A 55,234-nucleotide genomic window follows, 5' to 3' on the forward strand; every position below is an offset into this window, starting at 1 on the left:
TCGACCTGCTGCGCGGCCACGCCAGGCTCAGCGGCACGCGCGAGGTCACCGTGCAGACGAAGGATGGCCCGGTCGTCGTCAACGCGACCCACGCCGTGGTGCTCAGCACCGGCTCCAGCGCGCTGATGCCCGACATCGACGGCCTGGCCGACGTGTCACCGTGGACCAGCCGGGACGCCACCTCGGTGACGACCCTGCCCGGCCATCTCGCCATCATCGGCGGCGGTGTCGTGGCCGTGGAGATGGCCGCCGCATACCGGTCGCTGGGCACCGAGGTGACCCTGCTCGTGCGGAGCTCCCTGCTTCGCGACCAGGAGCCGTTCGCTGGCGAGCTGGTGGCCGCCGCCCTCACCGACGCGGGAGTCGACGTGCTCACCGGCGCCAGCCCCACCGCCGCCCGCCGCACCGAGACCGGCCAGGTGGCGCTGGTGCTCGCCGACGGCCGCACAATCACGGTAGACGAGGTGCTCGTGGCCACCGGTCGGGTGCCGCGCAGCGAGGATCTGGGCCTGGAAACGGTGGGCCTCACCCCCGGCCAATGGGTGGGCGTGGACGACACCCTGCTCGTCACCGGCGACTCCGCCGCGCTGGCCGGAGACTGGCTGTACGCCACCGGCGACATCAACCACCGGGCCCTGCTCACCCACCAGGGCAAGTACCAGGCTCGGGCGGCGGGTGACGTCATCGCCGCCCGCGCGACGGGCCGGATCGTCGACGACGCACCGTGGGGCACCCATGTGGCCACGGCCGATCACGCCGCGGTGCCGCAGGTCACCTTCACCGACCCCGAGGTAGCCTCGGTCGGGCGCACCGCCGCGGCGGCAGAGAAGGCCGGCTACCGCATCCGGGTGCTCGACTACGACCTCGCCGGGGTGGCCGGTGCGAGCGTGCTGGCCGACGGCTACACCGGCCGCGCCCGCGCCATCGTCGACCTCGACACCGAGGTGTTGCTCGGCGTCACGTTCGTGGGCGCCGGTGTCGGCGAGCTGTTGCACGCGGCCACCATCGCCGTGGTCGGCGAGGTTCCGATCAGCCGGCTCTGGCACGCGGTACCCAGCTACCCGACCCTCAGTGAGGTTTGGCTGCGGCTGCTCGAGACCTATGGCCGGCCGCCGGCCACCAGCGACCGGAGCCTCTGATGCGGCGGCTCCTCATCGACTCCCCGGTCAGCCGGGCCGGCTATCTGTACGCCACCGCCGTTGGCCTGGTCTGGGGCGCGATCTGGAGCACCGGCCGCATCGAACGCCGCAGCGGCCTCTTGGTGTTCCGCGGCCTGCCCGCCTGGTCATTCGGCCGCGGCGGCTCCTGCGTTGGCGCCGTCTACCTCACCAACCAGAACGTGACGGCGGATGTGCTCGAGCACGAGGCCGTGCACAAGGTGCAGTGGCAGCGGTACGGCATGCTGTTCCCGCTGCTGTATCTCATCGCCGGGCGGGACCCGTTGAAGAACCGGTTCGAGATCGAGGCCGGCCTGGAGAAGGGCGGCTACCTGCGCCAGAAGCGGGAGGCTACGCGTGCTCCGCGCGGCCGTCGCGCCAGTACCCCATGAAGGCCACCTGGCGGCGGTCGATGCCGACCTCGGAGACGAGGAAGCGGCGCAGGCGCTTGATCACGCTGGCCTCACCGGCCAGCCAGGCGTAGAGCTCACCGTCGAGAGCTGAACCGTCGGGCACCTCCCAGAGGATGGTCTCGTCGATGTCGATGTCGGGGAGTTCGGTTCCGGTGTGGTGGGCGGTGATGAAGCGTGCGGTCCAGCCCTTCACCGCGGATTCCAGCGCGGACCCGTGGGCGGCGCCGTTACGGGGCAGCCAGGTCACGGTCACCCCATCGGGCGCGTCGGTCTCGTGCGTGTCACCGGCGTCCGGGACCTCGATGTAGGCACAGCCGCGTGCGGTGCGGGGCAGCGCGGAGAGGATGGCGCAGATGGCCGGGGCTGCGGTCTCGTCGCCCGCGATCAACACGGTGTTGGCGTTGCCGGGGGCCCACTCGATACCGACAGCGGGGTTGTCGCCGTCGGCGACGGGTCCGACGATGGCGACCTCGTCACCGACGAGGGCGGAGCGCACCCAGCGCGAGGCGGGGCCAGCGTCACCGTGGGTGACGAAGTCGATGTCGACCTCCCGGTGCTCGGGGCGGGCGTGCCGAACCGTGTAGGTGCGGATGGGATTGCGGCGCTCGTGGGGCAGGTCGCGCCAGGTCTCGTACCAGGAGTCGTTGCGCGGGAACGCCGAAACGCCGACCCCGGGCAGCGGCAGGACGATCTTGATGCGCTGGTCGAGGCCGGCAGTGCCGAATTCGTGCAGGTCGGGTCCGGTGAAGGTGACCCGGGTGAAATTGGTCGACAGACGTTGAACCCGAGCCACCGACACGGCGAACGGGCGGTAGCTGGGGCGCGGCGCCCGCACACGTGCGGGGGCCTGCGCGGGAGCGACTGTCGAAGTAAGCATGACCTAAGTATGGCATGCCTTACCTTGGTCGCACCCAGAGAGTCGGCTGTGACGTTAAGCGGCGATGACGTTAAGCGGCGGTGACCCAGTCGCTGCTGACGTAACTGCCGGCGCCGGAGCGCGTGGCGGGGCTGACGTAGCCGGTGGGAACCGCGGACGGACGACCGGTGCTCACGTAGCCGGCCGGTTCGGCGGCGCGGTCCGTGTGGGGGCTGGCGGTGCTGATGTAGGAATTCATGGTGCTCCTTGTCGGGGTGGTGCTGGTCGACGCAGAGCTTCATTGGACGCGTACTGGTGGTGGTGTGCGGGGTGGTGGTGGTGCGAGGCGGTCGCGCGGCCGGCCGGGGCCGGCCGCGCGATCGAAGGTGGTGCGGGCGTTGCGGCGTTACTCGCCGACGCCGACGAACTCGGCGGCCTCGTTGGCAGAGGTGACCGCAGCGTCGGTGGCCAGGTTCAGCCGCAGGCTTGCACCGAGGGTGGGGTCCACGTTCGTCCAGTACTGGATGGCGCGTTCCTTGACCTCGGGTCGGGTGACGCCGCCGACGGCACCGGTGATCGTCTCCAGGAAGCGGGCCTTGGCCGCGTCGTCGTAGACGTCGCGGTAGAGCGTGCCGGCCTGGCCGAAGTCGTCGTCCTCGGCGCGGAGGGTGGCGGCGCTTCTCACCAGCGCACCGTCGAACTCCCAGGTTCCATCGCCCGCGAGGGCCTCGTCGGCGACGGGGCCGCCGAGCGAGTTGGGCGCGTAGACCGGGGCGCTGGCGTCGTTGAAGGAATACCGGGCGGCGCCATCCTGCGAGTAGTTGTTCACCGGCGCCTGTGGGGCGTTGACCGGTAGCTGGTTGTAGTTGGTACCCACGCGGTAGCGCTGCGCATCCGGGTAGGAGAAGATGCGGGCCATCAGCATCTTGTCGGGGCTGGCCGCGATGCCGGGCACGAAGTTGGCCGGCGAGAACGCGGCCTGCTCGATCTCGGCAAAGAAGTTGCCCGGGTTGCGGTTGAGGGTGTGCGTGCCCACCTTGATCAGCGGGAAGTCGGCGTGCGGCCAGACCTTGGTGAGGTCGAACGGGTTGAAGCGGTAGGTCTTGCCCTCTTCGTACGGCATGACCTGCACGTGTACGTCCCAGGACGGGAAGTCGCCGGCGTCGATGGCCTCGTAGAGGTCACGGCGGTAGTAGTCGGCGTCGGCACCGGCGATGAGCTCTGCCTCCGCGCCTTCCATCTCGATGTTGCCCTGGTTGGAGGTGAAGTGGTACTTCACCCAGAAGCGCTCACCGGCAGCGTTGATCCACTGGTAGGTGTGCGAGCCGAAGCCGGGCATGGTGCGCCAGGAGCGCGGCAGGCCGCGGTCGCCCATCAGGTAGGTCACCTGGTGCGCGGACTCGGGCGAGAGGGTCCAGAAGTCCCACTGCATGTTCGCGTCGCGGAGGCCGGAGCCGGGCAGGCGCTTCTGAGAGTGGATGAAGTCGGGGAACTTGATGCCGTCGCGGATGAAGAACACCGGCGTGTTATTTCCGACGATGTCGTAGTTGCCTTCCTGGGTGTAGAACTTCACCGAGAAACCGCGCACGTCGCGCCAGGTGTCCGGGCTACCCTGCTCGCCGGCGACGCTGGAGAAGCGCTGCAGGGTGTCGGTGCGGGCACCGGGCTGGAACAGTGCGGCGCGGGTGTACGCGGACACGTCGCCGGTGACCTCGAAGACGCCGTGCGCTCCGCCGCCCTTGGCGTGCACGATGCGCTCCGGGATGCGCTCGCGGTTGAACTGTGCGAGCTTCTCGACCAGGTAGCGGTCGTGCAGGGCGGTGACGCCGTCGGCGCCGGCGGTGAGGGAGTGCTCGTCGCTGGGAACCGGGGTTCCGGTCTGGTTGGTGGTGGGGGGCAGTGTTGTCATGGTGCTCCTTCGTGTCATGTGCTGATCGTTCGCGTCGTTCAGAAGTTTTGGCAGTCGGGGCAGAGGCCCCAGAAAGTGACCTCGGCGGCCTGCACGACGAAGCCGGCGGTGTCCGACGGGGTCAGGCACGGGGCCTCGCCGGTCACGCACTCCACATCGCGCACGCTGTGGCAGTTGGTGCAGACGATGTGGTGGTGGTTGTCGCCCACCCGGCGTTCGAACAGCGCGGCGGAGCCGGCCGGTTCGATGCGGCGCACCAGGCCGGCGGTGGTGAAGGCGCCGAGCACGCCGTAGACCGCCTGCAACGACGTGCCGGGCAGCTGCCTGCTGACGGCCTCGAAGAGATGGTCGGCGGTGGCGTGCGGCGAATCAGCGAGCCCTCGCAGCACGGCGAGCCGGGGTGCGGTGACCTTCAGCCCCGCGGCGCGGATCTCGGCGGCGTGGTCCGCGGGATGGTCCAGGGCGCTGTGCTCCTGATCGTCCATTCCGTGTGTCTGCATGCCTTCACGCTAGCAGTTGTTTTGAACTACTCAAAACACGGGCGGCACCCGGTCCTGCCAGCGCAGCGTGCGTTCCAGCTGCGCCCCGAGGGCCAGCAGGGTCGCCTCGCCGCCCGGCCGGCCGATCAGCTGTACGCCCATCGGCAGCCCGTCGGTGGTCTGCGAGACGGGCAGCGTGATCGCCGGCAGCCCGCAGACGTTCACCATCGAGGTGAACGGCGTGTACTGCACCTGCTGGGCGAAGTTGCGTTCGCCGTCGACGGCGTCATACCAGCCCACGGGCCGCGGGGTGAGCGCCAGCGCGGGCGTGAGCACGGCGTCGAAGCCGGCCAGCTGGCGGATGAATGACCGTTCGTAGGCGGCCAGGGTCGAGAGTGCCTCGGCAACCGCCCTACCGGTCAGCTCGCGGCCGCGGTGCAGCAGCCACCGGGTGAGGGGTTCGAGCATGGCCTCCTGCTCCGGGGTCTCGGCCGGGATCCGGGCCGCGCTCAGCTGCCACAGGGCCCGGAACGCCGGCGCGTAGCTCGGGTCTGCCGAGAGCGCGGTCTGCTCGATGCCATGCCCCATCGCGGCGAACCCGTCCACGGCCACGGTGAGTGCGGCCAAGGCCTCGGGCGCCAGACTGATCTCGTAGGCATCGTCCCAGGCCGAGGTGGTCATCACGCCAAGCTGGAAGCGCCCCTCACCGCGGATGGCGGCGCCGAGCAGCTGCTCGTCTCCCCCTGGCGCGCGCACCGCGAACGGATGCTCCGGCCGGCCACCGTCCGGCGCGATCATGGCGTCCAGCAGGAGGGCGGCATCCGCCACGGTGCGGGCCAGCGGGCCTGCCACCGGGAGGCCGCCGGGCACGTCGAGGCCGCTCGCCGCGGGGATCCGGCCGCGGGACGGCTTGACCCCGACGAGCCCGCACGCGGCGGCGGGGATGCGCACCGATCCGCCGCCGTCACTGCCGGGCGCGAACGGCAGCAGCCGGGCGGCCACCGCAACGGCGGCGCCGCCGCTGGAGCCACCGGCTCCGAAAGCGGGGTTCCAGGGATTGCGGGCCGGCGGGGCGGCCAGGCTCTCGGTGTAAGCGGGCAGGCCGAACTCGGGCGTGTTGGTCTTGCCCAGGCTGATGCCGCCGGCGGTGTCGAGAGCCTGCACGAGCAGGTCGCTGGTCTCCGGCACGTTGTCCCGCATCAGCCGCGAGCCCAGGCGCGCGGGCACACCGGCACGCAACTGCAGGTCCTTGTCGCCGAAGGGCAGGCCCCACAGCGGCGCGGTGCGGGACACCTCGGTCTCCACGAACCGGGCCCTGGCCAGGGCGGCCGTCGCGGTCACGGTGACGAAGGCACCGAGCCCGGGGTTCAGGCGCTCGATGCGGGCCAGGTAGTGCTCGGTGAGGTCGGTGGGGCTGATGTCGCCCTGCTGCAGCGACCGCCACTGTTCGAGGGCGGTCAGTTCGAAGAGGTCGGCCATCCCCCGAGCCTAGTTCTGGCTACAGTGTCGCCATGACCCCATGGCTGGTGCGGCATCCTCTCACCGCCGGCTGACTCTGGGTGGGCTTCTGGTTCGCGGTGATACTGGTGCAGGAGCTGGCCGGGGCGCCCACCTGGGCCCGGTACCCGGCCATCGTGCTCGCCGCATTTCCCACCCTCTCCGCCACCCTGTTCGTGCTCGCCGCCACGCCGCGCAGCCACCTGCTGCCGGTGCGGGAAAGCGTGCTGGCGCATTTCTTCGTGCTGCGCGGCTGGCGCCAGTTTCCGGCTCGGGTGCCGGACCAGCGGGACGTCCCTGCGGAGTTCCTGCACGAGCGGCCGGAGCTGCGTACCGTGGCGATCGGCCTCGCCCACCCCGGGCTGCTGCTGGTCGGCGGTGCCGGGTCGTCGCTTCTGGTGCTCACTCTCGGCAGAGTCGACCTGACCCTGGTGATGTGATCGCTGGCGCTGAAAACCCCGGCGCGGGTAGCCTCGGAGAATGACCCGCACCAACACTGCCGCCCTGTACAACCCGATGGGCACTACCGCCCTGGTCACCGGCGCCTCGAGCGGGCTCGGCGTTGGCTTCGCGCACGAGCTCGCCCGCCGCGGAGCCGACCTCGTGCTCACGGCCCGGCGGCTCGATCGGCTCGAGGCCCTCGCGGTGGAGCTGGCCGAGAAGTACGGCACCGTGTCGACGGTGATTCCGCTCGACCTAGCCGAACCCGGCGCCGTTGCAGAGCTGGTGCGGAACCTGACCGAACGCGACATCCGGGTGGCCACCCTGATCAACAACGCCGGCTTCGGCCACTTCGGCAGCCTGGTGGATGCGCCGGCCGACCGGGTTCACGACCAGGTCGCCGTGAATGTGGCGGCGCTGACCGACCTCACCCATGCCCTGCTGCCCGGCCTGCAATCCGCGGCCCTGGCCCATCCGCACGGCGCCGCACTGGTGAACCTGGCCAGCACCGCGGCGTTCCAGCCGGTGCCCCGGCTGGCCGTCTACGCCGCCGCCAAGGCCTACGTGCTCAGCCTCACCGAGGCGCTCTGGTACGAGACCAGGGCCACCGGCCTCAAGGTCACCGCGGTGTGCCCCGGCCCCACCGAGACCGAGTTCTACGCCGTCGCCCGGCGATCACCGTCCGGGCCGCGGCGCCTGATGAGCGTCGACGAGGTGATGCGTACGGCCTTCGCCGCGCTCGACGCGGCCGCGACTCCCCCACACACCGTCGTCGGCACCCAGAACCGGGTCGCCGCGTGGCTGGCCGGCACGGCACCGCGGCGTGCCGTGGTGACGGTGACGGGGCGGTTGTCGCGCCGCTGATTTATTGAACAGCTGAGTTATTGAACAGCTGAGTTATTGAACAGCTGAGTTATTGAACTGCTGAGTTCTTACTTCAGGCTCTTCTGCAGCAGCACCGTGCCGAGCCAGCGCTCGAACTTGAAGCCGACCTTGCCCATCCGGCCGATCTCCTCGAAGCCGAAGTCCTGGTGCAGCTTGATCGAGGCCTCCGCACCCTGGTCGGCGATCACGGCGATGATCTCCTTGAGGCCGGCGGCCCTGGACCGTTCGATGAGCTCGGCCAGCAGCACCCGGCCCAGGCCCTTGCCGGTGGAGGCTGCGCCCAGGTAGATGGAGTTCTCGACGGTGAACCTGTAGGCCTTCTTCTGCTTCCACGGGCTCACCAGCGCATAGCCGAGCAGCTGGCCGGCCGGTGACTCGGCGACGATGAACGGCATGCCGAGCTTGGCCAGGTAGTGGAACTTGTCGCGCCACTCGACGAGCGTCATCGCATCCTCGTCGAAGGTGACGGTGCTGTTGGCGACGTAATAGTTGTAGATCTCCTGGATGTCGGGCAGGTCGGTGTCGACGGCGTCGCGCAGCGCGTACTCGAACGGGGCCTCCGGCATCGGCGCCGGCGACAGGTGACGCGGCAGCCGACGACGCGGCTGGTATTCCTCTTCTAGCACCGGACGGGTCCTCTCCACATGGTGTTCAGATTACCGTCAGCGACCAGTCGACGGGCACCGCACCCTGCGCGGCCAGCAGCGTGTTCGCCCGGCTGAACGGGCGTGATCCGGTGAATCCGCGCCGGGCCGACAGGGGGCTCGGATGTGCTGACACGATCGTGGGGGTGGCGCCAAGCAGCGGGGCGAGGTTCTCGGCATCCTTGCCCCACAGGATCGCGACGAGCGGAGTGCCGCGGGCGGCCAGCGCCCGGATGGCCTGCTCGGTCACGGCCTCCCAGCCGTGCCGCCGGTGCGAGCCCGCTGCGCCGGCCCGCACGGTGAGCACCCGGTTGAGCAGCAGCACGCCGTGCCGGGCCCAGGGGGTCAGGTCACCGGTGGCCGGGATCGGCAGGCCGAGATCGTCGTGCAACTCGGCGAAGATATTGCCGAGGCTGCGCGGCACCGGGCGTACCTCCGCGGCCACCGAGAAGGCCAGGCCTACCGGATGCCCGGGGGTCGGATACGGGTCCTGGCCCACGATGAGCACCCGCACGTCGTCGAACGGCTGCCGGAAGGCGCGCAGGATCTGCTCCGGCGCGGGCAACACCTGTTCGCCGGCCGCGGCCTCCGCCCGCGCGAAGGCGAGCGGAGCCGCGAACGGGGCTACGGTGCTGACGTCGACCGCAGCCGCCGGCGTGCCGGGCAGGCCGAAGGCTCGCGCCCAACCCGGTTCGATCAGTGCCGGTCCAATCAGCGCCGGTTCAGCCATCCGCTCAGGCGCCGAAGGTGCTCACCAGCACCCCGCCCTCGGATTCGCTGACGGTCCAGACGCTGCCGGCGCCGGCCACGCCGAGGGTGCCCTGGCCCACGATCAGCACGGTGCCCTCGTCGACGGCAAGGCCGCCGCGGATGAGTCCGGCTTCCGTGGCGGCGACCATGCGCGACAGGGTGCCCCACTGGGCCACGTGCACGTCCACGGTCACGTCGAGAAGGCCGATGCCGTTCTCGATGGTGATCTCGTCGAGCTCCTCAGAGGCCTCCTGCGGGCTCACCGGCACGCCGCCGATGCGCCAGCCGCCGAGCAGGGCCCGTTCGGCCGCGATCATCGCCCCGGCGGAGTAACCCAGGTACGGGATGCCGGCGGCCACCTGGCGACGGATCTCACCGGCAATGGGCGCGAGGGCCGTCAGGTAGGCGGGGGTGAGGCCGCCGCCGATGACGATGCCGTCGGCATCCGCCACCGCAAGCAAGGTGGCGAGGCCGTCGAGGGCCAGCGCGGTGATGACGGGTTCGACGGGGCCGGCGGCCTCGAGCGCGGCGACGAGCTTGGCGGCGTGGTCGTCACCGTCCCCGTCCCGAACCACGATGATCGCGATGCGCGGGTCGGTGCGGCCGGCAGCACCGGCGCGCAGGGCGGCCTCGGCCAGGAACGGCCCGTAGACCGCCGCGTCAGTCTCGGAGTCGTTTTCGGGCGTCCAGCCGCCGCCGACGAGGTGGATGCTCATGCGTCCACCACCGCGGTCAGCGGGGTGGCGGTGACGGGCGGCAACGCCGACCACGGGAAGACGATCCAGCCGTCGGTCTCGCGCCAGGTGAAGTCCGGCACATGCACGGTGCGCGGCTTGGTGTACAGCGTCGCGGAGCGCACCTCGCCGGCCGATTCCTTGAGGATGCCGACGACGAGGGCGAGGGTATGGCCGGAGTCGGAGACGTCGTCGACCAGCAGCACCCGCAGGCCGGCGAGCGCGGGGGCGTCGAGCATCGGGCCGGACAGCACGGGCTCGGGCAGGCGCTCGTCGATGCCGGTGTAGAACTCCACGTTGATGGAGCCGCAGTTCTTGGTGCCGAGGGCGTAGGAGATGGCTCCGGCGAGCAGCAGCCCGCCGCGGGCGATGGCGATCACAACGTCGGGCTGGAAGCCGCTGGCCAGCACCGTCGAAGCCAGCGACCTGGAGGCGTCGGCGAAGTCGGTCCACTCCAGCACCTCGCGCGGCGGGTCGACGGTGGCGGGGGGCGCGGTTTGCTGGTCGGATTGCATTTGTCAATGGTAGAACCTCGGGCACCCGCCGTGCGCGGACCAAGGGCCCGGTGTTGTCGCCGGAGCGGATACGGAAGACTGGCTACATGATCACACTGCACCAGGATGCCCACGGTTTTGTCCGCATGAACCGGCACTTCCCCAGCAAGACCGCCATCGCGATTCTCTTCACCGACGGCACGACCGGCGAGTACACCGGCGCCCGGCTCAACGAACTGTACGACGTGGCCCTGGCCACCTTCCGCGCCGAGAACCGTCTGGACGCCAAGGGGTTCTCCCGCGCGCCGGCGAAGACCGTGCACCCCACCAACAACGTGGAGTTCGTGCCCGTCGAGGCCGGGATGGCGCCCTGACCCTTCCCTCCCACGCCTCCGCCGCCTGCTCGCGGGCGGGCTTACCTAACTCCTGCAGAATCCCCGCCGCTGCGACCCGATCGCGCATGTTTTCGGCATCCACTGCCTGCCGACGAGGAAATTGCAGGAGTTATGCAATCTGCCGCGTCCCAATCCACGCGTCGCTCGGATCGTGCGGTTCCGCCGCGCCGGCGTCAGCCCTGGCCGCAAGTGGCGGGCGGGGTTGCACAACTCCTGCAGTATTCCCGCCCTGCGAACCGCTCCCCCGTGTTTCCGGCATCCGCTGCCCGCCGACGAGAGATTTGCAGGAGTTGTGCGCACTGCCGGGGCCGATAGCCTGTCTGGGGTGAGCCGCCTGCCCTACAGCGCCGAGGTGGAGATCGTGCTGCTCCTGGCCTCCCCCGTGCACCGTTATGAGGGGCGCCCGGCCGACGGGCCGCTGCCGGCGGCCGGCGCGGAGAGCCACCCGAGCATTCGGCTGCGGGCGGGCCTGGGCATCGTGGGTGACCGGTACTTCGGGCAGCGGGCGCACGCTCACGCGTCTGTCACCGTGATGAACGCCGACGTTCTCGACCGGGTCGCTGATGACCTCCGGCTGCCGCGCGCCCTGGACCCGGCCGCCACCCGGCGCAACATCCTGCTGCGCGGAGTGCACGCCGGGGTGAACGTTGATGCGCTGCAGGGCGCGACCTTCTCGCTCGACAGCGGCGACGGGCCCGTCGAATTCCTGGCGAACCGGCCTGCCAACCCGTGTGCCTGGATGGACGTGGTGCTCGCTCCCGGCGCCCACCGTGCCCTGCGCGGGCGCGGCGGCATGCGCTGCGAACCGGTGACCGACGGGATGCTGCGGCTCGGGCCCGCCCGGCTGCTCAGCAGCATCCCCCTGGCGGGTCCGGGGATTACGGGTGCCGGACCCCGTGACCGGCCAGCACCGCCCGGTAGCCCTCCCGGTAGCTCGGGTAGGCAAAGGTGAATCCGGTCTCCAGGATGCGGCGGTTGCTCAGGCGCTTGTCGCCGCCGCGGCGGCCGCCCGTCTCGACGATCTCGGGGTCGGGCAGGCCGAGCTCGCCGGCGAGGAAGCCCAGCACCTCGGTGACGGGCACCGGCGTCGAGTCGACGCCGAGGTAGAGCCGGTCCGGCGCCGTGTTCCGAAGCACCAGGTGCACGATCATCGCCGCGGCGTCGTCACGGTGGATCCGGTTGCTGAGGCGGCCGCGCGCGGCCACGGTCGCACGGCCCTCGCGCACCTGCCGGATCAGGCGGTCTCGGCCGGGGCCGTAGATACCGCCCAGGCGCAGCACGACGGCGGACGGGATCCGGCTGCGCAGCAGCTGCTCCGCCTCGAGCAGGATCGCGTCGGTGCCCGGCCCCGGGGTGGCGGGGGTGTCTTCGTCCACGGTGCTGCCGTCGTTCACGTCGTAGACCGCGGTGGAGGAGACCATCAGGAACCGGCGCGGGGTGACCCTGGCCGCCTCGAGCGCGCCGAGCAGGTTGGCCAGGCCGGTCACATAGGCAGCCCGGTAGACCGTGGGGTCGGGGTTTCCCGCGGCGATGGCCACGATGACGATCTCGGTGTCCGGCGGCACCTCGGGCTGCTGCCGGCTCAGGTCGACGGACTGCCCGTTCAGAGCGGCCGGGATCACGCCGGCCTGCCGGCGCAGGCCCACCACGTGCTGGCCGAGCGCCACCAGGCGCAGTCCCACCTCGGTGCCAAGGTCGCCGCATCCGGCAATCAGTACAGTCATCCCTCCAGTATGGAGCGGCCCGGGCAGGCCTCAGAGCACGTCGCCCTCGGCCAACGGCGGAACGTGTCGTTCCGGCGTGCCGTTGTAGAACGACAGCGGCCGGATCAGCGCGTTCGCGGCCAGTTGCTCCATGATGTGCGCGGTCCAGCCGGTCACCCGGGCCGCGACGAAGATCGGCGTGAAGGTGGCAGTGTCGAAACCCATCAGGTGGTATGCCGGGCCGGCCGGGTAGTCCAGGTTGGGCAGGATGCCGGTGCGTGCGTTCATGCCGGCGGCCAGCGCCTCGTACAGCTCGAGCAGGTCGGGCCGGTCGAAGTGTTCGATCAGGGTGAGCATCGCCGCGTGCATGGTGGGCACCCGGGAGTCGCCGTGCTTGTACACCCGGTGGCCGAAACCCATCACCTTGCGCTTGTGCGCAAGGGTGTCGTCGAGCCAGAGCTCGGCGCGCTGGGCCGACCCGTCGCCCATGCCGATCTCGCTGAAGATGTGCATCACGGCCTCGTTCGCGCCGCCGTGCAACGGGCCCTTGAGTGCCCCGACCGCCCCGGTCACGGCCGAGTAGAGGTCGGAGAGGGTGGAGGTGATCACCCGGGCCGTGAACGTGGACGCGTTGAAAGAGTGCTCGGCGTACATGATCATCGACACGTCGAAAGCCTCGACGACCTCGACCTCCCGCACCTCGCCGAAGGTCATGTAGAGGAAGTTCGCCGAGTAGCCGAGGTCGTCGCGCGGTTCGACGAGCTCGAGGCCGTGCCGGCGACGCTGGTCGTACGAGACGATCGCGGGCAACTGCGCGAACAGGCGCAGCGACTTGGCCAGGTTCGCCTCAACTGACGCGTCCGGGGTACTCAGGTCGTTGGCGCCGATCACGCTCACCGCGGTGCGCACCACGTCCATCGGATCGGCGGAGGTGGGGATCTCGTCGATCACCCGGCGCACCGAGTGGTCCAGGCGCCGGAGCGACCGCTCGGTGACCTCGAATGCGGCCAGTTGAACGTCGTCGGGCAGTTCGCCGTGCCAGAGCAGGTATGCGACCTCTTCGAAGCTCTTCTGCGCGGCCAGTTCCTGCACCGGGTAGCCGCGGTAGAGCAGCGAGTTGGAGTCGGGGTTGACCCTGGACACCGCCGTCGTGTCGGCCACCACCCCGGCCAGGCCGCGATGGATCTCCGGCATGGCCGGCGGCTTCACCGCGGGCGTGTGGGTGGGCTGGTTGATGGTCATTTCGCTCCTTTGCGTCCTGCTGTCCTGGCCGTGCGGGTCCTGCTGCTGCGATGGTGCTGGGCTAGCCGTCGTGACCGCTCAGAGTGAAATTGAAAATCCCCGAATCGAAGCGATTGTAAGCCTCGTAGTCCAGCAGCTGATAGAGCTCGGCGCGGGTTTGCATCGCCGGCAGCCGGCTGGTCAGCGAGCCCTCGGCGAGGATGGTGTCCAGGCCCGCTTCGGCTGCGCCCATCGCCAGGCGCAGCAGCGACACCGGGAAGATCACCAGGTTGATGCCCACGTCGGCGAGCTGGTCGACGCGAAAGAGTTCGCTCTTGCCGAACTCGGTCATGTTGGCCAAGATCGGCACGTCCACCGCCGCCCGGATCGCCTCGAATTCGGCCAGGGTGCCCATGGCCTCGGGGAAGATCGCGTCGGCGCCGGCATCCACCAGCGCCTTGGCCCGGTCGATCGCGGCGGCCAGCCCGTCGACGGCGTTGATGTCGGTGCGCGCCATCACCAGCAGGTTCGGATCCCGCCGGGCGTCGACCGCCGCGCGGATGCGTTTGATCGCGGTGTCGGTGTCCACGACCTGCTTGCCGTCGAGGTGGCCGCAGCGCTTGGGGTTGACCTGGTCCTCGATGTGCAGGCCGGCGACGCCGGCATCCTCGAGGGTCTGCACGGTGCGGGCCACGTTCATCGGCTCACCGAAGCCGGTGTCGGCGTCGACGAGGGTGGGCAGGTCGGTCATCCGGGAGATCTGCTGGCTGCGTCCGGCCACCTCGGTGAGGGTGGTCAGGCCGATGTCGGGCAGGCCGAGGTCGGCGGCGAGCACGGCGCCGGAGATGTAGACGCCCTCGAAACCCTTGGCCTGGATCATTTTGGCGCTCAGCGGGTTGAACGCGCCGGGGAAGCGCAGCAGGCTGCCGCCGGCGAGGTCGGCGCGCAGTTGCGTGCGCTTGGCGGCGGGCGTGAGTCCGGAGTAGAGCATCAGAAGATTCCGTTCAGGGTGGGCAACGTCTCGAAGAGGCCGGGGCGGGCGACGAGGGTGAGGCTGCCGAGATCCGCAGCGGTCAGCTCCGGCAGCCGCTGGGCGAGTTCCAGGAACCGCTCGATCTCGGCGGGGTGCAGGGCGTTCGTTGCGAGTAGCCGGAACTTGGCCACGTAGTCGGCCCGCACGAACGGGCGGGCGCCGAGCGGATGGGCATCCGCGACGGCGAGCTCGTCGACCAGACGGCCGCCGTTGGCCAGGAGGATCTCCACCCGGCCGCCGAACGCTTTCTCGCCGGGGTCGCTGGAGTGGTACCGGCGGGTCCACTCGGCGTCCTCGCTCGTGGTGACGGTGTTCCACAGGGCCACCGTGTCGGCCCGGGCGGCCCGCTCCGGCAGGTAGGAGTCTTCGTGGTGCCAGGCGCCGTCCTGCAGCGCCACGGTGAAGATGTACGGCACCGAGTGGTCCAGGGTCTCCCGGCTGGCCCGCGGGTCGTACTTCTGCGGGTCGTTCGCGCCGGAGCCGATCACATTGTGGGTGTGGTGCGAGGCGTGGATGACGATGCTCGCCACCGCGCCGGGCACCAGGATCTCGGGGTGCTCGCGGTTGAGCTTCCGCGCCAGGTCGATGAGCGCCTGGGCCTGGTACTCCGCGGAGTGCTCCTTGGTGAAGCTGTCCAGGATCGCGCGTTTGGGTTCGCCGACGGCGGGCAACGACACGTCGTAGGCGGCATCCGGCCCGTCGAGCAGCCAGGCGATCACGCCGTCCTCACCCTCGTAGATCGGGGTGGGGCTGGTCTGGCCGCGCATGGCCCGGTCGACGGCCTCGATGGCCATTTTGCCGGCGAACGCGGGCGCGTACGCCTTCCAGGAGGAGATCTCACCCTTGCGGGACTGCCGGGTGGCCGTGGTGGTGTGCAACGCCTGGCCGACGGCCTGGAAGATCGTGTCGGGGTCCAGGCCCAGCAGGGTGCCGATGCCGGCCGCGGCCGACGGGCCCAGGTGGGCGACGTGGTCGATCTTGTGCTTGTGCAGGCTGATCGAGCGGGCCAGGTCGATCTGCACCTCGTAGCCGGTCGCGATGCCGCGCACCAGGTCGAGGCCGGTGAGTCCACGAGCGACGGCGAGGTGCTGGGCGACGGCGACCAGCGGCGGGATGTTGTCGCCGGGGTGCGAGTACTCGGCGGCGAGGAAGGTGTCGTGGTAGTCCAACTCCCGAACGGCCACGCCGTTGGCCCAGGCCGCCCACTCCGGCGAGACCCGGGTGTCCGCGGCGTGGCCGAAGACCGTGGCGCCGGCGCCGTTCGCCGACCGCGGGTGGGCCAGCGCCTGCTGCCGGGCGGCAACGACGGAGTCGCGGGTCAGCGAGGCGGCGGCAACGGCGGCGTTGTCGATCACCCGGTTGATGATCATCTCGGTGACGTCGTCGTCGACCGGGACCGGGTCCGCCGCGCAGGCGGCGATCTTCCAGGCCAGCTGCTCGGTACGGGCGGGGCTGTTCTCGCTTCGGTGCACGCGCACGCGGGTTCTCTGCACGGGGTGGTCCTTTCGAATCGGGGGGGGTCAGGAGGTCATGTCCGTCGACCCGAGCACCGCGAGCACACTCGCGAGGCTGAGGTGCAGGTGCACGTGGGTGGCGTGCGCGGCGAGCGCCGCGTCGCCGTCGATGATCGCGTCCAGGATCAGGAGGTGCTCGGCCGCGGCGGCGCGCAGCCGCACCGGGTTTCCCCTGGCCACCCGGCGGATGCGGGCCAGGTGCGTGCGCACGGTGTCGAGGGCGCCGACGAGGAAGGAGTTGTCGACGGCGGCGTCGATGGCGGCGTCGAACTCGTCGATGAGCGCGTAGTACTCGTGTATGCCGTCCTCGCCCGCCTCGAGCAGTGCCGGAGCGCCGACGAAGCGCTCGCGCAGCATCCCGAACGCCGAGCGGTCGTCACTGCGCGCGGCCAGGGTCGCGGCGCGCTCCTCGAGCGCCTCGCGCAGCTCGTAAAGGTCGTTGATCGACTCGACCGACATCTCGGTGACCGAGAAGCCCCGGCCGCTGCGGCCGGCGACGAGGCCGTCCGCCGCGAGCCGCGCCACGGCCGAGCGCAGCGGGGTGCGGGAGACGCCGAGCCGAGCGGCCTGTTCCACTTCGAGCAGCACCGTCCCGGCCGGCAGGATCCCGTCGAGGATCTCGTCGCGCAGCACCCGGTAGGCCCGGTCACTCGCCCGCTCCGGTCCGGACGTCACGGTCTCTGTATACACAAGCGCATTCTATTCCCCCATTGGCCACTCTATGCAAGACTAACCGAACCTTGTGTATACATGAGAGCTTCAATGGGGAGGTTCGATCGAAGCCCCACCGTGCTCGACGCGCTCGCCCGCGCCGTGCATCCGGCCTGACTTTCCGCATCTCAGCAATCCCATCTCACCGGAGCAAAGGAGCCCCATGAAGGAATCACTGAAAGACACCAGGCCGGGAGGTTCGATCGACTATGTCGCCTTCGAGACCACCGACCGCTTCGTCAATCTGCAGCGCCGGCGCCGGAGGTTCGTGGTGCCGCTGGCCGTGTTTTTCCTGGTCTGGTACTTCGCGTTCGTGCTGGTGGCCGCGTACCTGCCCGACGTGATGGCGATCAAGGTCGCCGGCAGCGTCAACCTGGGCCTGGTGCTGGGCCTGGGCCAGTTCGTCACGACGTTCGCCATCACCATCTGGTACGTCGCATTCTCCAACCGGGTGCTCGACCCGCTCGGCGCCGAGTTGCGCGCAGAGCTCGAGCAGCAGGCCGCCGCATGAGCGCCCTGGGCATGACCGTTGGCACCGTCGCGGCGGCAGTCGAACAGGCTGTTGTCGAACAAGCCGAGACCAACCCGGTCCTGAACATCTCGATCTTCCTGGCCTTCGTGGCCGTCACCCTGGTGATCGTGATCCGGGCCGGGCGCAACAACCGCACCGCCGCCGACTACTACACCGGCGGCCGCTCCTTCACCGGGCCGCAGAACGGCTTCGCGATCGCCGGCGACTACCTCTCGGCCGCGTCGTTCCTCGGCATCGTCGGTGCCATCGCCGTGAACGGCTACGACGGGTTCCTCTACTCGATAGGTTTCCTGGTGGCCTGGCTCGTCGCCCTGCTGCTGGTGGCCGAGCTGATGCGCAACACCGGCAAGTTCACCATGGCGGATGTGCTCTCCTTCCGGCTGGCCCAGCGTCCCGTGCGCGTCGCTGCGGCGACCACCACCCTGGCGGTGTGCTTCTTCTACCTGCTCGCCCAGATGGCCGGCGCCGGCGGACTCGTCTCGCTGCTGCTGGGCATCAACGACAAGCTCGGCCAGTCCATCGTCGTCACCGTCGTCGGCGGTCTGATGATCCTCTACGTGCTGATCGGCGGTATGAAGGGCACCACCTGGGTGCAGATCGTCAAGGCTTTCCTGCTCATCATCGGCGCAGGAGCCATGACGGTGTGGGTGCTGGTCATCAACGGGTTCAACCTGTCCACCCTGCTCGACGCCGCCGTCGCCAACGCCGCGGTAACCCCGCCAGACGCCATCCTCTCGCCCGGCCTGCAGTACGGCGGCAACCCGCTGGACTTCATCTCGCTGGCCATCGCCCTGGTGCTCGGCACCGCCGGGCTGCCGCACGTGCTGATGCGCTTCTACACCGTGCCCAGCGCCAAGGAGGCCCGACGCTCGGTGGTCTGGGCGATCTTCCTGATCGGGGCGTTCTACCTGTTCACCCTGGTACTCGGCTTCGGTGCCGCGGCCCTCGTGGGCGCAGAAACCATTCTCGCCTCCCCCGGCGGGGTGAACTCGGCGGCGCCACTCTTGTCGCTGGCGCTCGGCGGCCCGCTGCTGCTTGGCCTCATCTCGGCCATCGCGTTCGCCACCATCCTCGCCGTCGTGGCCGGCCTCACCATCACCGCGGCCACCTCTTTTGCGCACGACATTTACGCGAGCGTGATCAAGAAGGGCACGGGCAACCCCGACGGTGAGGTCAAGATCGCCAGGCGCACCGTCGTGGTGATCGGCATCCTCGCCATCGCCGGTGGCATCGGCGTACAGGGGCAGAACATCGCGTTCCTGGTGGCGCTGGCCTTCGCGGTCGCGGCGAGCGCCAACCTGCCCACCATCCTGTACTCCCTGTTCTGGCGCGGTTTCACCACCCGCGGGGCGCTGTGGAGCATGTACGGCGGGCTGGGTTCGGCGATCCTGCTGATCGTGCTCTCGCCGGTGTTCTCCGGTACGCCCACCTCGATGTTCGGTGAGGGCGTGGACTTCGCGATCTACCCTCTGAACAACCCGGGCATCATCTCGATCCCGCTGGGTTTCTTCCTCGGCTGGCTCGGCTCGGTCACCAGCACCCGCCGGGAGGACCCGAAGCTGGCCGCCGAGATGGCGGTGCGCTCCCTCACCGGTTTCGGCGCCGAGAAGGCCAGCGAGCACTAGGGCACCTCAGCGTTCTCCCGCCCGCATCCCCCGGCCTCAACTGTGGCCGAAGCAGACAATTGCGCCCGGTACGCCGGGCGCAATTGCCCGCATGGGCAACAGTTATGGCTAGGCGCGCGGGGTGAGCGGGCCGCGGGCGACCAGATGCGGGGCGGCCTGCGCGACCGGCTTGACCACAAGCAAGTCCACGTTCACGTGGGCAGGCAATTCCACGGCGGCCACGATGGTGGCGGCGATGTCCTCGGCCACCAGCGGATGCGGCACGTTCGTGTAAGCGGCCTGTGCCTTCTCGGCGTCGCCACCGAAGCGCACCAGGCCGAATTCGTCGGTCTGCACCATGCCGGGGGCGATCTCGATCACCCGGATGGGTTCACCGCTGAGCTCGAGGCGCAGCACCTCGGTCAGGGCGTGCGCGGCGAACTTGGCGGCGTTGTAGCCGCCGCCGCCGGCGTACGCCGTGTGCCCGGCAATGGAGGTGATGTTGACGATGTCGGCGGATGCGGCGGCGCCGGCGGCCGCGGCATCCGTCTCGGCGGAGATCGAGGCGCGCAGCAACGGCAGCAGCGCGCTCGTGACCCGCTTCAAAGCGAGCACGTTGATCTCGTACATCCAGGCCCAATCGTCGATCGAGCCGGCCTCGACCGAGTCGAGTCCCTTTGCGCCACCGGCGTTGTTGACCAGGGCGTTCACCGGGCCGGAGCCGCCGAGGTACTCCCGCAGCGCGTCCACGTCGGCCTGCACGGTGAGGTCGGCGGCGAACACCGCCGCGCCGGTCTCCAGGGCCAGCGCCTCGAGCATGTCGGCCCGGCGGGCCACACCCACCACATCCCAGTCGTGCTCCCGGAACAGGCGCACCGTCGCCGCTCCGATTCCCGAACTCGCACCCGTGACCACAACTCTCTTTTTGCCCATTGCCCCATTCTGCCCGGAGAATAGACCCGATGAGTTCGTCGACAGAGACCCCACCCCACGCCGGTCCGCACAAGGCGAAGCGCCGCGTACCGTTGTGGGACAACGCGCGCTGGATCGCCGTCACCCTGGTGGTGATCGGTCACGCGATCCTTAAATTGATCAGCGAATCCGACCCCGCTTACGGGGTTTACCTGTTCATCTACGCGTTCCACGTTCCGGTGTTCGTCGCCGTCAGCGGCTACTTCGCCAAGTCGGGGCCGCCGGGCCCCCGCCAGATGCACCGGCTGATCACGGACGTCGTCTTCCCCTACCTGATTTTCGAGACCATCTGGACGCTGGTGGAGTGGGCTTTCAGTGGCACCCTGAGGGTGGACTACTCCAGCCCGTCCTGGACACTCTGGTTCCTGATCTCCCTGGCCATCTGGCGGGTGGCGCTGCCGTACCTGGTGCTGATGCGGTACCCGCTGCTGATCAGCATCGCGATCTCGGTGGGCGCCGGCTACGTCGGCGACATCGACAGCACCTTCTCGTTGTCGCGCACCCTGGGGCTGCTGCCGTTCTTCGTGTTCGGCTGGAGGCTGCGCCAGTGGCCCCTCACGGCTCGGTGGATGCACCTGCGCCCGGCCGCGGTCTGGCGCTGGCGGTCCGGCGCGATCGCCCTGTTCGGCGCCCTCGCCATCGCCATCGCCGTCAACATCGTCGGTGTGCGTGACCTGCGGCTGCGCAGCTTCACCCTCTACGACGAGGCGTACTGGCAGTTCGGCTACGACCAGTTCTGGGCCGGCGTCATCCGCCTGGGCCTGATGGTGGCGTCCTTCGCTTTCATCCTGGCCTTCCTGATGCTGATGCCGCGCCGGGCCACCTGGTTCACGCCGCTGGGCGCCGCCACCATGTACATCTACCTGCTGCACAGCTTCCTGCTCTACCCGCTGCGGGAGACCGGTATCCTCGAGGGGCCGCAGCCGCCCTTGGTGCTGCCGGCCGTGATCCTGCTGGCCATCCTGATCTCCGTGGTGCTCTCGTTGCCCGTCGTCAGGCGAGTTTTCCGGCCATTGGTGGAGCCCAGGCTGCGCTGGTTGTTCAGGCAGGAACCGTCCACCCACACGGGCACGATCGTGCTGCCGCACGGGCCCGGCCGGTAGCCCGGCAGCAGCAGGCGCAGTAGATGACGTAGTGTTTCGCGGTCCGTTGTCGCTCGGCGCACCCCTGCCTATGGTTGCAGCAGAGTAGCGGAGCGTCTGGTTCCGCACACGCGATTCCTCGGGCATGCCGGCTCGAGCACGAACAGGGAGACCGACCCATGAGCGATTCCGCCGACTGGAAGTTCGAAACCAAGCAGGTCCACTCCGGGGCCCGCCCCGACCCCGTGACCAACGCGCGGGCCACCCCGATCTACCAGACCACCTCATACGTTTTCGAGAGCGCCGAGCACGCCCAGAAGCTGTTCGCGCTGGCCGAGTTCGGCAACATCTACACCCGCATCATGAACCCGACCCAGGCCGTGGTCGAGGAGCGCGTCGCCGCCCTCGAGGGCGGCACCGGCGCCCTGCTGGTGGCATCCGGCCAGGCGGCGTCGACCTTCGCAGTGCTCAACATCGCCCAGGCCGGCGACCACATCGTGTCGTCCAGCTCCATCTACGGCGGTACATACAATCTCTTCAAGTACACCCTCGCCAAGCTCGGCATCGAGACCACCTTCGTCGAAGACCAGGACGACGCCGCCGAGTGGGCCCGCGCGGTACGGCCGAACACCAAGCTGTTCTTCGCCGAGACCATCGGCAACCCCAAGATCAACGTGCTCGACATCGCGCTCGTCGCCGAGGTGGCGCACACCAACGGGGTGCCGCTGATCGTCGACAACACCATCGCGACGCCGTACCTGATCCGCCCGTTCGAACACGGTGCCGACATCGTCGTGCACTCGGCCACCAAGTTCCTCGGCGGCCACGGCACCATCATCGGCGGCGTCGTCGTCGACGGCGGCCTGTTCGAGTGGTCGGCCAACGTCGAGAAGTTCCCCGGGCTCACCGAACCCGACCCGTCCTACCACGGCGCCAGCTACACCACCGCGGTCGGCGACGCCCTCGCCTTCATCATCAAGGCCCGCGTGCAGTTGCTGCGCGACCTCGGCAGCTCCATCGCCCCGGCGAGCGCCTGGCAGCTTATCCAGGGCATCGAGACGCTCAGCCTGCGCATCGAGCGGCACGTGTCCAACGCCCAGGCGATCGCGGAGTTCCTCGAGAACCACCCCGACATCGCGTCAGTCAACTACGCCGGCCTGCCGTCCAGCCCCTGGTACGCGGCCGCCAACAAGTACGCCCCGCTGGGCGTGGGCGCGGTGCTCTCGTTCGAGCTCAAGGGCGGGGTGGATGCCGGGCGTGCGCTGGTGGACAACCTCAGCCTGTTCAGCCACCTGGCCAACATCGGCGACGTGCGCTCGCTCGTCATCCACCCGGCGTCGACCACACACGCCCAGCTCACCCCGGAACAGCAGCTCACCGCGGGCGTCACGCCGGGCCTGGTGCGCCTGTCCCTGGGCATCGAGAACGTCGTCGACCTCCAGGCCGACCTCGAGGCCGGTCTGGCCGCCGCCCGGGCCGTGGTCGCGGCGTCCCGCGCGAACGCCTAAAATCCGTCGAGACCTCGCGAGCCGTGAGTTAAGCCCCGTCCCGGAGCCCGGGATGGTGCTTTTCTCACGGCTCGCGGTCGTTTACCCGCCCGCGCGACGTAACAATCGGCGGCCACGGCCGAACATGGCCACAATGGAGCCGTATGGAATGGCAATACTCCGCGGACACCGTCCCGTCCAGCCTCGTCACTGACGCGCAGGCGCGCTCCCTGATGGGCAAGCCGCCGGTGACGGGTGCCTGGCGTGACGGCGAACCGGTAGGCGGCCGCCGGTTCGTCGACATCGGCGCCCTGGACCTCGAGGCCGGCGGGCACCTGGCCGGAGTGCGGATCGCCTACGAGAGCTGGGGCGAGCTCTCTCCGGCCGGCGACAACGCGGTGCTGGTGCTGCATGCGCTCACCGGGGACAGCCATGTCGCCGGCCCGCCGGCGCCCGGGCATCCGACCGCCGGTTGGTGGAGCGGCATCGTCGGCCCCGGCCTGGCGATCGACACGAACCGCTGGTTCGTGGTGGCGCCAAACATGCTCGGCGGCTGCCAGGGCAGCACCGGCCCGGCGTCCCTCGCAGCGGACGGCTCCGAGTGGGGGCCCCGGTTCCCCTACCTGACCATCCGCGACCAGGTGGCGGCGCAGGTGGCATTCAGCGACCGGATCGGCGTCGAGCGCTGGGCCGGAATCGTCGGCGGTTCCATGGGCGGTATGCACGTGCTGGAATGGGGCATCGACCACCCCGGCCGGGTGGCCCGGCTGGGCATCCTGGCCGCCCCGCCGGTCACGACGGCCGACCAGATCGCACTCAATTCGGTGCAGATCGAGGCAATCCGCACGGACCCGCTCTTTCGGGCGGGCGACTACTACGACGCCGAGGCCGGCGACGGTCCGAGCCGTGGCCTCGCCCTGGCCAGGCGGATGGCGCTGCTCAACTACCGCAGCCCGTCGGAACTCAACTCCCGCTTCGAGCGCAGCTGGCAGAGCGACATCACCCCGCTGGGCGCGCACGGCCGGTTCGCGGTGGAGTCCTACCTCGACTTCCACGGCAACAAGTTCACCCGGCGGTTCGACGCGAACAGCTACATCACTCTGGTCGAGGCGATGAACTCCCACGACATCGGCCGGGGTAGGGGCGGCGTCGATGCCGCCCTGGCCCGCATCACGGCCCGCACCCTCGTCGTCGGCATCGACAGCGACAGGCTGTTCCCGCTGGACGGCCAGCGCGTCATAGCGGCCGGACTCGGCGGCGGTGGCGGGCCCGTCGTGATCGAGTCCGGCTACGGCCATGACGGGTTCCTCATCGAGGACCAGGCCATCGGCGACCAGCTGCGGTGGCTGCTCGGCTGAACGCCCGAAGGGTTGACACGCGAAGGGTTCGGGAGAACTCTGACTGCCATGAAACCCGGCCCGCTCATCATGTTGCTGATCGGGACCATGCTTGCCCTGATCGGCTTCGGGTTGACGGCCACCGGCACCGTTGCCGCCGTCGCCGCCGGCGTGCAGGGAGAAAGCGGCTACTTCTCCACCCGCACGGTGCCCCTCGTCGCCAACTCGTACGCCCTGACCAGCACCCCGATCGGTCCGGTCACGACCACGGGAACGACCCCGCCCCTGAACATGGATATCGCCAGGATCCGGTTGGTGGCGACGGGCGCCAACGACGACCCCGTATTCATCGGGATCGCGCCGCAGGCCAACGTCAACAGCTATCTGGCGAACGTGGCCCACACCGACGTGCGCGGCATCGAATCCACGCCGTTCCGGGCGCGTTACGGAGAGATCGCCGGGTCAGACCGCCCCGAACCGCCCGCCGAACAGGATTTCTGGACCGTCAGCGCCGCCGGACCCGGCAGCCAGGAAATCACCTGGCCGGTGCAGCCGGGTTCCTGGGCCGTCGTGGTGATGAACGAAGACGGCAGCAGCCCTGTCGCTGTGCAGGTCAGCGCCGGTGTGCGATCCGGGCTCCTGGCGCCCGCGGCCATCACCCTGCTGCTGATCGGCATCCTCACCCTGGTGGTGGGTCTGGTCCTGGTGATCCTCGGTGTGATCGGCCTCGGCCGAAACGGACCGGCGCCCTCCGGCCGCAGCGGCGCCACGCCCGCACCGGGCGGAGCGACCGGCCAGCCTGGCGCCGATCCCGACAGGCCGGGCGCCGACTATCCGGCGCGACTGAACGGCTGGCTCGACCCCGGCGTCTCACGGGCGCTCTGGCTGGTCAAGTGGATCCTGGTCATCCCGCACGTCATCGTGCTGTTCTTCCTGTGGTTCGGGCTCTGGCTCGGCACCATCGTGGCCGGGTTCGCCATCCTGCTCACCGGGCGCTACCCGAGATCGATCTTCAACTACAGCGTCGGCGTGCTGCGCTGGAACTGGCGGGTGAGTTTCTATTCGTACTCCGCGCTCGGCACCGACAGGTACCCGCCGTTCACCCTGGCGGCCACCGACTATCCGGCCGACCTCGAGGTGGACTATCCCGAGCGGCTGTCGCACGGCCTGGTGCTGGTCAAGTGGTGGCTGCTGGTGATCCCCCATCTGTTCATCGTGGCGATCATCACCGGCGGCAGCTGGGGCTGGACCGCGAGCGGCAGCAACGGCTGGACCACCGCCAGCAGCACCGGTTTCTCGCTCCTGGGCATCCTGGTGCTCATCGGCGCGGTGATCCTGCTCTTCAGCGGACGGTACCGGCGCGGAATCTTCGACCTGGTCCTCGGCCTCAACCGCTGGCTGTACAGGGTGATCGTCTACGTCGCGCTGATGCGAGACGAGTACCCGCCGTTCCGGCTTGACCAGGGCCCGATCGATCCAGGCTCCATTGCCATGGCAGTACCCGCACCAGGCGCCCCCGCCGCTCCCCATGACGGTAGATAAACCGCTCCCCGGCCCCCGGCCCCGCAGCGGCCCCGACCGAGCAGACAGGTTCCTGCGCAACTGGCTGCTCTGGGTCAGCCTCGGCGAGAGCGTGGGGTTCCTCGCCCCGGTCCTGGCTCAACTGGCCGTCGCCGGCTCAGCCGTGGTGGCGCCGGCGCTGATCCTCGCCGGCGCCGTCGAAGGAACCGTGCTCGGCTGGACGCAGGCGACGGTCCTCCGCAGCCGGGTACCGGCGCTGAACCGCCGGCGCTGGGTCGGCGCAACGGCCATCGCCGGCGCCGCGGCCTGGTTCATCGGCTTGTTGCCCGCCGAGTGGGCCGAGGTCTGGCAGCGTTGGCCGGAGGCAGCCCAACTCCTCGCCGGAATCCTGGTCGCCACCGTTCTGTTATGCACCCTCGGCTTCGCCCAGTGGTTCGAACTTCGCCGGCTCCTCGGGGGCGCCGGCTGGTGGATCCTCGGCAGCGCCGCCGCCTGGGGGGCCGGCCTGGCCGTGTTCTTCGCCGTCGCCACACCGCTGTGGCAGCCGGGGCAGTCCGGCGCCCTCATACTGCTCATTGGGGTTCTCGCGGGGGTGCTCATGGCAGTGTCCATGGCCCTGGTGAGCGGCGTGGTTCTGCACCTGCTTTTGCGTCAGAAGGAAAGTCCTAGTCAACAGCCGTAAAACCGTCACCGAGGCCGATAAGGTGACGGTAGAGCACTCATGAGGAGTACTGCATCCATGCCACGCATTGCCAGAGAGCGCGATCGAGTCCTTCGTCGGTCCGCCCGGGTAACCGGGCTGACCGCTTCGGTGACGTCGTTGGCCTACCTGGCTGTACCGGGCGGGCTTGATGCACCCGTGGTCCTGTTCTCCGTGAGCCTGATCCTGTTGATGATCGGTTGCCAGTACGTCCTGGGCCAGAGCGGTGCCCTCCGGTGGGTGCTGTGCATCGTGCTGCTGAGCAACGCCGTCATTCTCGTCGTCGGGCTGGCCACGAGGGTTGATGTCGGTCTCAACCCCGCCGAGGAGGCCATGATCGGTACCCTGGCCGCCGGCGCGGCCAGCAGTGTCGCGCCGGTGCTCGTCGTCGGCCCGGGGCGCCAGCTCGTCTTGTTCGCCTCCTTCGGCCTGACCGTGGCCGGGGTGGCGTTCGTCACCATCTCTGCGGGCGGGTCGGTGCTGCCGCTCGCCCTGACCGTCTGCGGCTGGGGCGCCCTGTCCCTGGGGGGCTGGTGGATGGCGCAAAGCGTACCCCGGGTGCTGCAGCGGGTCGCCGCAATCGGGCGGGCGCACCAGGCGGAACGGCATGCCAGTGAACTCGAGGCGCAACGCCGGCAGGGCGCCCGGCTGCTGCACGACACCGTCCTGGCCACCCTCACCCTCCTCGCGCATTCGGGCGTCGGCGTCAGCCCCGCCGCCCTCCGGCAGCAATCCGGCGATGACGCCCGGCTGCTGCGCCAATTGCGCCTGGGCGCGCTACCCACCCCCAGCCGATCCGGGGTGTACACCCTGGAGCCGTCCAACACGTCGATGCTCGGCAGCACCCTCGAGTCGGTGAAGCAGCGTTTCGGCCGGATGGGGCTCGAGGTCGACTGGCACGGCAGCGGCCAGGTGCTCCTGCCCAGCGATGTTCTCGACTCGTTCCTCCTCGCCCTCGGCGAGTGCCTCGAGAACGTGCGCAGGCACTCCGGCGTCACCCGCGCCGACGTGACGATCTCCGACGACGACACGACGGTGCGCGCCATGGTGACGGATGCCGGCCGGGGTTTCGACCTCAGCGCTGTCGGCACCGAACGTCTCGGCTTCGCCGAGTCCGTCGTCGCGCGGCTTCGCGACGTCGGCGGCAGCGCGCGCCTGTTCTCCTCCCCCGGCTCCGGCACCACCGTCGTGCTCGAGGTGCCCAAGTGACGATTGGAGCGGCGCCCACCCCGTCCCCCGCGCCGCACACCGGCAGCTCGTCGTCGGCCCGGGCGCACAAACAACTGCTCGACGACCAGCGTGACGAGCGACGCCGCACCTTCCGGCGGCCGCAACGCACCGTCCAGACCACCCTGGCCAACCGCACGGGCCTCGGCAGCCGCCACCTCGGCTTCGGAATCTCCCTGAGCGGCGGGTTCTTCGCCCTGTTCTTGCTCTGGCGCTTCGCGATCCAGTGGGACCGGTATCCGAACCCGTTGCCGACCCTGGCGGCCTGGATCGTCCTGCTGCTCGCCGCCGTCGCCACACTGGTCCTCGTGAACAGGCTGCCAGACCGGATGCCGACCTGGCTGTTCCTCGCCGTGCTCGCCATGGGCGAGGTCGTCGTCGGGCTCGACCTGGCCGGGTACGGCCACGGCGCCGCCGTCGGCACCTACCCAACGGCCGCCGCCGCCGTCGGCGCCCTTTTCGCCGTGATGGTCTCCGTGCGGCGTGGCCGTGAGATCGTCGCCGCCACCCTGGTCCTCGGCGCCGTGATCGCTGCGGGCTCGGTCACCGCGGCACGCAGCGATCCCGAGCTCGTGGCCCCGGCCATCCTGACCATCGGCCTGTGTGTGTTCCCCCCGCTGATCGGGGCGTCGGTCGTGCGGGGCTTCCGCCGTATCGTGCAGCGCGAGCTGGACCTGGTACTCGTGCAGAGCACCGTCAGCCAACCGTCATCCGCCGTGGGCATGCTCGCGTCCGAGGAACTGGCCCGCATCGACCTGGACGCCGAAACCCTGCTCGACGATGTCGCCACCGGGCGCACCGCCCTGCCGCTCAGCGCCGCGAAATCGGCTGCGGCGGCGATGCTCGCTACCCAGCTGCGCCTGCACCTCATCGAGGGCCGCCGGGAGACCTGGCTGCACCACGCACTCACCGAGTCCGAATTCCTCGGCCCCGCCGTCAACCTCGACGACCCGGCCGGGTTGGCCGGCGAGCTCTCGCCGAACCAGCGTGACGCACTGCTGCTGGCAATTTGGCTCCTGATCAGCGATACCGAAGGTGCCGAACCGACGGTTTCGCTGGTTTTCGGGCCTTTTGGCCGGAACAACGGCCACGTTATCGGTGAAATGCTTCGGTTTCCGATCAAAATGATCATCGAAGGGGTCCCCCGTCGACGAGTGGACCCGGAGACGTGGCAAGCTATCCGAGTAGTCGGCCCTCACATCGATTCGGTGCGAAGTGGGCAGCTCCACGTCGACATCGAATGCAGTATTGACAATCCTGCGGACGCGTGACCGGGCCAGTCGGCCCTGGCGCGCCCCGACAGGGAAAATGCAACAGGAGGCAGCAGTGACGAACACAGCAGTGACGCTCATCGAAAATCCCATCCGGTTGGCCCTGGTCGACGACCACCGGATGCTCCTGGGAGCGCTGACCGAGTGGATCCGGGGCGCCGCGGACGACATCAATATGGTGGCCGCCGTGACCACCTGGCCCGAGCTCCTCACCCACCCGGAATTCCCGGTCGACGTGGTGCTGCTCGACCTGGACCTCAAGGACAACATCCCGGTCTCGCTCAAGATCTCCACCCTGAAGACGGCCGGTGTGAAGACCGTGCTCATGAGCACCTACTCGGAGCCGGCCCTGGTGCGGGAGGCCCTCGCCGCCGGCGCTCTCGGGTACCTCGTCAAGACCGAAGAGGCCAGCACCATCGTCGAAGCCATCCACGCCGCGAACGTCGGCGAGTCCTACATCTCCGCCGAACTCGACCTCGCCCTGCACGCCGGGTCCGCCGGCACCTCGCCCCGGCTGAGCGCCCAGGAACGGCGGGTGATGGCGCTGTACGGCGCCGGTGAGCCCGTCAAGGCCGTCGCCCACCAGCTCGGCATCTCCGAGGAGACGGCGAAGTCGTACCTCAAGCGGATCCGCGAGAAGTACCGTCTCGCGGGTTTCGACGTCGGCACCAAGGTGGCACTGCGCAAGCGCGCCATCCACGACGGCATCCTGCTGCAGTCGGACTAGAACACCGCCGGCCAGGTCGGCGCGGCTCTCAGTCCGTGCCGACCACCGTGATCAGTGCCGTGCCGTACGGCACGTGCTGGCCCCGCTTCCGGCGTGCCCCGTCGATCGCGAAGGTGAGCACCGCCAGCGCCAGCCCCACCACGCTCAGGCCGAAGCCGACCCAGATCGGGGCGAGGTAGCCCAGGCCGCCCGCGATGACGATGCCGCCCAGGAACGCTCCGAGCGCGTTGCCGAGATTGAGCGCCGAGTGGTTGAGGGCCGCGGCTATCGACTGGCTGTCGTGCGCCACGTCCATCAGCCGGGTCTGGATGGTCGGTGACAGCGCCGCCGCCGACGCGCCGACCAGGAACACCCCGGTCAGCAGCCCGGCCAGGTGCTGCGCGGAGAAGGCCAGCAACAGCAGCGCCGCGAGCATGACGGCGAAGAACGAGTACATGCTGCGCCGCACACTGCGGTCGGCGAACACGCCGCCGGCAAGGTTGCCCACGGTCATGCCCAGGCCAACCACGACAAGCACGAGCGGCACCGCGAGCGCGGGCAGTCCGGTGACCTCGATCACCAGCGGGGCCACGTAGGTGTACACGGCGAACAACCCGCCGAACCCGACGGCGCCGATCAGGAGCGCGAACCAGACCTGCAGTCGCCCGAAGGCGCGCAGTTCGTTGCGCATCGTGGCGCCGGGATCCCCGGCCTGGAACGGCACGGCCACCATGACGGCGACGAAGGTCACCGCGAAGAGGGCGGCCACGGCGATGTACGCGACCCTCCAGCCCGCGACCTGGCCGAGCCAGGTGATCGACGGCACGCCGATGACGTTGGCGATGGTCAGGCCGGACAGCACGATCGCGACACCGCGAGCCCGCTTGCCCGGGCCCATCAGCTCGGCGGCGACCAGCGACGCGATGCCGAAATAGGCGCCGTGCGGCAGCGCGGCGACGAACCGGGCCACGAGCACCAGGCCGAAGGTCGGCAGCAGCGCGGAGGCGATGGTGGCCAGGGTGAAGCAGGCCAGCAGCACGAGCAGCAGCTGCTTGCGCGGCCACCGGGCCGCGGCCGCGGCGATCGTGGGCGCCCCGACGACGACGCCGAGGGCGTACGCGGAGATGAGCCAGCCGACCTGGGCGTTGGCGGCATCCGGTGACGAGGCGTACAGCCCGGGCAACAGGTCGGCGGCCAGGTTGGGCAGCAGCCCCATTGCAACGAATTCGGTGGCGCCGATCGCGAAGCCGCCGAGGGCCAGGGCCAGCAGGGCGAGGCGAACGCGGGCCGGCGACAGGCGCGAGGAATCGTCGGTAAGTGAGGGCATCACCTCAGAATACGGGTCACTCGTGTCAGCCGTGTTACGCGCCGGCAGCTGGCCGGGGTGTCGGATGCGCTCCGCCGGACTCGTCCATGGCCGCCTCGAGGCGGTCCAGTTTGGCGGTGAGTTCGCCGGAATAGCCGGGCCGAATGTCCGCCTTGAGCACCAACGACACCCTGGAGCCGAAGGCGCCGACGGCATTTGTCGCCGCCTTGACGACGGCGAAGACCTCATCCCAGTCGCCTTCGATGGTGGTGAACATCGAGTCGGTGTGGTTGGGCAGTCCGGACTCCCGCACCACGCGCACGGCGGCGGCCACGGCGTCGTGCACCGAATCGGATGGGCCGCCGGAGGGGGCGACCGAGAACGCGACAAGCATGACTACTCCTTGAGGATCGGGCGGTGCGTTGCGGCACCGGGACTGGCGGCGGGGATACCTGACAGTGTTGCGGAGGCGGCGCCCAGCCGCCAGATGCGAACGAGCATCCATCCCAGCAGCACCAGCTCCAGGAGGTTCCGCACCGAGAGGATCAGCACCATGGCCGGGGTGGTGGCCAGCAGGTCGTTGTAGAAATACGGGTAGACGATCTGGGTGAGCGCTGCCATCGCCAGGGCCAGGAGCGCCGGGCCCCGCCAGGCTCGCCAGGAGGCGACCAGGCCGAGTATCAGCGGCGCGGCCAGCCAGGTCATGAACTGCGGCGAGCCCACCTTGTTGACCGTGATCAGGGTGAGCACCAGGGCCAGCAGCAGCGGCGGGAACAGCAGGTCGGCCGCCGCGCCGGCCCGTTGAGCGCGCCAGCCGAGCAGCAGCACCACGCCGACGCTGAGCGCCAGCAGCGGCGTCAGCACCGCAGCCGCCAGGTCGGTGCCGGCACCGATCACCTGGTAGGTCAGGATCTGCTGGTCGTAGTAGACGAGGGCGCCGGGGATGCCCAGGGCCGATTGCCACAACCACCCGGACGCCACCGGCGCCTCGATCTGAATCCCCCGGTTGGTCTGCTCGGTGACGAAGCTGAGGATGGTGAGCCCGCTGCCGGCGAGCAGGGCGCCGCCGATGATCAGCGCTGAGGTGCCGGCGAAGGCGGCCAGAACCTGCCAGCGCCGCTTCGAAGCGACCACAAGCGCGATGATCGCCGCGACCGGCCAGACCTTGACCCAGGTGGCGACGGTCAGCAGCACCGCGCCCCAGAACGGCCGGCTGCGCAGCCAGAGCAGTCCCAGAACCGCCAGCGGCACGGTCACGGAATCGATCCGGGCCAGGGCGACGGGGCCCAGCAGCAGCAGAAACACCAGCCACCACCAGGCGGCCAGGGCGGCCGCCTGGCCCGGCCGGCGGCCGATCAGCACGGCGAAAGCGACCCCGTTGAGCACGGTCACCAGGCCGAGCCAGGTGAGGGCGTAGAGCCCGGCGCCGAAGACCAGTGACGCGAGGATCGGGGCGAGGGCCAGGATCGGGTAGACGAAGGCGGTGTCGATGCCCAGCCTGACGGCGCCGGAGGCCGTGGCCTCAGCCCAGCCCAGGTACACCTGCTCCACGTCGCCGAGCGGCCAGCCGATGCCACTGAGGTTCAGGGCGATGAGCACCGCGTGCACGATCGCGAAGCCGCACCAGAGCAGGGCGGGGCGGCGCAGGAATTCGGGCACGTTCCACTGTGGCACACTCCGCTGTGGCGCACTCCGCTGTGGCACTCCCCCGCCGCGGACGGCTCAGGCGAGCAGCGCCGCGATCGTCGCCGGAACGGCCTGGGCCACATCGAGCGCGACGATCGGGCCGCCGCCGGACGCCCGGTGGGCCGCAGCCCCGTGCACGAACGCCGCCGTGGCGGCGAGCGCGGCGAGCGCGTCGGCATCCGCCTGGATCCGGCCGGTGTTGGTGGCCAGCAGGGCGCCGAGGATGCCGGCCAGAACGTCGCCGGAACCGGCCGTCGCCAGCCAAGCGGGGGCGCCGGATACCGTCAGGCGGATGCCGGACGGTGAGGCCAGGTGGGTCACACTGCCCTTGAGCAGCACCGTGACATCAAGCAGCACGGCGGCCCTGATGGCCCACTCCCCCGGCTCGGCGGCGATCTCATCGACGGTGACGCTCTCACCGGACCGGCCCAGCAGGGCGGCCAGTTCCCGGTAGTGCGGAGTGATCAGGCGGGGACCGGCGCCCACCCCGACCAGGTCGAGCGCACCGGCGTCGAGCACCGTGGGCAGTCCCTGCCTGAGCGCCTTCTGCAGCTGTTTCGTCGTCTCCGGGCTGCGGTTGCCGGCGTCGATCCCGGAGCCGAGCAGCCACGCCTGCACCCGGCCGTCGACCGTCACCACCTCCGGACGGTGCTGCATCACGAGGGTCTCCACCCGGCGCGGACCGAGGTAGCGCAGCATGCCCACCCCGGTACGGCTCGCGGCCTCGACACCGAGCACCGCCGCACCGGGGTACTCGGTCGAACCCGTGCGCACACCCAACACGCCTCGGCTGTACTTGTCATCGGTCGCCTGCGGCACCGCGATCCAGTCGCGGGCCTGGGCGGCCTCCCATTCCAGCCATCGTCGCGGTTTCGCCATGCACTCACGATAGGTTGTTTCGGTGTCCGATATCAGCACTGCCCTCTCCCCCGCAGCAGCCGGTTCCGCCCCGGCGGTCTCGCTCTTCGACCAGATCAGCCTGCGCGAGGTTGTCATTCGCAACCGGCTCTGGGTCGCGCCGATGTGCCAGTACTCCGTCACCGAGCGCGACGGCGTGCCGACCGACTGGCACCTGGTGCACCTGGGTTCGATGGCCGCAGGCGGCGCCGGACTGATCGTCGCCGAGGCCACCGCCGTGAGCCCGGAGGGCCGCATCACCGACCTGGACACCGGGATCTGGAACGGCGCCCAGGCGTCCGCCTGGGCCCGCATCGTCGACTACCTGCACCGGCAGGGCGCCACCGCAGGCATCCAGCTCGCCCACGCCGGCCGGAAGGCCTCCACCTGGCCGGCCTGGGGCACGAGCCTGCACGGCAGCGTGCCCGCCGACCAGGGCGGCTGGCCGACGCTGGCTCCCTCCGCTATCGCCTTCCCCGGCTATGCGGAGCCGATGGCGCTCAACAACGCGGGACTCGACACCGTCGTCGCCGATTTCGTCGCGGCCGCTCGACGCGCCATCGGCGCCGGCTTCGACGTCCTGGAACTGCACGCCGCCCACGGCTACCTGTTGCACCAGTTCCTTTCCCCGCTGAGCAACAAGCGCACCGACGAGTTCGGCGGGTCGCTTACGAACCGTGCCCGCCTGCTCCTGCGCATCGTGGAGGCCGTGCGAGCCGAGGTCGGCGACAGCGTTCCGCTGCTGGTTCGCTTCTCCGCCACCGACTACGCCGTCGACGGCTGGACCGTGGACGAGACCGCGGTCGTCGCCGGTTGGGCCGCCCAGGCCGGGGCCGACTTCTTCGACGTGTCCTCCGGCGGCAACGTCACCGGCGTGCAGATCCCCCTCTCCCCCGGGTATCAGGTGCCGTTGGCGCGCTTCGTCAAGGACACTGCTGCCGTGCCGGTCAACGCCGTCGGCCTCATCACGACCGCCTCACACGCGAACGAGATCATCGCCTCCGGCGCAGCGGACGCCGTCATGCTCGGCCGGGAGTTCCTCCGCGACCCGCACTTCGGCCTCCGCGCGGCCCGCGAACTGGGCGTGCAGCTGGACTACTGGCCCGGCCAGTACCTGCGGGCAGCCTGGGCGACGGAGTAATGGCCTACACCACCTGGGCGACGCAGAGGATGTTGCCCTCCGAGTCCTTGAACCAGGCGGCACGCTCCTGGCCGGTGGTGGCGATGCCGTTCTCGGTCTCCAGCCCGGGCATGTCGTACTCCTCGAACACCACCCCCGCCTCGCGAAGTCTGGCGACCTCGGCCTCGACGTCGTCGGCCATCCAGATCAGCGCCGTGTTCTTGGCCGTGCCCGCGTTCTCGGTCTCGTAGACCAGCACCGAGGCTCCAGCGGGGGTGCGGTAACGCATTTCGCCCTCGTGGACCTCGGCAGGCTCGAGGCCCAACTTGTCCTTGTAGAACGCCCGGGCCCGCTTGATGTCCCTGGCGGGCAGGACCGCCGCGGTTTCCAGTTGACTCAACATGAGATTGTCCTCGCTTTCCAGTTATGCCCAACAGGGTACGCCGGGTGCACCCGGCCCACGAGGGGCCCGGGTCGGCGCCGGGTGAGAAGAACTAGGCTGGACCGAATGACCCACCCGAGAGAACCCGTCGCCGGTCAGCCGAGCGACATCCGCCTGATCGCCAGTGACATGGACGGCACCCTGCTCGACGCCGATGGAACGGTCCCCGAGCGTTTCTGGCCACTGCTGGATAGCATCCTGGCCGCCGGAATCCTCTTCTCCCCGGCGAGCGGGCGCCAGTACCAGACGCTGCAGGCCGTCTTCGGCGACCGGGACGGCCTCGTCTACATCGCCGAGAACGGCACCAACATTGTTCAGGGCGGTGTGAGCATCGCCCTCGAACCCGTGGTCGGCTCGATCATCGCCCCCGTCGTCGCGTGGGTGCGGGCCCAGACCGCCGCCGGCTCAGACCTCGGCATCGTGGTGTGCGGGGCCAGGTCCGCATACATCGAACGAACCGACGAGGCTTTCGTCGCCCAGGTGCGCCCGTACTACGCGGCGCTGGCAATGGTCGACGATGTCACCGTTGCTGCCGCGGGCGACGACGTGCTCAAGCTCGCGATCTTCGACGCCGGCCGAGCGGAGACCCGCACCGGACCGGCCGTCCTGGCGCTCGATCTGGCCGCCGACGTCGTCGTCTCCGGTACGAACTGGGTCGACATCATGCGTCCGGGAACCAACAAGGGCACGGCGCTCATCCATCTGCAGCAGCACCTGGGCATCCGCCGGGAGCAGACCATGGCGTTCGGCGACTACCTGAACGACGCCGAAATGCTCGACGCCGCCTGGCACTCCTACGCCGTCGCAAACGCGCACCCGAGCATCCGCGCACGCGCCAGGCACCAGGCCCCGTCGAACCTCGATGAAGGCGTCATCACGAGCATCCTCGCGGCGCTGCCGGCGCTGGCACCTGCGCCGGCCTAGAGGCGCCGGGTGGCGTCCTGCACTTCGCCGACGAGCTCCTCGATGATGTCCTCCAGGAACAGCACCCCGGTGGCGTCGCCCGTGACGGTGAAGGTGCGCGCCAGGTGCGCGCCGGAGCGGCGCATGGTGGCCAGGGCATCCTCGAGGTCGGTGTCCTCGAAGATCGACACGAGCTGGCGGATCAGCTTGGCCGGGATCGGATCGGTGTAGCCGTTCTGGCCGGTGTCGACAGGGTCGACGTTCAGTCCGAGCACGTCCTTGAGGTGGATGTAGCCGTTCGGTTCGCCGGACTCGCTGTCGAGCACGTAGCGCGAGAAGCCGTGCCGGGTGACGGCCTTCTCCACGTCGGCGGGCGTGGCCGATTCCGGCAGGCTGACCAGCTGGTCGAGCGGCACTGCGATGTCCTTGGCCTTCTTGGTGGTGAATTCGAACGCCGCCGACAGGGCGCCGGAGTCGTCGCTGAGCACACCTTCCCTGGTGGACTGGGTGACGATGGTCGCCACCTCGTCGAGCGTGTATGTGCTCGTCGCCTCGCTCTTGGGCGCTACGCCGAAGAGACGGAGGACCCCGTTGGCCGTGGCGTTCAGGGCCACGATGACGGGCTTGACCAGACGGCCGAAGAACACCAACGGCGGGGCCAGGATCAGCACGGCCTGGTCGGGGACCGAGAACGAGAGGTTCTTGGGCACCATCTCGCCGAAGACCACGTGCAGGTACGACACGATGAGCAGCGCCATGATGAACGCGATGGTGCCGATGGCCTCCTCGGGGAGCCCGGTGAGGTTCAGCGGGATCTCGAGCAGGTGGTGGATGGCCGGCTCCGACACGTTCAGGATCAGCAGCGAGCACACCGTGATGCCCAACTGGGAGGTCGCCAGCATCAGGGTGGCGTGCTCCATGGCCCACAGGGCGGTCTTGGCGCTGCGCTTGCCGGCCTCCGCGAGTGGTTCGATCTGCGAGCGGCGCGCGGAGATCACGGCGAATTCCGCGGCGACGAAGAACGCGTTGCCGAGCAGCAGCACGAACAGCCAGCCGAGTCCGGCCCAGTCGTTCATCGGCCGCTCACCCTTTTGGTCTGAGATGAAGTGGTCACTGGTGCCTTCTGGATGGTGCGCACGGCGCCGGGCGCGGGCGGACCGGGTTCGACGGGGTCAGGGGTATAGCGCAGGCGGTCGATGCGACGGCCGTCGAGCCGTTCCACGCGAAGTTCGCCGGTGGCGATCCGCACGGCGTCGCCGACGACGGGCAGCCGGCCGAGTTCGCTCATCACGTAGCCGGCGACGGTCTCGTATGGGCCGTCTTCAGGCACGCTCAGGCCGGCCCGCTCGTGGACCTCGTCCGGCCTCAGCATGCCGGGGAAGGTGAGGGATCCCTGCGAGCGCACGATGCCGGCCCTGGTGCGGTCGTGCTCGTCGGCGACCTCGCCGACAAGCTCCTCCACGAGGTCCTCGAGGGTGACGACGCCGGCGGTTCCGCCGTACTCGTCGACGACGACGGCCATCTGGAAGCCGCGGCCTCGCAGCTCACCGAGCAACCCGTCGAGCTTCATGGTCTCCGGTACCCGCAGCGCCTCTGATTGCAGGGCCGACACCGGCACATCCGATCGTCGGGTGCGCGGCACAGCCACGGCCTGCTTGACGTGGACGATGCCCACGACGTCGTCGGCGCTCTCGTCGATGACGGGGAAGCGTGAGTAGCCGGTCTGCCGGGTGAGGTCGATGACGGCCTGAGCGCTGGCGTTGCGTTGGATGCTGGCCAGCCGGGGGCGCGGGGTCATGACGTCGGATGCCGTGTGCCCAGAGAACAGCAGGGTGCGGTGCAGCAGGGTAGCCGTGTCGGCTTCGAGCAGGCCGGCGCTGGCCGACCGTCGCACGAGCGAGGACAGTTCCTCGGCGGTGCGGGCCCCGGAGATCTCTTCCTTGGGCTCGATGCCGGCCATCCGCAGGAGGCCGTTGGCGCTCTCATTCAACAGCGTCACCGCGGGCTTGAACACCGTGGTGAACAGGGTCTGGAACGGGATGACGACCTTGGCGGTCTGAATCGGCAGCGCCAGGGCGAAGTTCTTGGGTACGAGTTCTCCCACGATCATCGAGACCAGGGTCGCGAGGACAATGGCGACCGCCGATCCCACGATGGGCACCGCGGGCTCCGGGATACCGACGAGGCCCAGCGGAGCGGCGAGCAGCGAGCTGATCGCGGGCTCCATCGCATACCCGGTGAGCAGCGTCGTCAGGGTGATGCCCAGCTGGGCGCTGGAGAGGTGCGTCGAGGTGATTTTGAGCGCGGCGATGGTCATCGCCAGGCGGGTCTCACCGCGGTCGCGACGCGCCTCGAGGTCGGAACGGTCGAGGTTGACCAGCGCGAATTCGCTGGCCACGAACAAGCCCGTGCCCAGGGTCAGGATCAGGCCGATCCCGAGCATGATCCACTCATACACGGGCAGCACCGCCGGGGGTCACAGGCGAGGGTTTATGGTCGGGCGAATTCGCAGCAGGGGGGTCGTCCATTAGAGGGTCAACTATACCGGCAGCACCTGACCGAGTTCACGCCCGGCTACCAGGAAACGACCAGCGCCTTGCCCTCTTCGTAACCGGCTGCCGACTGGATTCCGACCTTCGCCCTGTCGTGGAATTCGGCCACGCTGGCCGCCCCCGCGTAGGTGAACGAGCTGCGCACGCCGGAGGTGATCATATCGAGCAGGTCTTCCAGCGAGGGGCGCAGCGGGTCCAGGTAGATCTTCGACGAGGAGATGCCCTCGGCGAACAGGGTCTTGCGGGCCAGCTCGTACGCGTCGAGCCTGTCGAAGCGCTGCTGCACGGCCTTGGTCGAGGCCATGCCCCAGCTCTCCTTGTAGAGGGCGCCGGATGCGTCGGTGTCCAGGGTGCCCGGCGCCTCGATGGTGCCCGCGAACCAGGAACCGATCATCACGGAGGCGGCGCCGGCGGCGAGCGCGAGCGCGACGTCGCGCGGGTAGCGCACCCCGCCATCCGCCCAGACGTGCGCGCCGAGCTTGCCTGCTGCCTCGGCGGTCTCGATCACGGCGGAGAACTGCGGGCGGCCGACGGCCGTCATCATCCGGGTGGTGCACATGGCGCCGGGGCCCACACCCACCTTGATGATGTTCGCGCCGGCGCCGACGAGGTGCTCGACCGCGTCGGCGGTGACCACGTTGCCGGCCACGATGGGGATGCCGAGCTTGAGCTCCGAAACCGTGCGCAGCGCACGGATCATGCCGGCCTGATGGCCGTGCGCGGTGTCGAGGACGAGCACGTCGACGCCGGCGGCGGCGAGCGCGCGGGCCTTGGCGGCGACGTCGCCGTTGATGCCAACGGCGGCGGCGACGAGTAGCCGGCCCGAGCCGTCGACGGCGGGCTGATAGAGGGTGGAGCGCAGGGCGCTCTTGCGGCTGAGCGTGCCGATCAGCTTGCCGCGCAGCAGCACGGGGGCGAAGTCGAGGTCGGCGGCGGTCATCACGTCGAAGGCGCTGCGCGGAGAGTCGATGTCCTCGGCGTCGAGCGACGCGAGCGGGCCGTGCAGCAGATCGCCCAGGCGCGCATCCGGCAACGCCGACGCGAGCCGGGCGGCGTCAATGCAGCCGAGATACGACTCGTCACCGTCGTGGATGACCAGGCCCTGACCGGTGACCGGCGGGACCTGGCGCAGAGCGTCGGCCACGGTGGCGTCGGGGGCGAACACGAACGGGGTGTCGTACTGCACGGGCTGGGCCTTGACCCAGCGGATGGCCGCGTCCAGATCCTGCAGGTGCATGTCCTGCGGCAACACGCCGAGGCCGCCACGCCGGGCGAGAGACGCCGCTAGGCGGGGTCCGGTCACCGAGTTCATGTTGGCCGAGACGATCGGGATCGTGGCGGCGGTGCCGTCTCCCGGCGCCAGTGACACGTCGAGCCGGCTGCTGATCTCCGACTGGCTTGGCACCAGGAAAACGTCGGAATAGGTCAAATCGTGGCGGGGTACCGCTCCATAGAACTGCATGTTTTTAACGCTAGTCCCCACAAGCCGTGCCGGTGCAGCACCTCGATGGGATTAGTCTTGATATCAACACACTGACCCGGCGGTTGTGATCGCCATGGACAATCAGAATCAACGAAGAGAGTGGGCGATCAGCTGTGTCGAACCAGTTGACCGGCGGTGGGTCCGAAGAAACGGCCTCTGCTGAATTCGGAGCCAACGAATGGCTCGTAGACGAATTTTACGAACGTTACCTCATCGACAAGAACTCGGTGGATCAGTCCTGGTGGCCGATTCTGGACAGCTACCACCAGAGTGCGACGTCGCAGAACCAGCCTGAAGACGTCGCCCCGGCGTCCGAGGGCGCAGCGTCGAGCGTCGCTCCCGCCGCCGCAGAGGTGCCCCCGTTGGCGGAGGAACCCGCGACCCCGACGGCCGAAGCGCACCCCGTGACCGCGCCGATCCCCGTGCTCGGCGGACCGCGCACGGCCCGGACCACGTCGATCGCTCCCAAGCCGGAGCCGGTGCCCGCCGACGCCCCGATCACCTCTCCGCAGCCCGTGGTCTCCGCCGTGGCGCCCACTCCCCCGCAGGATGTCGTCACCCCGTTGCGCGGCATGGCCAAGAGCCTCGCGGCCAACATGGCCACCAGCCTCACCGTGCCAACGGCCACGAGCGTGCGGACCATCCCGGCGAAGCTTCTCATCGACAACCGCATCGTGATCAACAACCACATGAAGCGGGCCCGCGGCGGCAAGGTGTCGTTCACCCACCTGATCGGCTGGGCGCTGATTCGCGCGCTCAAGATGTTCCCCAGCCAAAACGTCTACTACGACGAGCTCGAGGGCAAGCCGTCGGTGATCGCCCCCGCGCACGTCGGCCTGGGCATCGCGATCGACCTACCCAAGCCCGACGGCACCCGCTCGCTGATGGTCCCGGCCATCAAGCGGGCCGACACCATGACCTTCGGCGAATACCTGACCTCGTACGAAGACCTGGTCGGCCGTGCCCGCAAGGGCAAGCTCACCGCCGACGACTTCTCCGGCGCCACGGTGTCACTCACCAACCCCGGCGGCATCGGCACCGTGCACTCGGTGCCGCGGCTGATGAAGGGTCAGGGTTGCATCATCGGCGCCGGCGCGCTCGACTACCCGGCCGAGTTCATGGGCGCCAGCGTCAAGACGCTCACCAGCCTGGCCATCTCCAAGACCATCACCCTCACCAGCACCTACGACCACCGGGTCATCCAGGGTGCGGGGTCGGGTGAGTTCCTCAAGATCGTGCACGAGCTGCTCATCGGCCAGCACAACTTCTACGAAGACATCTTCGCCGCGATCCGCATCCCGTACGACCCCATCCACTGGGCCCCCGATATCAGCGTCGACCTGGCCAGCGCCGTCGACAAGACCGCCCGGGTGCAGGAACTGATCAACGCCTACCGCGTGCGCGGTCACTTGATGGCTGACATCGACCCGCTCGAGTACCAGCAGCGCACCCACCCGGACCTGGACATCGCCAGCCACGGCCTCACCTTCTGGGACCTGGACCGCGAGTTCATCACCGGCGGTTTCGGTACCAAGCGCACGATGCTGCTGCGCGACATCCTGGGCGTGCTGCGGGACTCGTACTGCCGCACGACGGGCATCGAGTACATGCACATCCAGGACCCGGCCCAGCGCAAGTGGGTGCAGGAGAAGATGGAGAAGACGTACGTCAAGCCCACCCACGATGAGCAGATGCGCATTCTCGGCAAGCTCAACGAGGCCGAGGCGTTCGAGACGTTCCTGCAGACCAAGTACGTCGGCCAGAAGCGTTTCAGCCTCGAGGGCGGCGAGTCCACCATCGCGCTGCTCGACGAGATCCTGCAGGGCTCCGCGGATGCCGGCCTCGACGAGGTCTGCATCGGCATGGCCCACCGCGGCCGGTTGAACGTGCTCACCAACATCGCCGGCAAGACCTACGGCCAGATCTTCCGCGAGTTCGAGGGCACCCAGGACCCCCGCAGCGTGCAGGGTTCCGGCGACGTCAAGTACCACCTCGGCACCGAGGGCACCTTCCGCGGCACGAACGGTGAGGAGGTGGCCGTGTACCTGGCCGCCAACCCCTCCCACCTCGAGGCCGTCGACGGTGTGCTCGAGGGCATCGTGCGCGCCAAGCAGGACCGCAAGCCCATCGGCACCTTCTCGACGCTGCCCGTCCTGGTGCACGGCGACGCCGCCATGGCCGGCCAGGGCGTGGTCCTGGAGACCCTGCAGATGTCGCAGCTGCGCGGCTACCGCACCGGCGGCACCATCCACCTCGTCGTCAACAACCAGGTCGGCTTCACCACGCCTCCCGGCGAGGGCCGCACCTCGGTGTACTCCACCGACGTGGCCAAGACCATCCAGGCGCCGATCTTCCACGTGAACGGCGACGACCCCGAGGCCGTCGTGCGGGTCGCCGCACTGGCGTTCGCGTACCGTCAGGAATTCAAGCGCGACGTCGTGATCGACCTCGTCTGCTACCGCCGGCGCGGCCACAACGAGGGCGACGACCCCTCGATGACGCAGCCGTTGATGTACAACCTGATCGAGGCCAAGCGCAGCGTCCGCAAGCTCTACACCGAGGCGCTGGTCGGACGCGGCGACATCACCCAGGCGGAGTTCGAAGCGGCCCACGCCGACTTCCAGGACCGCCTGGAACGGGCGTTCCTGGAAACGCACGCCGCCCAGACCTCGTCGATCCCGATCATCACTCCCGGCCAAGCGGCCGAAGCGGCCCGGGGACTCTCCGGCAACGGCGCGCCCGACGACGCCGTCGGCGAACCCGAGACCACCGGGGTGCCCGAAAGCGTCGTCCATCTCATCGGCGACACCTTCAACAACAAGCCCGCCGGCTTTACCGTGCACAACAAGCTGCAGCAGCTGCTACAGAAGCGCCTCGACATGAGCCGCAACGGCAACATCGACTGGAGCTTCGGCGAACTGCTCGCGCTCGGGTCCGTGCTGCTCGAGGGCACTCCGGTGCGGTTCGCAGGCCAGGATGCCCGCCGCGGCACCTTCGTGCAGCGCCACGCGGTCCTGCACGACCGGATGAACGGCCAGGAGTGGCTGCCGCTGGCGAACCTGAGCGAGAACCAGGCCAGGTTCTGGATCTACGACACCCTGCTTAGCGAATACGCGGCCATGGGCTTCGAATACGGCTACTCCGTGGAGCGGGCCGATGCCCTCGTGCTCTGGGAGGCCCAGTTCGGTGACTTCGCCAACGGCGCACAAACCATCATCGACGAGTTCATCTCCTCGGCCGAGCAGAAGTGGGGCCAGCGTTCCAGCGTCGTGCTGCTGCTGCCGCACGGCTACGAGGGCCAGGGCCCCGACCACTCGTCCGCCCGGATCGAGCGGTACCTGCAGATGTGCGCCGAGAACAACATGACCGTCGCCCGACCGTCGACGCCGGCGTCGTACTTCCACCTGCTTCGCCGTCAGGCGTACATGCGTCCGCGCCGCCCGCTGATCGTCTTCACACCGAAGTCGATGCTGCGCCTGCGCGGAGCCACCAGCCCGGTCGCCGACTTCACCAGTGGCAAGTTCGAACCGGTGATCGACGATGCGCGCATCCAGGACAAGGCCGCCGTCAAGCGGGTGCTGTTCATGGCCGGCAAGCTCTACTACGACCTTCTGGCCGACCTCGAGAAGAACCCGAACCCCGAGATCGCCCTGGTGCGCCTGGAGCAGTTCTATCCGCTGCCCGGCGCCGAACTGCAGCAGGTCGCTGAGCAGTACCCGAACGCCGAATTGGCCTGGGTGCAGGACGAGCCGGAGAACCAGGGAGCCTGGCCGTTCTTCTACCTGCAGACCAACAAGCTCGGCACCCGCCCGATCCGGCTGTTCTCGCGGGCCGCGTCGGCGTCGCCTGCGGCCGGTTCGGCCAAGCGTCACGCCGCGGAACAGGCCGAGCTACTCAAGAACGCGCTCACTATCTAAGGCACCCCCCACCTCGCGAGCTGTGAGGTAAGCACCGAAAAGTCGCGCATCCTGGTGCTTTTCTCACGGCTCGCGAAGGTGTCAGAGCTTGGCGAGCTTGCTCGGCCACCAGATCTTAGGACCGATGTCGTGGGCCAGCGCCGGCACCAGAAGCGAGCGCACCACGAAGGTGTCCAGCAGCACCCCGAAGGCCACGATGAACGCCAGCTGCGCCAGGAACAGGATCGGCAGCACACCCAGCGCGGCGAATGTGGCGGCGAGCACCAGGCCGGCCGAGGTGATCACGCCGCCCGTCGCGACGAGTCCGCGCAGGATCCCGGTGCGGGTCCCGAACCGGATCGATTCCTCCCGCACCCGGGTCATCAGGAAGATGTTGTAGTCGATGCCGAGCGCCACCAGGAAGACGAACCCGTAGAGCGGAACCACCGGGTCGGCGCCCGGGAAGCCCATCACCCCGTCGAACACCCAGGAGGACACTCCCAGCGCGGCGGCGAAGGACAGCACGACGGTGGCCACGAGCAGCACAGGAGCCAGGATGGACCGCAGCAGCAGCATCAGTATCACCAGAATCACCCCGAGGATGATCGGGATGATCAGGTTGCGGTCGTGGATCGCGGTGTCGGTGGTGTCGACGGCGATGGCCGTCGTACCGCCGACCAGGACGGTCCCGGCGACGTCCTCGAGGGAGACCCGGAGCTCACGTACCGTCGCCTCGGCGGGGGCGGAGTCGCCCGCGTCGGTGAGCGTGGCCTGCATCATGACGTCGCCGTCGATCACGGTCGGTTCGCCCGCCGGGGTGCCTGGAGGGCCGAAGGGCTGCACGCCGTCCCCTGTCACCGGCAACGAACCGCTGACGGAGTCCGCCGAGAGCACCGTGACGGAGTCGACCCCGGCATTGGCGAGCAGCACGTCGGTCATCGCCTGCAGCTCGGACTCCGGTCCGACCACAACCGCCGGGGTGCCGGAGCCGCCGGGGAAGTGCTCGCCAACCACGGCCTGGCCGTCCCTGGCCTCCGAGGTGCCGAGCACGAATTCACTCTGCGAGACGCCATCCGCCTTGAACTGGAACGCCCCGATCGAGGCGATCGCCAGCAGCACCGTGCAGGCGATCCAGATGAGCCTGGCCCGCCGGCTTACCAGCCGGGCCAGCCACGGCCACACGCCCTTGGCGTTCCCGCCGTCCAGGCCGGGGTGGGCGGAGCCGACCTTCGGGCGCACCGGCCAGAAGGCGGCACGACCGGCCCACAGCATCAGCGCCGGCAGCAACGTCAGAGCGGCCAGGAGCGCGAAGCCGATCCCGATCGCCGCGACGGGCCCGAGCGCCTTGTTCGAGTTGAGGTCGCTGAATAGCAGGCAGAGCAGACCCACGATCACGGTGCCGCCGGCGGCGAGAATCGGCTCGAACGAGCCGCGCATCGCGACCAGGGTCGCCTCCCACTTCTTCTCGGTGTCCCGCAGTGCCTCGCGGAACCTGGCGACGTAGAGCAGCGAATAGTCCGTCGCGGCCCCGATCACCAGGATGAACAGGATGCCCTGCGTCTGGCCCGTCAGGATCAGCAGGTCGGCGCTGGCCAGAGCGACCACAACGAGCACGGACGCGCAGAGGGCAGAGAGGCTGGTGAACAGCACGATGAGGGGCAGCAGCGGCGACCTGTAGACGATCACCAGGATCACCAGGACGGCCGCGAGCGCTGTGAGCAGCAGGATGCCGTCGATACCGGCGAACGCGCCGGTCAGGTCGGCGATCAGTCCGGCCGGGCCGGTGACATAGGTGTCGACGCCGGCGATCGGGTTGTCGGCGAGATACCCGCGGATCGACTCGACGGTGTCGGCGCGTTTTATCTGGGTGTCCAGGGTGAGGATGGCCTCGGCGGCCTCGCCGTCCTCGGAGAAGATGGCCGGTGACACGCTGTCGGTGACGACCCCGTCCAGCTGGGCCAGCTCGGTGATCTGGGCGCTGATGGCGGTCTGGTCGGCCTCGGTGAGCCCACCAGCGCGCTCATAGACGAGGACACCGGGCAGCACGTCGTCACCGCGGAATTCGGCCTGCAGCGCCTGCACCCTGGTCGCGTCGGCGCTGGCCGGCAGCTGCTGCACCTGGTCGTTGGTCGATACGTCGCTGATCCGGCCGAACGAGGCGCCGCCGGCACCGAACATGACGAACCAGACCAGAATCAGAATCGTCGGAATCAGGATGCGTAGCCAGAGCGGCACTCGGCTGCCGGAGCCGGTCCGCCGGGTCCGGCGCCCCGGGTCTGAGCGCGGTGCGGGGGCAGATGTCTTGATCACAGTCCTGAGAGTAGGCGAGCGCGCGCCCCGGTGCGTCGTCCGAAAGTTGGAAGATCGCGCCGGGACGCGGAAAGGCGACACGTGCACCCCAGGGTGCGGTGTGCCGCCTTTCACTCCGGGGAAACCCGGCTGCTGTTACGCCTTGCGACGGCCCACGGCGAAGCCGTAGATGAGCAGAACGATGATGGATCCGCCGATGGCGAGGAGCCACGTCTGGATGGAGAAGAATTCTTCCAGCGGTGCGCCGAAGAGGGCGCTACCGAGGAATCCGCCGAGCAGTGCGCCGACAACGCCGAGCAGAAGGGTGATGAACCATCCGCCGCCCTGGTTGCCCGGGAGGATCAGCTTGGCGATGGCGCCCGCGAGGAGGCCGAGAAGAAGGAATCCGAAGAACCCCATGGAGTGTCTCATTTCTGTTGGTGTGGGTACTGCTGGTGTTTCGGACGTGCTGCGCATGTCCGACCTGGCTCTTGCGAGCCGGCTTGATCACGCGGCCGGAAACCTAGACGACGTCATTGTCGCCAGGTTCCTTTGCCACGTAAATATCTGTGATGGTCACGTTCACGGTTGACACCGCAATTCCCACCAGGCCTTCGATGGCTCGGGTCGTCGCGGCGCGGACCTGATCGGCGAGGGCCGTCAGGGGCACCGGGTATCCGGCGACGAGCACGATCTCGACGGCGACGTCGTCGTCGCCCATCGTCACGGAGATGCCGGGGTTAACGTCGGCGCTGACGATGGCGTCGAGGATCGCGCCAAGCGCCCTGGTCGGCACGCTGCCCAGGGAATGCACGCCGGGCACCTCGCGCACGGCGAGACCCGCCACCTTGGCGATAACGCTGTCCTTGATGGTCGTGACGCCCTCCCCCACCCTGTCGACAGCAGCGTCGGTCACCTCGCCGGCGTTCGCCGGCAGGGTGGTGGCCGAGGCCGGCCGGCCGGGGGTGTTGCTGAACATCTGGGGTCTCCTTGGTCACGGCGTGATGAGAGCAGAATCTGCATTATCTTAGCTACGACGCAGCCCACTATCGATTCGTCACGGATTGCCAGGAAAGTTTTTCGGGACGTTGAGGATCTACACTGATCTGGTCCCACCCGTTCCCGAGACTGGAGACGTCATGAGCACACCCGCGAAGCCCACCGAGGAGCTGGCCGCAGCCGTCGCGCGGGTGCCGGGCGTCGACGAACTCTACCCGGCAGCGCCGATCCTCGCCACCGTCGTGCACCAGGTCGTCGGGGCGCTCACGGCGACGCCGACGGCTCCGGAACGCGTCACGCTCACCGAGACCGACCAGGGCGTCACTGCATCCGTCGCCATCGGCATCGCGGACGCTGACGCGGCGACAGAGGTCTGCCGCCGGGTCTACGACACCATCGAGGAGTACTTCGTCGCGTCAGGCGACCCTGCCGTGACGTCGATCGAGGTTAAAGTGGCGCGAATCGGCTAGTGAGCCGGTTGCTAGTGAGCTGACTGGATGGCGCGCAGCCGCAGCAGGACCTGGTCGCGCAGGACCTCGGGGGCGGTCTCCTTGCACGCGCGCTGCATCACCTCGGTGAGGGTGCGCCCGACGTGGTGTTCGTTCCGGCAGTCCGGGCAGTGCTCGAGGTGCTCCCGGATGTCGATGGCGTCCTCCTTGCGGAGTTCGTTGTGCAAATACTCTTCGAGTTCGGCCTTGGCCTTCTCGCAACCGCAATCGGTCATTTTCCTGTACTCCCGGATGTCTTCTTGATCGGTGCGCCCTGACCGGTGCCGAGTCCGCGCTCGAGGGCGTAGCCGGCCAGGAGCTCGCGCAGCAGGCGGCGGCCACGGTGCAGGCGGCTCATCACCGTTCCGATGGGTGTCTTCATGATTTCGGCGATCTCCTGGTAGGAGAAGCCTTCGACGTCGGCGAAATACACCGCCAGGCGAAAGTCCTCCGGTATCGATTGGAGGGCGTCCTTGACGGCGCTGTCCGGCAGGTGGTCGATCGCTTCGGCTTCCGCGGAGCGGCTCGACGTCGCCGTCGTCGACTCCGCGCCGCCCAGCTGCCAGTCCTCGAGATCGTCGATGGTGCCCTGGTAGGGCTCGCGCTGCTTCTTGCGATAGGTGTTGATGAAGGTGTTCGTGAGGATCCTGTACAGCCACGCTTTGAGGTTGGTGCCTTGCTCGAACTGTGTGAACGACGCGAACGCCTTGACGAAGGTTTCCTGCACCAGGTCCTGGGCGTCAGAGGGGTTGCGTGTCATGCGCATCGCCGCTGCGTAGAGCTGGTCGATGAACGGCATGGCCTGTGCTTCGAACAGGTCCCGCATGTCAGTTGTATCTGTTGTCATCACGGGCAATTGTAAGCCGTCAACACCGCGGGACGTCACGGTCGTACGTTCCATGAGCGTGGATACTGTCACTCGTGACCTCCTGTGCCTCACTGTGTATCGGCAATCCCGACTATTCTGATAACCGATGTTGATCTCGAGATATTCCAAGCCGGAGTTCGACCCGTACGGCGACAACTCGTCCGAAGAGACGGATGCCCTGTGGGCGGCCCCCGTCGCGCCGCGAGCGCTGGCGGCCACCCTGTCGCTGCCCGGCTCCAAGTCACTGACCAACCGCGAACTCGTGCTGTCGGCCCTGGCCGACTCTCCGTCGGTGCTGCGCGCCCCCCTGCACTCGCGTGACAGTGACCTCATGGTTGCCGCGCTCCGCCAGCTCGGCACGACCATCGAATCGGTCGACGGTGACGGCGAATACGGTTCCGACCTGCGCATCACGCCCGGCGAACTGTTCGGGTCCACCACCATCGACTGCGGCCTCGCCGGAACCGTGATGCGGTTTCTGCCGCCGGTAGCGGCGCTCGCGCTGGGCCCGACCACCTTCGACGGTGACGCCGGCGCCAAACGCCGGCCCATGAAAACCACGATCAGTTCGCTGCAGGCCCTGGGCGCCGACATCAACGACGACGGTCGCGGCGCCCTGCCGTTCACCGTGCACGGCACCGGCGGCCTGAACGGCGGCGAGGTGACCATCGACGCGTCCAACTCCAGCCAATTCGTGTCCGGCCTCCTGCTCGCGGCCCCCCGCTTCGCCAACGGCCTGCGGCTGCGCCACTCCGGCGAGCGCCTGCCGAGCCTGCCGCACATCGAGATGACCATTCACACCCTCGCAGAGCGCGGCGTCACCGTCACCAGCCCCGAGGTCGGCGTCTGGGTTGTCGAACCGGGTCCGATCCGCGGCGCCGAGGTCGACATCGAACCAGACCTCTCCAACGCCGCACCGTTCCTCGCCGCGGCACTGGTCGCCGGCGGCAGCGTCACCATCACGGGCTGGCCCGCCACGACCACCCAGGTCGGCGCGCACCTGGCCGAACTGCTGCCGCTGTTCGGCGCCACCGTCACCATCGATGGCGACAGGCTCACGGTCACCGGCACCGGCCGCATCACTGGAGTGGACCTCGACCTGTCCACCGGCGGAGAACTGGCCCCCACCCTGGTGGGCCTAGCGGCCCTGGCCGATTCCCCGAGCACCATCACCGGCATCGGCCACATCCGGCACCACGAGACCGACAGGCTCGCGGCCCTGGCGACGGAGATCAACAACCTCGGCGGGCACGTCACCGAACTGCCGGACGGGTTGGCCATCGAGCCGCGGCCGCTGCACGGCGGCACCTGGCACAGCTACGACGACCACCGGATGGCCACCACCGGAGCCCTGCTCGGGCTGATCGTCGCCGGTATCGAGGTGGAGAACATCGGCACGACGGCGAAGACCCTCCCCCAGTTCGCCGAGCTGTGGCACGGCCTGATGGCCGGACCGGTCGTTTCGTGACGGGCACAGAATGACCTGGTGGTCGAGCCCGGACGACGACGAGCCGGAGTTCGACGAGTCCAGCGTGCGGATTCGCCCGGGCCGCAAGGGCACCAAACCGCGCACCAAGACCCGGCCCGAGCACGGCGACGCCCTGACCGGGCGCATCCTCTCGGTCGACCGCGGCCGCTACACCGTGATGCTCGACGAGAACGAGCCCACCGAACGCCGGGTCACCGCCGCCCGCGCCAGCGAACTGCGCAAGCACGCCGTTGTCACCGGCGACCGCGTCGACATCGTCGGCGACACCACCGGGGCCGAGGGCAGCCTGTCCCGCATCGTGCGCATCGTGCGCCGCGAGACCCTGCTGCGCCGCAGCGCCGACGACACCGATGCGGTGGAGCGCGTCATCGTCGCCAACGCCGACCAGATGCTCATCGTGGTGGCCGCGGCGAACCCGGAGCCGCGCATCCGCCTCGTGGACCGCTACCTCGTCGCCGCCTACGATGCCGGCGTCTCCCCCATCCTCTGCATCACCAAAACCGACCTCGCCGACCCCGCCGAGTTCCTGAACAACTTCGCCGGACTCGACCTGCCCGTGTTCCAGAGCCGCGACGACGCCATGCCGCTGGAGGCCATCTCCGCGGCCCTGGTCGGCCACGACACCGTCTTCGTCGGCCACTCCGGCGTGGGCAAGTCGACCCTGGTGAACGCGCTCGTGCCCGACGCGCACCGTGCCGTCGGCGTCGTCAACACCGTCACCGGCCGCGGCCGGCACACTTCCTCGTCGACGATTTCGCTGCGGCTCGAAACGGATGACGGCCGGGGCTGGGTCATCGACACCCCCGGCGTGCGCTCCTTCGGCCTGGGCCACATCAACACCGACAACATCCTGCGCGCCTTCACCGACCTGGCCACCATCGCCGAGAAGTGCCCGCGCGGCTGCACGCACCTGCCCAACTCCCCGGACTGCGCCATCAACGAGGCCGTGGCGGCCGGAACCCTGGGCGACACCGGGAAGGCCCGCCTGGACTCGCTCCAGCGCCTCCTGGCGACGTTCGCGGCCGCACCGGCGCACCGTCCGGGCGAGAACTGACCGGTACCGTGGTGGAATGACTGATTCTCCACGGCTCGCAGCCGGCGACACGGCCCCCGACTTCACCCTCACCGACCAGGACGGCAACTCGGTCAGCCTGGCCGACTTTCGCGGCCGGAAGGTCGTGGTGTACTTCTACCCGGCTGCCATGACCCCGGGCTGCACCACCCAGGCCTGCGACTTCCGCGACAGCCTGGGCTCGCTCGTCGGCGCCGGTTACCAGGTGCTCGGCCTGTCCAAGGACAACCGGGCGAAGCTGGCGGAATTCGCCGAGAACGATCACCTCACCTTCCCGCTACTCAGCGACGAGGACCTCGCCGTGCACCTCGCCTACGGCGCCTGGGGTGAGAAGAACCTCTACGGCAAGAGCGTCACTGGTGTGTTGCGCTCGACTTTCGTGATCGACGAGGCCGGCCTGGTGACCCTGTCCCAGTACAACGTGAAGGCCACCGGCCACGTGGCCAGCCTGCGCAAGAAGCTCGGGATCTAGCGCGTCCCCGCCGGGCCACCGTGGCCAAGGTCGCGGCCGCCCGGCCGCCCAGGTCGGTGCCCGTAGGTGCATAACTCCTGCATTTTCTTCAGGTGACCGGTGGCGGACCCCGGGATCACGCGGAACTGCGCCGCGGCGGCAAAATTCTGCAGGAGTTGTGCTCACCATCCGTCCCGGAGCGGCGGTGCAACCAACCGCTCCGACGGGGCCAGATCACGTACGCAGCGCACGCCGCGTATGCACAACTCCTGCAATTTGGCCCGCCGTCGGGCAGGGGATGCCGGAATCACGCCGCTGAGGGTCGGTGGAGCAAAATCCTGCAGGAGTTGTGCGCACCGCCTGTGCTCGGGGCGAGTTGGGGTCGGGCGGGATCGGTTAGGGCTCGCGGCGGCTCGTGGCCTGGACCACGCTGCGGGCGAACAGCAGCACGATCACGAGCACCGACGGGATGAGCAACGCCCAGCCGAGGTCCGGCCTGGCGTAGAGGCCCTGGAAACAGCCGATGGCGACGAAGACCTGAACCAGTTGCCAGGTCACCGCCGCCGCCCGGATCCAGGTGCGCCCGCGCAGGGTGCCGACGACGATGGCCGACACCCAGAGCGCGGCGATGACCGTGAGCGCGAGAATCGCCAGGGCGCTGGCGAATGAAGTGGGCTGGTCGGTCAGCAGCTCGAGGATCAGCCACACGACGGCCGCCCACAGCAGGGCGGCTTCGGCGGCCAGGAGCAGCGCCAGGGCGATGAGCGCGCGGGAGCGGCGGGCCGGCTCGGGCTCGTCCAGGCTGTCCTGGCTGGGGTCGAACGGTTGTCTCACAGCGATATCCCATACAAAACTATTGATTTGACCTCCCTATTATGGGACCATATTTGAGGCCCGGTTGACGCTCACAGGGTGGTGAGCAGATCTCTTCGTAGATCTGACCTTCCTGCAATCTGGGCGTCCCCGCATCTTCGGCCGATCGGCCAGGCATCCCCCCGCAATAAAGGAGCACCCCTATGGATTGGCGCGATAAAGCAGCCTGCCTTACCGCTGACCCGGAACTTTTCTTCCCGGTTGGTAACACTGGTCCCGCAGTCGACCAGATCGAGAAGGCCAAGTCCGTGTGTGCCCGCTGTAATGTCACGGAGGTTTGCCTCCAGTACGCTCTCGAAACCGGGCAGGACTCCGGAGTCTGGGGCGGCCTCAGTGAAGACGAGCGCCGCGCCCTCAAGCGCCGCGCCGCACGCGCACGCCGCGCCTCCTAGAGACGTTCCCCTCTAGCCCCGAAACGGGCGAGCAGCTCCGGCCGCTCGCCCGTTTTGTTGTGCCGCGACCCGCCGTGACCCGTTGCCCGGGTTGATCAGTCGAATTCCATGAAGCGCAGCGGGATCTCGATGGTCACCTCTGTGCCGCTGTCCATCATGGTGTGCCAGTCGATCGTGCCGCTGAGTTCACCCTGGATGAGCGTGCGTACGATTTGGGTGCCGAGCCCCGATCCGACCTTGCCCTCCGGCATGCCGGAACCGTTGTCCCGGACGCGTACGGTGAGGGTCTCCTCGTTGCGCTCGGCCTCGATGGCCACCTCGCCCTCCCGGCCGGCCAGCCCATGCTCGACGGCGTTTGTGACGAGCTCCGTCAGCGCCAGGGCCAACGGGGTGGCGTAGGCGCTGGGCAGGATGCCGAAGCTTCCCGACGATTTCGGGTGCGCCGTCGTGTTGTGCGCCGAGGCCACTTCGGCGATGAGTAGCAGCACCCTGTCGAACACGGCGTCGAAGTCCACGTTCTGACTGAGGCCGGAGGACAGCGTATCGTGCACCACGGCGATGGCCGCCACCCGGCGCATGGCCTGGTTGAGGGCTTCGCGGGCGGTGTCGGAGTGGGTGCGCCGCGCCTGGATGCGGAGCAGCGACGCCACGGTCTGCAGGTTGTTCTTCACCCGGTGGTGGATCTCCCGGATGGTGGCATCCTTGGTGATCAGCTCGCGCTCCTGGTGCCGCAGCTCGGTGACGTCGCGGGAGAGCACGATGGCGCCGATCCGTTCGCCCCGGTTTCGGATGGGGATGGCGCGCAGCGACACCGTCACCCCGCGGGCCTCGATGTCGGTGCGCCACGGCGCCCGACCGGTCACGACGAGGGGCAGCGACTCGTCGACGACAGCCTTGCCGGAGAGCAGGCTTGTCGTCACCTCGGCGAGCGACTCGCCCTCGAGTTCGTCGGCGAAGCCCATCCGGTTGAACGCGGAGAGCGCGTTGGGGCTGGCGAAGGTGGTGACGCCGTCCAGATCCAGCCGGATCAGCCCATCCGATGCCCGGGGTGCGCCACGGCGCGGGCCGGTCGGGGCACCCAGGTCGGGGAAGTCGCCCGAGGCGATCATGGCGAACAGGTCGTTCGCGCAGTCGTTGAAGGTCAGCTCCTGACGGCCGGGGGTGCGCGTCTCGCTGAGGTTGGTGTGCCGGGTGAGCACGGCTATGGGCTCCGGCGTGATCTCGGCGCCGCTCGAACTGATGCGGCGGCGCACTGGGATGGCCCGCACCCGCGTGGGGGTCTCCTCGTACCAATCCGGCGCGGTGGTGTCGATGATCTTCGCGGTGTCGAAAGCCTCCGTCACCTGCTTGCGCCATTCGGCCTTAATCTCCTGGCCCACGAAGTCGCGGTAGAACAGAGTGGCGGCGCTGGACGGCCTGGCGTGGGCGACGGCGACGAAGCTGCCGCCGAGGGTCGGCACCCACACGACGATGTCGGCGAAGGCGAGGTCGGCCAGGAGCTGGCCGTCGGAGACCAGCATGTGCAGCCAGTCGACGTCCTCCGCGCTGTTACGGCCTTGGGCAAGTACGAGATCACTGAGCGTCGACACGTGACCAGCCTATGTGGTGCCGCGGCGCGGGATACGCCATGCTCACGATATGACCTCTGCTGTTCCTCCTACAGAATCCGGCCCTGCCCCGGCGTCGCCCGCCCGGCGTGACCCGGCGGTGCTGGTCGTCCTGGGCCTGATCGTCCTGCTCGTCGTTGCGGCCCTTATCGTGGTTTTCACGCGGAGCGAGCCCGCCCTCCTCGACGCCGGCACGCCCGGCGGGGTGGTGCAACGTTATTCGACGGCGGCGCTGGACGGCGATGAGACGACGGCGGCGGGGTACCTCAGCGCGGGTGCGCTGGTGGATTGCGACGACAGCACGGCCTCGGGCGTTTCGGCGGGCACCGACGACGTCCGGATCACCCTCATCGACACCACCGAACGCGACTCGAGCGCCGACGTGCGGGTGCTGATCGTCACGTCGTATGGCAGCGGCCCGTTCGGGTCGTCGGAGTACGAGTCGGAGGAAGCCTTCGATCTGGTGCGAGTCGACGGCGACTGGCTCATCGATGAGGCGCCCTGGCGTCTTGCCGTCTGTCCGTCCAGCAGCCAGGGAGACACCCCGTGACCGCGACGACGGCCGCGACCTCACCGCGGGCATCCGCAGCACCGATCGTGCGCAGGGTCGTGGTCTACACGATCCTCTTCGTGCTGGTGGTGCTCACGGCGAGCGGCGTCAGCGACCTGCTGAGCCGGCTGTTCGACGTGGTCACCGGCGAGCTGCTCGCCGGCACCGACACCGTCGGCCTCGCGGTGTCGCTGACCTTCACCCTGGTCGCGGGCCCGTTGGCGGCGATCGTCGGCTGGTTCGCCTGGCGTCGCCTGGCCGATCCGCCGGAGCGCGCCTCCCTGGCCTGGGCGTTGTACTTGGTCGGCATGAGTACGCTCGCCCTGGTCGTGTCCACCACGGCCCTGCTGTCCGCCGTCGCCGCCGCCGTGACCGCCGAGACCTTCCCCGCTGAGGCGGCGACGGGTCTGGTCTGGTCCGGAGTCTGGGCCGGGCACAGGTTTGTTTTGCGCCGAACCGACCGGCGACCCACCCGACTGCCGGGCACCGCCGCGGTGCTCGGCGGCACGTTCGGGCTGCTGATCGGGGCGGGCGGCGCGATGACGGCGCTCACGATCCTCCTCGACCAGGCCCTCACGGTCGGGCTCGGCGCGGAT

Annotated in this window: 56 protein-coding genes (2 of these 56 running past the window's edge); 26 read left to right on the forward strand and 30 right to left on the reverse strand. The window is 69.1% G+C overall.

Annotated features, from left to right (window positions below; genetic code table 11):
• Positions 1–1,139 carry the 3' portion of a dihydrolipoyl dehydrogenase family protein gene (locus E3O42_RS07010; RefSeq protein ID WP_134453255.1) on the forward strand. It extends 367 nt beyond the left edge of the window, so only the last 1,139 of its 1,506 coding nucleotides appear in the window; its start codon lies beyond the left edge, outside the window; it ends in the stop codon at positions 1,137–1,139.
• Positions 1,139–1,549, forward strand: a complete 411-nt coding sequence (locus E3O42_RS07015; protein WP_134453256.1) for a Fe-S oxidoreductase — start codon at positions 1,139–1,141, stop codon at positions 1,547–1,549. The genes E3O42_RS07010 and E3O42_RS07015 overlap by 1 nt, the downstream gene beginning before the upstream one ends.
• Here E3O42_RS07015 and E3O42_RS07020 read toward each other — a convergent pair.
• The 5 genes from E3O42_RS07020 to E3O42_RS07035 all read right to left on the reverse strand — a co-directional run bounded on the left by E3O42_RS07020 (position 1,509) and on the right by E3O42_RS07035 (position 6,293).
• Complete coding sequence (locus tag E3O42_RS07020; protein ID WP_134453257.1) at positions 1,509–2,447, reverse strand: siderophore-interacting protein; 939 nt, start codon at positions 2,445–2,447, stop codon at positions 1,509–1,511. The two genes, E3O42_RS07015 and E3O42_RS07020, sit on opposite strands and share 41 nt — an antisense overlap.
• 70 nt (positions 2,448–2,517) lie before the next feature.
• The gene (locus E3O42_RS17950; protein ID WP_166787919.1) at positions 2,518–2,685 is read right to left on the reverse strand and encodes a hypothetical protein; all 168 of its coding nucleotides are present in this window, start codon (positions 2,683–2,685) and stop codon (positions 2,518–2,520) included.
• A 147-nt stretch (positions 2,686–2,832) separates the two neighbouring features.
• Positions 2,833–4,335, reverse strand: a complete 1,503-nt coding sequence (locus E3O42_RS07025) for a catalase (RefSeq protein WP_134453258.1) — start codon at positions 4,333–4,335, stop codon at positions 2,833–2,835.
• Positions 4,336–4,373: 38 nt separating this feature from the next.
• Positions 4,374–4,820, reverse strand: a complete 447-nt coding sequence (locus E3O42_RS07030) for a Fur family transcriptional regulator (RefSeq protein WP_134453317.1) — start codon at positions 4,818–4,820, stop codon at positions 4,374–4,376.
• Positions 4,821–4,865: 45 nt separating this feature from the next.
• Complete coding sequence (locus tag E3O42_RS07035) at positions 4,866–6,293, reverse strand: amidase (protein WP_134453259.1); 1,428 nt, start codon at positions 6,291–6,293, stop codon at positions 4,866–4,868.
• A gap of 80 nt (positions 6,294–6,373) precedes the next feature.
• On the opposite strand from E3O42_RS07035, the gene E3O42_RS07040 reads away from it, so the two are divergent.
• Positions 6,374–6,751, forward strand: coding sequence for a hypothetical protein (locus E3O42_RS07040; protein ID WP_134453260.1), 378 nt, complete (start codon positions 6,374–6,376; stop codon positions 6,749–6,751).
• A gap of 40 nt (positions 6,752–6,791) precedes the next feature.
• Positions 6,792–7,616 (forward strand): SDR family NAD(P)-dependent oxidoreductase, encoded by an 825-nt coding sequence (locus E3O42_RS07045; protein WP_241984690.1) that lies wholly within the window; start codon positions 6,792–6,794, stop codon positions 7,614–7,616.
• Positions 7,617–7,684: 68 nt separating this feature from the next.
• Here the strand turns inward: E3O42_RS07045 and E3O42_RS07050 are convergent, their stop codons facing one another.
• From E3O42_RS07050 to E3O42_RS07065, 4 genes are read right to left on the reverse strand one after another with little or no spacing between them, the layout of a single operon-like run.
• A complete protein-coding gene (locus E3O42_RS07050; protein ID WP_166787920.1) occupies positions 7,685–8,263 on the reverse strand; it encodes a GNAT family N-acetyltransferase in 579 nt (192 codons plus the stop codon).
• A 25-nt stretch (positions 8,264–8,288) separates the two neighbouring features.
• Entirely contained in the window at positions 8,289–9,011 is a 723-nt protein-coding gene (locus tag E3O42_RS07055) for a uracil-DNA glycosylase (RefSeq protein WP_134453261.1), read from the reverse strand.
• A gap of 4 nt (positions 9,012–9,015) precedes the next feature.
• On the reverse strand, positions 9,016–9,747 hold the full coding sequence (locus E3O42_RS07060) for a Type 1 glutamine amidotransferase-like domain-containing protein (protein WP_134453262.1): 732 nt from the start codon (positions 9,745–9,747) through the stop codon (positions 9,016–9,018).
• Positions 9,744–10,280: a phosphoribosyltransferase gene (locus tag E3O42_RS07065; protein ID WP_134453263.1), complete on the reverse strand. Its 537-nt coding sequence runs from the start codon at positions 10,278–10,280 to the stop codon at positions 9,744–9,746. The genes E3O42_RS07060 and E3O42_RS07065 overlap by 4 nt, the downstream gene beginning before the upstream one ends.
• Before the next feature lie 86 nt (positions 10,281–10,366).
• Here E3O42_RS07065 and E3O42_RS07070 point away from each other — a divergent pair, with 86 nt between their 5' ends.
• Both E3O42_RS07070 and E3O42_RS07075 read left to right on the forward strand, forming a co-directional pair.
• The gene (locus E3O42_RS07070) at positions 10,367–10,633 is read left to right on the forward strand and encodes a hypothetical protein (RefSeq protein ID WP_134453264.1); all 267 of its coding nucleotides are present in this window, start codon (positions 10,367–10,369) and stop codon (positions 10,631–10,633) included.
• Positions 10,634–10,979: 346 nt separating this feature from the next.
• A complete protein-coding gene (locus tag E3O42_RS07075; protein WP_241984691.1) occupies positions 10,980–11,606 on the forward strand; it encodes a molybdenum cofactor biosysynthesis protein in 627 nt (208 codons plus the stop codon).
• Here the strand turns inward: E3O42_RS07075 and E3O42_RS07080 are convergent.
• From E3O42_RS07080 to E3O42_RS07100, 5 genes are all read right to left on the reverse strand, one after another.
• Positions 11,533–12,378 carry an NAD-dependent epimerase/dehydratase family protein gene (locus tag E3O42_RS07080; protein WP_134453265.1) on the reverse strand — a complete coding sequence of 282 codons (846 nt, stop codon included), beginning with the start codon at positions 12,376–12,378 and terminating at the stop codon, positions 11,533–11,535. The genes E3O42_RS07075 and E3O42_RS07080 overlap by 74 nt on opposite strands.
• Positions 12,379–12,408: 30 nt before the next feature.
• Positions 12,409–13,599, reverse strand: coding sequence for a bifunctional 2-methylcitrate synthase/citrate synthase (locus tag E3O42_RS07085; protein WP_241984692.1), 1,191 nt, complete (start codon positions 13,597–13,599; stop codon positions 12,409–12,411).
• A 61-nt stretch (positions 13,600–13,660) separates the two neighbouring features.
• A complete protein-coding gene (gene prpB / locus E3O42_RS07090; RefSeq protein WP_134453266.1) occupies positions 13,661–14,569 on the reverse strand; it encodes a methylisocitrate lyase in 909 nt (302 codons plus the stop codon).
• The gene (locus E3O42_RS07095) at positions 14,569–16,104 is read right to left on the reverse strand and encodes an MmgE/PrpD family protein (protein ID WP_134453267.1); all 1,536 of its coding nucleotides are present in this window, start codon (positions 16,102–16,104) and stop codon (positions 14,569–14,571) included. The genes prpB and E3O42_RS07095 overlap by 1 nt, the downstream gene beginning before the upstream one ends.
• A gap of 27 nt (positions 16,105–16,131) precedes the next feature.
• Complete coding sequence (locus tag E3O42_RS07100; RefSeq protein WP_241984693.1) at positions 16,132–16,815, reverse strand: GntR family transcriptional regulator; 684 nt, start codon at positions 16,813–16,815, stop codon at positions 16,132–16,134.
• 184 nt (positions 16,816–16,999) lie between these two features.
• Here E3O42_RS07100 and E3O42_RS07105 point away from each other — a divergent pair, with 184 nt between their 5' ends.
• Both E3O42_RS07105 and E3O42_RS07110 read left to right on the forward strand, forming a co-directional pair.
• Positions 17,000–17,347 (forward strand): DUF485 domain-containing protein, encoded by a 348-nt coding sequence (locus E3O42_RS07105; protein ID WP_134453268.1) that lies wholly within the window; start codon positions 17,000–17,002, stop codon positions 17,345–17,347.
• 11 nt (positions 17,348–17,358) lie between these two features.
• Positions 17,359–18,993: a solute symporter family protein gene (locus E3O42_RS07110; RefSeq protein WP_134453322.1), complete on the forward strand. Its 1,635-nt coding sequence runs from the start codon at positions 17,359–17,361 to the stop codon at positions 18,991–18,993.
• Between the two features lie 108 nt (positions 18,994–19,101).
• On the opposite strand, the gene E3O42_RS07115 is transcribed toward E3O42_RS07110, so the two are convergent.
• A complete protein-coding gene (locus tag E3O42_RS07115; protein WP_134453269.1) occupies positions 19,102–19,905 on the reverse strand; it encodes an SDR family NAD(P)-dependent oxidoreductase in 804 nt (267 codons plus the stop codon).
• Positions 19,906–19,934: 29 nt separating this feature from the next.
• On the opposite strand from E3O42_RS07115, the gene E3O42_RS07120 reads away from it, so the two are divergent.
• From E3O42_RS07120 to E3O42_RS07155, 8 genes are all read left to right on the forward strand, one after another.
• Positions 19,935–21,047, forward strand: a complete 1,113-nt coding sequence (locus E3O42_RS07120) for an acyltransferase family protein (RefSeq protein WP_134453270.1) — start codon at positions 19,935–19,937, stop codon at positions 21,045–21,047.
• Positions 21,048–21,205: 158 nt separating this feature from the next.
• Positions 21,206–22,534 carry a bifunctional o-acetylhomoserine/o-acetylserine sulfhydrylase gene (locus tag E3O42_RS07125; RefSeq protein WP_134453271.1) on the forward strand — a complete coding sequence of 443 codons (1,329 nt, stop codon included), beginning with the start codon at positions 21,206–21,208 and terminating at the stop codon, positions 22,532–22,534.
• Positions 22,535–22,677: 143 nt separating this feature from the next.
• On the forward strand, positions 22,678–23,871 hold the full coding sequence (gene metX, locus E3O42_RS07130; RefSeq protein WP_134453272.1) for a homoserine O-acetyltransferase MetX: 1,194 nt from the start codon (positions 22,678–22,680) through the stop codon (positions 23,869–23,871).
• Between the two features lie 48 nt (positions 23,872–23,919).
• The gene (locus tag E3O42_RS07135; RefSeq protein ID WP_134453273.1) at positions 23,920–25,392 is read left to right on the forward strand and encodes a DUF4389 domain-containing protein; all 1,473 of its coding nucleotides are present in this window, start codon (positions 23,920–23,922) and stop codon (positions 25,390–25,392) included.
• Entirely contained in the window at positions 25,379–26,053 is a 675-nt protein-coding gene (locus tag E3O42_RS07140; RefSeq protein ID WP_198414087.1) for a hypothetical protein, read from the forward strand. Before E3O42_RS07135 ends, E3O42_RS07140 begins: the two co-directional genes overlap by 14 nt.
• Before the next feature lie 177 nt (positions 26,054–26,230).
• Positions 26,231–27,280, forward strand: a complete 1,050-nt coding sequence (locus tag E3O42_RS07145; RefSeq protein WP_241984694.1) for a sensor histidine kinase — start codon at positions 26,231–26,233, stop codon at positions 27,278–27,280.
• On the forward strand, positions 27,277–28,569 hold the full coding sequence (locus tag E3O42_RS07150) for a hypothetical protein (RefSeq protein WP_134453275.1): 1,293 nt from the start codon (positions 27,277–27,279) through the stop codon (positions 28,567–28,569). Before E3O42_RS07145 ends, E3O42_RS07150 begins: the two co-directional genes overlap by 4 nt.
• 55 nt (positions 28,570–28,624) lie before the next feature.
• A complete protein-coding gene (locus tag E3O42_RS07155) occupies positions 28,625–29,296 on the forward strand; it encodes a response regulator transcription factor (RefSeq protein ID WP_255454992.1) in 672 nt (223 codons plus the stop codon).
• A gap of 28 nt (positions 29,297–29,324) precedes the next feature.
• Here the strand turns inward: E3O42_RS07155 and E3O42_RS07160 are convergent, their stop codons facing one another.
• The 4 genes from E3O42_RS07160 to E3O42_RS07175 are packed head-to-tail and all read right to left on the reverse strand — an operon-like array spanning position 29,325 to position 33,146.
• The gene (locus E3O42_RS07160) at positions 29,325–30,602 is read right to left on the reverse strand and encodes an MFS transporter (protein ID WP_134453277.1); all 1,278 of its coding nucleotides are present in this window, start codon (positions 30,600–30,602) and stop codon (positions 29,325–29,327) included.
• Between the two features lie 34 nt (positions 30,603–30,636).
• A complete protein-coding gene (locus tag E3O42_RS07165) occupies positions 30,637–30,975 on the reverse strand; it encodes a thiamine-binding protein (protein ID WP_134453278.1) in 339 nt (112 codons plus the stop codon).
• Between the two features lie 2 nt (positions 30,976–30,977).
• Positions 30,978–32,255, reverse strand: coding sequence for a glycosyltransferase 87 family protein (locus tag E3O42_RS07170; protein WP_206751224.1), 1,278 nt, complete (start codon positions 32,253–32,255; stop codon positions 30,978–30,980).
• 48 nt (positions 32,256–32,303) lie between these two features.
• Positions 32,304–33,146: an ADP-dependent NAD(P)H-hydrate dehydratase gene (locus E3O42_RS07175; protein ID WP_134453280.1), complete on the reverse strand. Its 843-nt coding sequence runs from the start codon at positions 33,144–33,146 to the stop codon at positions 32,304–32,306.
• A 22-nt stretch (positions 33,147–33,168) separates the two neighbouring features.
• Between E3O42_RS07175 and E3O42_RS07180 the strand changes: the two genes are divergently transcribed.
• On the forward strand, positions 33,169–34,305 hold the full coding sequence (locus E3O42_RS07180; RefSeq protein WP_241984695.1) for an NADH:flavin oxidoreductase/NADH oxidase: 1,137 nt from the start codon (positions 33,169–33,171) through the stop codon (positions 34,303–34,305).
• Positions 34,306–34,309: 4 nt separating this feature from the next.
• Here the strand turns inward: E3O42_RS07180 and E3O42_RS07185 are convergent, their stop codons facing one another.
• The gene (locus E3O42_RS07185; RefSeq protein WP_134453281.1) at positions 34,310–34,687 is read right to left on the reverse strand and encodes a VOC family protein; all 378 of its coding nucleotides are present in this window, start codon (positions 34,685–34,687) and stop codon (positions 34,310–34,312) included.
• A 105-nt stretch (positions 34,688–34,792) separates the two neighbouring features.
• On the opposite strand from E3O42_RS07185, the gene E3O42_RS07190 reads away from it, so the two are divergent.
• A complete protein-coding gene (locus tag E3O42_RS07190) occupies positions 34,793–35,650 on the forward strand; it encodes a Cof-type HAD-IIB family hydrolase (protein WP_134453282.1) in 858 nt (285 codons plus the stop codon).
• Here the strand turns inward: E3O42_RS07190 and E3O42_RS07195 are convergent.
• The 3 genes from E3O42_RS07195 to guaB1 all read right to left on the reverse strand — a co-directional run bounded on the left by E3O42_RS07195 (position 35,647) and on the right by guaB1 (position 39,643).
• Positions 35,647–36,705, reverse strand: a complete 1,059-nt coding sequence (locus E3O42_RS07195) for a hemolysin family protein (protein WP_134453283.1) — start codon at positions 36,703–36,705, stop codon at positions 35,647–35,649. The two genes, E3O42_RS07190 and E3O42_RS07195, sit on opposite strands and share 4 nt — an antisense overlap.
• On the reverse strand, positions 36,702–38,072 hold the full coding sequence (locus E3O42_RS07200) for a hemolysin family protein (protein ID WP_134453325.1): 1,371 nt from the start codon (positions 38,070–38,072) through the stop codon (positions 36,702–36,704). The genes E3O42_RS07195 and E3O42_RS07200 overlap by 4 nt, the downstream gene beginning before the upstream one ends.
• A 131-nt stretch (positions 38,073–38,203) precedes the next feature.
• A complete protein-coding gene (gene guaB1 / locus E3O42_RS07205) occupies positions 38,204–39,643 on the reverse strand; it encodes a GMP reductase (protein WP_134453284.1) in 1,440 nt (479 codons plus the stop codon).
• Between the two features lie 134 nt (positions 39,644–39,777).
• Between guaB1 and E3O42_RS07210 the strand changes: the two genes are divergently transcribed.
• Complete coding sequence (locus E3O42_RS07210) at positions 39,778–43,581, forward strand: multifunctional oxoglutarate decarboxylase/oxoglutarate dehydrogenase thiamine pyrophosphate-binding subunit/dihydrolipoyllysine-residue succinyltransferase subunit (protein ID WP_134453285.1); 3,804 nt, start codon at positions 39,778–39,780, stop codon at positions 43,579–43,581.
• 81 nt (positions 43,582–43,662) lie between these two features.
• On the opposite strand, the gene E3O42_RS07215 is transcribed toward E3O42_RS07210, so the two are convergent.
• The 3 genes from E3O42_RS07215 to E3O42_RS07225 form a co-directional block, all read right to left on the reverse strand.
• Positions 43,663–45,738: an MMPL family transporter gene (locus E3O42_RS07215; RefSeq protein ID WP_134453326.1), complete on the reverse strand. Its 2,076-nt coding sequence runs from the start codon at positions 45,736–45,738 to the stop codon at positions 43,663–43,665.
• A 267-nt stretch (positions 45,739–46,005) separates the two neighbouring features.
• Entirely contained in the window at positions 46,006–46,269 is a 264-nt protein-coding gene (locus E3O42_RS07220) for a GlsB/YeaQ/YmgE family stress response membrane protein (protein WP_134453327.1), read from the reverse strand.
• Between the two features lie 103 nt (positions 46,270–46,372).
• Entirely contained in the window at positions 46,373–46,828 is a 456-nt protein-coding gene (locus E3O42_RS07225; RefSeq protein WP_134453286.1) for an Asp23/Gls24 family envelope stress response protein, read from the reverse strand.
• 160 nt (positions 46,829–46,988) lie between these two features.
• Here E3O42_RS07225 and E3O42_RS07230 point away from each other — a divergent pair, with 160 nt between their 5' ends.
• On the forward strand, positions 46,989–47,318 hold the full coding sequence (locus tag E3O42_RS07230) for a hypothetical protein (protein WP_134453287.1): 330 nt from the start codon (positions 46,989–46,991) through the stop codon (positions 47,316–47,318).
• Positions 47,319–47,329: 11 nt separating this feature from the next.
• On the opposite strand, the gene E3O42_RS07235 is transcribed toward E3O42_RS07230, so the two are convergent.
• Together E3O42_RS07235 and E3O42_RS07240 are read right to left on the reverse strand one after the other, a co-directional pair.
• Complete coding sequence (locus tag E3O42_RS07235; RefSeq protein ID WP_134453288.1) at positions 47,330–47,572, reverse strand: zf-HC2 domain-containing protein; 243 nt, start codon at positions 47,570–47,572, stop codon at positions 47,330–47,332.
• Positions 47,569–48,183 (reverse strand): sigma-70 family RNA polymerase sigma factor, encoded by a 615-nt coding sequence (locus E3O42_RS07240; RefSeq protein ID WP_241984702.1) that lies wholly within the window; start codon positions 48,181–48,183, stop codon positions 47,569–47,571. Before E3O42_RS07240 ends, E3O42_RS07235 begins: the two co-directional genes overlap by 4 nt.
• A gap of 127 nt (positions 48,184–48,310) precedes the next feature.
• Here E3O42_RS07240 and aroA point away from each other — a divergent pair, with 127 nt between their 5' ends.
• From aroA to bcp, 3 genes are read left to right on the forward strand one after another with little or no spacing between them, the layout of a single operon-like run.
• Complete coding sequence (aroA, locus tag E3O42_RS07245; RefSeq protein ID WP_134453290.1) at positions 48,311–49,672, forward strand: 3-phosphoshikimate 1-carboxyvinyltransferase; 1,362 nt, start codon at positions 48,311–48,313, stop codon at positions 49,670–49,672.
• 10 nt (positions 49,673–49,682) lie between these two features.
• A complete protein-coding gene (gene rsgA / locus E3O42_RS07250; RefSeq protein ID WP_134453291.1) occupies positions 49,683–50,747 on the forward strand; it encodes a ribosome small subunit-dependent GTPase A in 1,065 nt (354 codons plus the stop codon).
• 16 nt (positions 50,748–50,763) lie between these two features.
• A complete protein-coding gene (bcp, locus tag E3O42_RS07255) occupies positions 50,764–51,237 on the forward strand; it encodes a thioredoxin-dependent thiol peroxidase (RefSeq protein ID WP_134453292.1) in 474 nt (157 codons plus the stop codon).
• A gap of 375 nt (positions 51,238–51,612) precedes the next feature.
• Here bcp and E3O42_RS07260 read toward each other — a convergent pair whose 3' ends face one another.
• A complete protein-coding gene (locus E3O42_RS07260) occupies positions 51,613–52,050 on the reverse strand; it encodes a hypothetical protein (RefSeq protein ID WP_241984696.1) in 438 nt (145 codons plus the stop codon).
• Between the two features lie 182 nt (positions 52,051–52,232).
• On the opposite strand from E3O42_RS07260, the gene E3O42_RS07265 reads away from it, so the two are divergent.
• The gene (locus E3O42_RS07265; RefSeq protein ID WP_035837005.1) at positions 52,233–52,481 is read left to right on the forward strand and encodes a WhiB family transcriptional regulator; all 249 of its coding nucleotides are present in this window, start codon (positions 52,233–52,235) and stop codon (positions 52,479–52,481) included.
• A 95-nt stretch (positions 52,482–52,576) separates the two neighbouring features.
• Here the strand turns inward: E3O42_RS07265 and E3O42_RS07270 are convergent, their stop codons facing one another.
• On the reverse strand, positions 52,577–54,070 hold the full coding sequence (locus E3O42_RS07270; protein ID WP_088455328.1) for a sensor histidine kinase: 1,494 nt from the start codon (positions 54,068–54,070) through the stop codon (positions 52,577–52,579).
• A 49-nt stretch (positions 54,071–54,119) separates the two neighbouring features.
• Here E3O42_RS07270 and E3O42_RS07275 point away from each other — a divergent pair, with 49 nt between their 5' ends.
• The gene (locus E3O42_RS07275) at positions 54,120–54,638 is read left to right on the forward strand and encodes an LpqB family beta-propeller domain-containing protein (protein ID WP_241984697.1); all 519 of its coding nucleotides are present in this window, start codon (positions 54,120–54,122) and stop codon (positions 54,636–54,638) included.
• A protein-coding gene (locus tag E3O42_RS07280) for a DUF5671 domain-containing protein (RefSeq protein ID WP_134453293.1) crosses the window boundary here: on the forward strand, positions 54,635–55,234 show its beginning. The gene runs 1,092 nt beyond the window's last position; 600 of the gene's 1,692 nt are visible here — the first part of the coding sequence; the start codon lies at positions 54,635–54,637; its stop codon lies beyond the right edge, outside the window. The genes E3O42_RS07275 and E3O42_RS07280 overlap by 4 nt, the downstream gene beginning before the upstream one ends.

Source organism: Cryobacterium adonitolivorans, assembly GCF_004402695.1.
In the GTDB taxonomy this organism is placed as follows: Bacteria; Actinomycetota; Actinomycetes; order Actinomycetales; family Microbacteriaceae; genus Cryobacterium; species Cryobacterium adonitolivorans.

What these genes read in the sequence shown, in the direction of transcription:
- E3O42_RS07015 (WP_134453256.1), top strand. Translation starts at nt 1,139, where the DNA reads ATGCGGCGGCTCCTCATCGACTCCCCGGTCAGCCGGGCCGGCTATCTG.
- E3O42_RS07020 (WP_134453257.1), bottom strand. Translation starts at nt 2,447, where the DNA reads ATGCTTACTTCGACAGTCGCTCCCGCGCAGGCCCCCGCACGTGTGCGG.
- E3O42_RS17950 (WP_166787919.1), bottom strand. Translation starts at nt 2,685, where the DNA reads ATGAATTCCTACATCAGCACCGCCAGCCCCCACACGGACCGCGCCGCC.
- E3O42_RS07025 (WP_134453258.1), bottom strand. Translation starts at nt 4,335, where the DNA reads ATGACAACACTGCCCCCCACCACCAACCAGACCGGAACCCCGGTTCCC.
- E3O42_RS07030 (WP_134453317.1), bottom strand. Translation starts at nt 4,820, where the DNA reads ATGGACGATCAGGAGCACAGCGCCCTGGACCATCCCGCGGACCACGCC.
- E3O42_RS07035 (WP_134453259.1), bottom strand. Translation starts at nt 6,293, where the DNA reads ATGGCCGACCTCTTCGAACTGACCGCCCTCGAACAGTGGCGGTCGCTG.
- E3O42_RS07045 (WP_241984690.1), top strand. Translation starts at nt 6,792, where the DNA reads ATGACCCGCACCAACACTGCCGCCCTGTACAACCCGATGGGCACTACC.
- E3O42_RS07055 (WP_134453261.1), bottom strand. Translation starts at nt 9,011, where the DNA reads ATGGCTGAACCGGCGCTGATTGGACCGGCACTGATCGAACCGGGTTGG.
- E3O42_RS07060 (WP_134453262.1), bottom strand. Translation starts at nt 9,747, where the DNA reads ATGAGCATCCACCTCGTCGGCGGCGGCTGGACGCCCGAAAACGACTCC.
- E3O42_RS07065 (WP_134453263.1), bottom strand. Translation starts at nt 10,280, where the DNA reads ATGCAATCCGACCAGCAAACCGCGCCCCCCGCCACCGTCGACCCGCCG.
- E3O42_RS07070 (WP_134453264.1), top strand. Translation starts at nt 10,367, where the DNA reads ATGATCACACTGCACCAGGATGCCCACGGTTTTGTCCGCATGAACCGG.
- E3O42_RS07080 (WP_134453265.1), bottom strand. Translation starts at nt 12,378, where the DNA reads ATGACTGTACTGATTGCCGGATGCGGCGACCTTGGCACCGAGGTGGGA.
- E3O42_RS07085 (WP_241984692.1), bottom strand. Translation starts at nt 13,599, where the DNA reads ATGACCATCAACCAGCCCACCCACACGCCCGCGGTGAAGCCGCCGGCC.
- prpB (WP_134453266.1), bottom strand. Translation starts at nt 14,569, where the DNA reads ATGCTCTACTCCGGACTCACGCCCGCCGCCAAGCGCACGCAACTGCGC.
- E3O42_RS07105 (WP_134453268.1), top strand. Translation starts at nt 17,000, where the DNA reads ATGAAGGAATCACTGAAAGACACCAGGCCGGGAGGTTCGATCGACTAT.
- E3O42_RS07110 (WP_134453322.1), top strand. Translation starts at nt 17,359, where the DNA reads ATGACCGTTGGCACCGTCGCGGCGGCAGTCGAACAGGCTGTTGTCGAA.
- E3O42_RS07115 (WP_134453269.1), bottom strand. Translation starts at nt 19,905, where the DNA reads ATGGGCAAAAAGAGAGTTGTGGTCACGGGTGCGAGTTCGGGAATCGGA.
- E3O42_RS07120 (WP_134453270.1), top strand. Translation starts at nt 19,935, where the DNA reads ATGAGTTCGTCGACAGAGACCCCACCCCACGCCGGTCCGCACAAGGCG.
- E3O42_RS07125 (WP_134453271.1), top strand. Translation starts at nt 21,206, where the DNA reads ATGAGCGATTCCGCCGACTGGAAGTTCGAAACCAAGCAGGTCCACTCC.
- metX (WP_134453272.1), top strand. Translation starts at nt 22,678, where the DNA reads ATGGAATGGCAATACTCCGCGGACACCGTCCCGTCCAGCCTCGTCACT.
- E3O42_RS07135 (WP_134453273.1), top strand. Translation starts at nt 23,920, where the DNA reads ATGAAACCCGGCCCGCTCATCATGTTGCTGATCGGGACCATGCTTGCC.
- E3O42_RS07140 (WP_198414087.1), top strand. Translation starts at nt 25,379, where the DNA reads ATGACGGTAGATAAACCGCTCCCCGGCCCCCGGCCCCGCAGCGGCCCC.
- E3O42_RS07160 (WP_134453277.1), bottom strand. Translation starts at nt 30,602, where the DNA reads ATGCCCTCACTTACCGACGATTCCTCGCGCCTGTCGCCGGCCCGCGTT.
- E3O42_RS07165 (WP_134453278.1), bottom strand. Translation starts at nt 30,975, where the DNA reads ATGCTTGTCGCGTTCTCGGTCGCCCCCTCCGGCGGCCCATCCGATTCG.
- E3O42_RS07175 (WP_134453280.1), bottom strand. Translation starts at nt 33,146, where the DNA reads ATGGCGAAACCGCGACGATGGCTGGAATGGGAGGCCGCCCAGGCCCGC.
- E3O42_RS07185 (WP_134453281.1), bottom strand. Translation starts at nt 34,687, where the DNA reads ATGTTGAGTCAACTGGAAACCGCGGCGGTCCTGCCCGCCAGGGACATC.
- E3O42_RS07190 (WP_134453282.1), top strand. Translation starts at nt 34,793, where the DNA reads ATGACCCACCCGAGAGAACCCGTCGCCGGTCAGCCGAGCGACATCCGC.
- E3O42_RS07195 (WP_134453283.1), bottom strand. Translation starts at nt 36,705, where the DNA reads ATGAACGACTGGGCCGGACTCGGCTGGCTGTTCGTGCTGCTGCTCGGC.
- E3O42_RS07200 (WP_134453325.1), bottom strand. Translation starts at nt 38,072, where the DNA reads ATGCTCGGGATCGGCCTGATCCTGACCCTGGGCACGGGCTTGTTCGTG.
- guaB1 (WP_134453284.1), bottom strand. Translation starts at nt 39,643, where the DNA reads ATGCAGTTCTATGGAGCGGTACCCCGCCACGATTTGACCTATTCCGAC.
- E3O42_RS07215 (WP_134453326.1), bottom strand. Translation starts at nt 45,738, where the DNA reads ATGTTCGGTGCCGGCGGCGCCTCGTTCGGCCGGATCAGCGACGTATCG.
- E3O42_RS07220 (WP_134453327.1), bottom strand. Translation starts at nt 46,269, where the DNA reads ATGGGGTTCTTCGGATTCCTTCTTCTCGGCCTCCTCGCGGGCGCCATC.
- E3O42_RS07225 (WP_134453286.1), bottom strand. Translation starts at nt 46,828, where the DNA reads ATGTTCAGCAACACCCCCGGCCGGCCGGCCTCGGCCACCACCCTGCCG.
- E3O42_RS07230 (WP_134453287.1), top strand. Translation starts at nt 46,989, where the DNA reads ATGAGCACACCCGCGAAGCCCACCGAGGAGCTGGCCGCAGCCGTCGCG.
- E3O42_RS07235 (WP_134453288.1), bottom strand. Translation starts at nt 47,572, where the DNA reads ATGACCGATTGCGGTTGCGAGAAGGCCAAGGCCGAACTCGAAGAGTAT.
- E3O42_RS07240 (WP_241984702.1), bottom strand. Translation starts at nt 48,183, where the DNA reads ATGACAACAGATACAACTGACATGCGGGACCTGTTCGAAGCACAGGCC.
- aroA (WP_134453290.1), top strand. Translation starts at nt 48,311, where the DNA reads ATGTTGATCTCGAGATATTCCAAGCCGGAGTTCGACCCGTACGGCGAC.
- rsgA (WP_134453291.1), top strand. Translation starts at nt 49,683, where the DNA reads ATGACCTGGTGGTCGAGCCCGGACGACGACGAGCCGGAGTTCGACGAG.
- bcp (WP_134453292.1), top strand. Translation starts at nt 50,764, where the DNA reads ATGACTGATTCTCCACGGCTCGCAGCCGGCGACACGGCCCCCGACTTC.
- E3O42_RS07265 (WP_035837005.1), top strand. Translation starts at nt 52,233, where the DNA reads ATGGATTGGCGCGATAAAGCAGCCTGCCTTACCGCTGACCCGGAACTT.
- E3O42_RS07275 (WP_241984697.1), top strand. Translation starts at nt 54,120, where the DNA reads ATGACCTCTGCTGTTCCTCCTACAGAATCCGGCCCTGCCCCGGCGTCG.